The sequence below is a fragment of the Pantoea dispersa genome (genome assembly GCF_014155765.1).
Lineage (GTDB): Bacteria > Pseudomonadota > Gammaproteobacteria > Enterobacterales > Enterobacteriaceae > Pantoea > Pantoea dispersa.
On the sequence record NZ_SCKT01000010.1, the window covers coordinates 57,672 to 114,639 of the forward strand.

Below are 56,968 nucleotides of genomic sequence, written 5' to 3' on the forward strand. Positions count from 1 at the left end.
GCAGCGCATCGCCATTTTTCTGCCACGGGCGATCAAAGGCACCCACGCCGAACATATCCGCCCCGTTCCAGCAGAACGTGTGCCAGTAACAGGCGGCAAAACGCAGGTGTTCCGCCATGGTTTTACCCAGAATCACTTCCTGCGGATTGTAATGACGAAACGCCAGTGCGTTAGTGGTATTGGCCCCTTCATAACCAACGCGCTCAAGCTGGTCGAAATAAGCGTGCATGTTGTGCTCCTTAGCATCAGACCCGAATGGTCAGCAGTGAAGCGTTATTTTGCGGAGGCGTGAGCGTTCAGCTCAATTACGATATTTCACACTGAACTTAAGATAATTATTATTTGTGCGGCAGCTCGCAAATCCATGTATTTAATTACATCGCGTGCCGGCGCGCAGCGCCGCTGCAAGATTTAACAGATGGCCGCGTAAAATTTCGATCGCGCTCAAAAAATCACAAATAAACAAAAAAACGTAATAGCAGGATAAAAATCAGTAATTGATGTTGTTCACGTCGCGGGGCAACAATTCATCCGCCCTGGTTCATAGCCTTACAACGACAATAGCCTCAACCTACAGGATGACCATGATGAAAATGAGACACACGCTGTTAGCCCTCAGCGCTGCACTGGCCCTGTTCAGCCACGCCGGGCTGGCGAAAGAAGTGAAAATCGGTATGGCGATCGATGATTTACGTCTGGAACGCTGGCAGAAAGACCGGGACATTTTTGTCAGCCAGGCGGAAAAGTCTGGGGCCAAAGTATTTGTCCAGTCGGCCAACGGCAATGAAGAGACGCAAATCTCGCAGATTGAAAATATGATCAACCGCGGTGTCGATGTGCTGGTCATCATTCCTTATAACGGTCAGGTATTGAGTAATGTGGTGGCCGAAGCGAAACGCGAAGGCATTAAAGTTCTCGCTTATGACCGCATGATTAATAATGCTGATATCGATTTTTATATCTCGTTTGATAATGAAAAGGTCGGCGAACTGCAGGCCGAAAGTCTGGTTAAACAGGTACCTAAAGGGAACTACTTTTTGATGGGCGGATCGCCGGTGGATAATAACGCGCGTCTGTTCCGTGCCGGCCAGATGAAAGTATTAAAACCTTACATCGATAACGGCAGCATTAAAGTGGTGGGCGATCAGTGGGTTGATGCCTGGCTGCCAGAGAATGCGCTGAAAATCATGGAAAACGCGCTGACCGCTAACAGCAACCACATTGATGCCGTCGTTGCCTCCAACGATGCCACCGCCGGTGGGGCCATTCAGGCGCTGAGCGCGCAGGGACTGGCGGGCAAAGTCGCCATTTCCGGTCAGGACGCCGATCTCGCCGCCATCAAACGCATCATGAACGGCACGCAAACCATGACGGTGTACAAACCCATCACCGAACTTGCCACCGAAGCGGCAAAAATTGCAGTGGAACTGGGCGATGGCAAAACGCCCGCCAGCAACAGCAAGCTGAATAATGGCCTGAAAGAGGTGCCGTCGCGCCTGCTGAAGCCGATTCCGGTCAACAAAGACAACATCGAAAGCACCGTAGTGAAAGACGGCTTCCATAAACAGAGCGAACTCTAAGCGCCTGAAACGCGAAGGAGCAGATCGATGCTGCTGGAAATGAACAACATCACCAAGCGTTTCGGCGCGGTGAAAGCGCTGGATGCCGTCAGCCTGCGGCTCGAAGCCGGTGAAGTCATGTCGCTGTGCGGTGAGAACGGCTCGGGCAAATCGACGCTGATGAAAGTGCTGTGCGGGCTTTACCCGCACGGCGAATTTGACGGCGAAATTCGCTTTGCCGGCGATCGCATCGAGGCGCAAACCATCCGCGACACCGAGCGTAAAGGCATTGTGATTATTCATCAGGAGCTGGCGCTGGTGCGGCAGCTTACGGTCATGGAGAACATTTTCCTCGGTGCCGAGCTCGGTCGCTTCGGTATGGTCGATGATGAAACCATGACGCTGCGCTGCCAGCAGCTGCTGGAGCGGGTCAAACTTAACGTTTCGCCTGCCACCAAAGTTGGCGAGCTCGGCCTCGGCCAGCAGCAGCTGGTAGAGATCGCGCGGGCGCTGAATAAGCAGGTACGATTGCTGATCCTCGATGAGCCGACCTCGTCGCTCACCGAACAGGAAACCGAAGTGCTGCTTGGGATTATCACTAACCTGCGCGAGCACGGTATTGCCTGCATCTACATCTCCCACAAGCTTAATGAGGTCAAAGCAATTTCGGACACCATCTGTGTGATCCGCGATGGTCAGCACATCGCCACACGGCCAGCAGCCGGGCTGAGTGAAGATGACATCATCACGATGATGGTGGGCCGCGAGCTCACCGCGCTCTATCCGCACCAGCCGCACGAGATCGGCGAAACGGTACTGAAAGTCGAAAACCTTACCGCCTGGCATCCGGTCAACCGCCACGTGCGCCGCGTTAATAATGTGTCGTTCAGCCTGAAGCGCGGCGAAATTCTCGGTATTGCCGGGCTGGTGGGTGCAGGACGCACCGAAACGGTCCAGTGCCTGTTTGGTGTCTGGCCCGGTCGCTGGCAGGGCGAAATCTGGATTGATGGTCAGCAGGTGAAGATTGACGATTGCCGGGCAGCGATTGCGCACGGCATCGCCATGGTGCCGGAGGACCGGAAAAAAGATGGCATCGTGCCACTGATGGGCGTGGGGAAAAACATCACGCTGGCCGCGCTGGATCAATACAGCCATCGCTTCTCCACGCTGGATGAAGCCCAGGAGCAGCAGGCGATCAACGATGCTATCCGCCGTCTGCGTGTCAAAACCTCCTCACCCGAGCTGGCGATTGGCCGCCTCAGCGGTGGCAATCAGCAAAAAGCGATCCTCGCCAAATGCCTGCTGCTCAATCCGCGCATTTTGATTCTGGACGAACCGACGCGCGGCATCGACGTCGGCGCTCGCCAGGAGATCTATCTGCTGATTAACGCGCTGGTGCAGCAGGGCATCGCGGTGATTGTTATCTCCTCCGAACTGCCTGAAGTGCTGGGTCTGAGTGACCGCGTATTGGTGATGCACGAAGGGCAAATCAAAGCCGATCTGATTAACGACAACCTGACTCAGGAGCAGGTCATGGAAGCTGCCCTGCGGAGCGAACATTATGCTTAAAACTGAAAGTAGCCAGAGCCTGTCCGGTACCCCGGGCAAGCCAGCGCCGGGCAAGTTTCCGCGCTTCAATCTGCAGGTGCTGGTGATGCTGGGAGCGATTGCGCTTATCGCTCTGTTCTTCACCTGGACCACCGACGGTGCCTGGCTTAGCCCACGCAACGTCTCTAACCTGCTGCGCCAGACCGCCATCACCGGCATCCTCGCGGTGGGCATGGTGTTTGTCATTATCTCGGCGGAAATCGACCTTTCCGTCGGTTCGATGATGGGCCTGCTGGGCGGTGCTGCGGCCATCTTTGACGTCTGGCTCGGCTGGCCGCTGCCGCTGACCATCGTGGTAACGCTGGTGCTTGGCCTGTTGCTGGGCACCTGGAATGGCTGGTGGGTCGCGTACCGTAAAGTGCCCTCGTTCATCGTCACGCTGGCGGGCATGCTGGCGTTTCGCGGCATTCTGGTTGGTATTACCGATGGCACCACCGTAGCGCCAACAACGCCGGCGATGTCGCAGATCGGGCAAAGCTATTTGCCCGGCGGTGTTGGCTTTGGCTTCGGCTTCGCCGGTCTGGCGCTGTTTATTCTCTGGCAATGGCGGCTGCGGCTGCGTCGTCAGCAGCTGGGGTTATCACAACCAGCCGCCAGCGGCACGGTGGCACGCCAGGCGATTACCGCTGTTCTGGTACTGGGTGCCATCTGGTTGCTGAACGATTACCGCGGCGTGCCGACACCGGTCCTGCTGCTGGCACTGCTGCTGCTCGGCGGCATGTTTATGGCCACGCGCACCGCCTTCGGACGACGGATTTACGCCATCGGCGGCAACATTGATGCAGCGCGCCTGTCGGGCATCAACGTGGCGCGCACCAAGCTGGCGGTGTTCGCCATCAACGGCGTCATGGTGGCTATCGCCGGCCTGATCCTCAGCTCACGTCTTGGTGCTGGCTCGCCCTCGGCGGGCAATATTGCCGAACTGGACGCCATCGCTGCCTGCGTGATTGGCGGCACCAGCCTGGCGGGCGGCGTCGGTTCGGTGGCCGGCGCGGTGATGGGCGCCTTCATCATGGCGTCTCTGGATAACGGCATGAGCATGATGGACGTGCCGACCTTCTGGCAGTACATCGTTAAAGGGGCGATTTTACTGCTGGCGGTGTGGATGGATACGGCCACGCGCCGCCGGGTGTAATCGCGTGGGCGATCACAATGTGGCGCAAACAATTTCTGCTGCCTTTTCCGCCGTGCTATGCAATGCGCAACAGGTTTAAGGGAGCGCGCCACGATGCACGAAAAACGTTACCGTATTACGCTGCTGTTTAACGCCAACAAGGTGTATGACCGCCAGGTGGTGGAAGGGGTCGGCGATTATCTGCAGGCTTCGCAAACCGACTGGGATATCTTCATTGAAGAGGATTTCCGCTGTCGCATCGACAACATCCGCGAATGGCTGGGGGACGGCGTCATTGCGGATTACGACGACAGCTCAATCGAGAGCCTGCTCAGCAATGTGCCGGTGCCGATTGTCGGCGTTGGTGGCTCCTATCACCGCCAGCAGGATTATCCGCCGGTGCACTACATCGCCACCGACAACGCTGCGCTGGTGGAGAGTGCCTTTCTGCACCTGAAAGAGAAAGGCATTCATCGCTTTGCGTTTTACGGCCTGCCCGCCGCCAGCGGCAAACGCTGGGCGCAGGAGCGCGAGCAGGCGTTTCGCCAGCTGGTGATGCGCGAGCGCTACCAGGGTGTGGTGTATCAGGGGATGGAAACCGCGCCGGAAAACTGGCAGCACGCGCAAAACCGCCTCGCCGACTGGCTGCAAACGCTGCCGCCGCAGACCGGCATTATCGCGGTGACCGACGCGCGTGCGCGTCATTTGCTGCAGGCTTGTGAACACCTGAAAATTCCGGTGCCGGAGAAGCTCAGCGTAATCGGTATCGATAACGAAGAGCTGACGCGCTATCTGTCCCGTGTGGCGCTCTCTTCGGTAGCCCAGGGCACACGCCAGATGGGTTATCAGGCCGCCAAGCTGTTGCATCGTCTGCTCGATCGGCAAACGCTGCCGCTGCAACGCATTCTGGTGCCGCCGGTGAAAGTCATTGCCCGCCGCTCTACCGATTTTCGCTCGCTGCGCGATCCGGCGGTGATTCAGGCGATGCATTACATCCGCTTTAACGCCTGTAAAGGCATCAAGGTCGAACAGGTGCTGGATGCGATTGGCATGTCGCGCTCCAATCTGGAAAAGCGTTTTCGCGATGAGACCGGCGACACCATTCACGCCATGATTCACCGCGAGAAGCTGGAGAAAGCGCGTGAACTGCTGGCCTGCTCTTCATTGAATATTAATGAAATTTCGCAGATGTGCGGCTATCCTTCCCTGCAGTACTTCTATTCGGTGTTTAAGAAAAGCTACGCCACCACGCCAAAGGAGTATCGACAGCATCACGGCGAGAAGGTGCAATAACGCCCCGCTGCGATCAAGATTTTGCCGCCAATTGCCGCTATACTGCGCGGCATCTTCAAAGGAAGATCGTCGTCTCCGGTGAGGCGGCCGGATTTCAAATCCGGTTGGGGCCGCCAGCGGTCCCGGGCAGGTTCGACTCCTGTGATCTTCCGCCACTGCACTTCCGAAACCATCCGAGATTATTTATATTTTCGTTTATTAACAACAAAATACATACCACCCGTCCGTATACATCCTGTTGCATCTGCCAGCATCCATGACAAATGTGTATAGATTTTTATACACACTTAGACTTATACACATGGCACTTACAGACATACAAATTCGACGCGCAAAACCCCAGGAAAAGCCTTACACCCTTAGCGATGGCCTAGGCTTGGCTTTACTCATTAACCCTGATGGCAGCAAAGGCTGGCGCTTCCGTTACCGATTCAACGGTAAGGCTAAGTTAATGTCGTTTGGTTCCTATAGCCTCGTTTCACTCGCTGAGGCACGCGAGAAGCGTGATATGGCGCGTAAGCAGGTAGTAAATGGCGTTGACCCATTAGTGGAGCGTAAAGCCCAAAAACTGGCAAAGCAGCTTTCAGCAGAGAACTCTTTCGAGGTCATCAGCCGGGAATGGCATACGAATAAGGCGGACCGCTGGACCGTTGCTTATCGGGACGAGATCATTAAGACCTTTGAGCAAGACGTTTTCCCGTTTATCGGCAATCGTCCAATCTCAGAGATTAAGCCGCTTGAACTTCTTGAGGTACTGCGTCGTATAGAAAAGCGGGAAGCGTTAGAGAAAACTCGTAAGGTACGCCAGCGCTGTGGGGAGGTGTTCCGCTATGCAATTATTACCGGCCGAGCTGAGTATAATCCTGCTCCTGATTTATCTATTGCGCTAGCCGTTCCCAAACAAAAGAATCACCCATTTTTATCTGCGGAAGAGCTGCCTTATTTTGTTCAAGACTTGGAAGCGTATGCGGGTAGCATTATTACTAAAAAAGCCACGAAAATAGTGATGTTGACAGGGGTTAGAACTCAGGAGGTGCGCTTCGCAACCTGGGATGAAGTTGACCTTGAAAAAGGTATTTGGGAGATACCTACGGAACGGATGAAAATGCGCAGGCCTCATGTTGTACCTTTATCTACCCAAGTAATTGCCCTTTTCGAGCAATTGAAACCTATCACCGGCCATTATCCTTACATTTTTATTGGCAGAAATAACCGTAGAAAACTAATCTCTAAGGAAAGTGTTTCACAAGTCATTGAATTATTAGGATACAAGGAGCGTGCGACTGGTCATGGCTTTCGACACACAATGTCTACTATCTTACATGAACAAGGTTTTGATAGTGCGTGGATTGAAATGCAACGGGCACATGTCGATAAAAATAAAATCCGCGGGATATATAATCATGCTAACTATTACGAAGATAGAAAAAAAATGATGCAGTGGTATAGCGACTTTTTATTGAATGGTGGTCAGTGACCACCATTCGAAACTAGATATTATTTATTACACTCTTGAGGTTCTGGATATAATATTCCAAGTCATATTCATTCAATTCAAACCCTTGAGAGTGTACAATTACATTCCTAACTTGGGATAAGTTAACAATGGATTCATATATAGACTCTCCAATAAGCTGTCGCTCCCTAAGCTCTCGTGCAGTTGGCTTTATATTTAAATAACTTCTTTCTTTAGGCATTCCAGCTTTAACAGCAAGATCTCCAATTTTCTTCTCTAAAGCACGCCAATTTAGTAAAAACTCACCCACTCTGTAGTTTGTACTTACCGCAGCATTCTCTGCTAACTCTTCCCTTTCCTCTTCCGGTACAGTAATTTTCTCTAAGGAGGATATTGCCCCTTCAATAATAGGCTTAATTTCGCTGCTCATTTGTATTAGCATATCGAAATCATTTCTTTCGAAGAAATTATTATGTGCAACTTTACATCTAATTAAATATAATTTATCCCACCTCGATTTAAGCAGACTCTCTTCACAATCCACATGTTTCTGAAAATAACGCTGCCAGTTTGACTTAGGTATAAAGTCTCTTACGTCATCAATGGGTATAGAATCTCCATCATGATCTTTAATTTTGCGGATAAGCCCATCTAAATCTTGAGTTCTATATGAATCAAAAAGAAATGTAGACAACTGTATAAAGTCAGCATCATATAAATAGTTATTTGAGCTTTGCTGTTTCTTATCTCTTCTTATTTTTTTTAGCTCATCTGGAATTGCCGTTTCAGACCATCCTAAACCAACATTAGTCAGCATAAACTTAGTGATTAACTTCCTCATGAGATTTTCTAACTCATGAATGATTGGGTATGCTTTACGCGAATAACTATAACTGACATCATCCCATAGCGTCTGAATATTGTTATTCGACGCCAGGTTAAGCAAGCCCCGTATGACTCTTAAAAAAGCAGAAAATAATTCTAAATCATCAGAAGAACTTGCCAGCTTAAGGTGAAAAATTTTGTATTTTTCAGAAGGTGTATTTTCTTCAACTACTTCAATATCGAACTCATTTCCAATGTACTTAGCTTTCTTACCAGAAAGGCTTATATCAGAATCCGACTGAAGGAAATTCAAAAAGGATTTTTTCGTTTTACAAAAAGAATTTTTTAATTCAATAGTGACCAAATATTCTACTTTCATTTAATCCCCAGCCTCGACATATAATGCATATCCTAGCATCAAGTACAAAATACTCCCGTTATCAAACTACATTTTACATTCGCGCGCAATGCTATCCCCGCCACGCCTGCCCGCTTTATGCATCGCTTTTCATGCAGGTGCATGATGCGGGCCGGGCCGCACCCGGTATGGTTTGAACGGGGAAAAGCGGTGCATGTTTTTTCATGTAAATCCATGCACGCTATGCATGCATCACTCTTTACAAAGCGGCTGGTCAGAAAAAAGGCTTCTGGAAGAGAAAAGATGGACACAAAAAAGCCGCTGGTGTAGCAGCGGCAGTGCGGCATTAATGAACCTGGCGGAATGCAGAACCATAACGGCCCAGCGTCTGACGTTCTCTTGCCGGTTCCGGTGGTGGTGCCGGTATTTTTTCCGGCTGTGGCGGTGCGGTGATAACCTTTGTAATGCTCTCATTCGTCTTAAAAGTACAGGAGCAGTCCAGTTTAGTGCACTGGTGATAACGCTCTTACACCTGCTCTGACATACAGCGGCTCGATTTGGTGTGCGCCGCGCTTTTGCAGTAAGGGCAGTGCATCATTTCTGGTTGCCCTCCTGAAGCTTTGCACGCTGCGCCCGGATTGATTCAGCCAGCTTCTGGCGACGCATAGGATGGCGGTAAAGCTCCATATCAATACCCATCAGCGGCGGGCGATTCAGACCAATATTCTCCAGCAGCGGAGCCTCTTTCATCACGCTGCCCGGCAGGGCCGCAGCCGCCTGCGTCAGCGCTTCACCAACCAGATAAGCCACGTCCTGAATCGCATCCCGGTCGTCACCGGCTAACGTCGGGGACAGTTCTTCACGCCGGATACGCAGCTTAATGGACCACAGCAGCGACGGACTCACGTTGCGCAGGGCTGACTGCCAGTGCGCATCTTTCAGCCAAAGGGCTGCACGGCACGCAGACGCTCACGCTTGCTGATACGCAGCGCTGTGGTGGCATCAGTTTTGCCGCGGGGGATGTGCTCATCCCCCTGACAGGTGAAGACGGCTCACCCGTTAACGTGCAGCTCATCAGCGCCGCAGGCGACAAGCGCACCCTTCCCGGCGGGCAGGTGAAAAACACGTACTGGCTGGCAGGCGAGCCGGACGGCAAAACGCCGTGGCTCACTGAAGGATATGCCACCGGCCTGACCGTGCACCGGCTGACCGGCCAGGCGGTTTACGTGGCGCTGAGCGCCAACAACCTGCCCGCGCTGGCAATGCGGCTGCGTGAGTCACACCCCGGCGCGCTGATGCTGATTGCCGCCGACCGTGACGACAACGGCACCGGCCAGTTAAAGGCAGAGGAAGCGGCGAAAGACTGTGGCGGGAAAGCCGCACTGCCGCCGGTTACGGGTGACTGGAACGACGTGTGGCAGGCGCAGGGCGATATCGCCACGCTGGCGCAGCTCACCGCCTTCACGCAGCCGAAGTCGCTCAGCCCGTTTGAATCCGTCAGCGAGGCCGACCTGAAGGCCATGAGCGCCAGCCAGAAAGCCGAGTTGCTGGTCGCCCACTACGGGCAGGCGCTGGCCGTGCCGCCGGACGGGGAGGAAATCTGCCGCTATGAGAACTGCGCATGGCAGGTGATGGAGGCGAAGACGCTGCGCCGGGAAATCGCCGCGCTGTTTCAGAAGGTGCGCGCCCCATTCTCCGCTGCCGGTATCGGCAGCGTGCTGGACACGCTCAAACTGATGGTGCAGCAGATGGGAGAACCTTCCCGCCGCCTGATTGGCTTCCGTAACGGCGTGTATGACACCACAACAGGCACCTTCAGCCCGCACCGCCGCGAGCACAGGCTGCGCACCGTCAACAGCGTGGACTACACCGCGCCGCGTCCTGGTGAAAACCCCGCAGACCACGCCCCGGCTTTCTGGCGCTGGTTAACGCGGGCCGCTGGGCATAATCACGACAAGCAGGAGCGCATTCTCGCGGCGTTATTTATGGTGCTGGCAAACCGCTATGACTGGCAGATGTTTCTCGAAGTCAACGGCCCCGGCGGCAGCGGTAAAAGTGTCATGGCCTCGATAGCCACTCTGCTGGCCGGAGAAGACAACACCACGTCCGCCACCATCGACACGCTGGAATCCTCCCGCGAGCGCGCCAGCGTGGTGGGCTTCTCGCTGATTATCCTGCCTGACCAGGAGAAATGGAGCGGCGACGGCGCGGGCATCAAGGCGATTACTGGCGGCGATGCGGTGGCAATCGACCCGAAATACCGTGACGCCTATTCAACGCACATTCCGGCGGTCATTCTGGCGGTGAACAACAATCCTATGCGCTTCAGCGACCGCAGCGGCGGTGTGTCACGCCGCCGGGCAATTCTGACGTTCCCGGAAGTGATACCGGCAAAAGAACGTGACCCGCAGCTGCTTGACAAAATCAGTACCGGGCTGGCCATCATTGTTCGTCATCTGATGCAGCGCTTCAGTCAGCCGGAGGAGGCCCGCGCGCTGCTACAGGCGCAGCAGACGTCCGGCGAGGCGCTGGAAATTAAACGCCAGGCTGACCCGCTGGTCGATTTCTGCGCCTACCTGATGCCGATAAGTACCGCGACCGGCCTGTTTATGGGGAACGCCAATATCCGCCCGCTGAATCCGAAGCGATATCTGTACCATGCCTACCTGTCATTCATGGAATCGCGCGGCCATCAGCACCCGCTCAGCCTGACCGCATCCGGTCAGGCGGTGCCGCAGACGCTGAAGGAGTGTGAGCGCATCCTGCTGAAACGCCGGACGAATAACGGCGTCCAGACCAATCTCACGCTGCATGAGGACAGCGAAGCCGACTGGCTGCCCGCGTGCAGTCAGTAACCCCCGCAGCAAACGAACCGGCTCAGGCCGGTTTTTTACGTTTCAGCCCGGAGTGATCACTCAATATGAACACAAGTGTACACGCAGCCCTTAGCTCTTCACCGTATAACTAACTGATTTAAAATAATTAAAATCAAAAGTGAACAGTGTGAACACTTTTTACTTAAATTTTTTTTTACCATTCTGAGAAATCATCCAGACCAAAAGCTACATAAGCTAAGAGGGATATCATTGTAAAAAAGTACAAATTAAGGATAATCGTTCAACATAGATAATGTTCGTCAGTTAGTGTGTCTTTGTATATTTAAGGTGAATACACATGGATATTGAAAATGAACTTAACCAATTATTTATAAACAGAGCTTCGGGACCATTCTTGTTTCTAGGTTCAGGCTTTTCCAGAAGATATATGGGGCTTGAAGACTGGCAAGGTTTACTCAATAAATTTTGTGTTATGGGTAAGCCGTATGAATACTATAAAAGCAGCGCGAACGGTGACATAGCACGTTCTGCATTATTAATCGCAGAAGATTTCCATGACCTATGGTGGAGTAGCGACAACTATAAAGAAAGCAGAGAAAAGCATTCAAATATAGTCAAAGATAAATCGTCTCCTTTAAGAATAGAAATAAGTAGATATCTAATAGAAAAAACAGAAGATCGAAAAGAAGATCTTGATCTTAACGATGAACTTGAAATACTAAAATCCTGTGATGTTGACGGGATAATTACTACAAACTGGGATCTTTTGATTGAACATTTATTCCCTGACTACACAACGTACATTGGTCAAGAGGAACTACTTTTTTCAAACACCTATAGCATTGGTGAAATATATAAAATACATGGATGTGGTTCAAAGCCTGAATCAATGATTCTTACTGACGCTGACTATAGAGATTATAATAGTAAAAATGCTTATCTGGCCTCTAAGCTAATAACAATTTTTGTTGAGCACCCTGTTGTATTTATTGGATATTCAATAACAGATGAAAATATTCGCGCATTACTTAAATCAATATCATTATGCATCGGCACGGAAAAGTTAGAAAAATTAAGAAGTAATCTAATATTTATTGATAAAGATGAACCTGCTACAGGGGCCGTAATCGAGACGTCATATCTTCATTTTAATGACGTTCAGGTTCCAGTCAAAATAGTTAAGACAAAGAATTTTTCATTGGTTTATCAAGCCATTCATAATTTTGAACGAAAATTACCGGCACGTGTGCTTAGATTTTGTAAAGAACAAGTGTACGAAATAGTCCAAAGTCAAGACCCACAGAATAAGATAGCTGTAGTTGACTACGATAACATAAAAGATAAAAAGGATATTGAGATCGTCTTTGGGATAGGTGTTATTGGAAAGCTAGGAGATACTGGTTATAGGGCTATAACCGTGCAAGATTTATTCGAGGACGTTGCATTAAATAATAAGAATTTCTCACCTGAGAAAATCCTAACAATCACTGTAAAACAATATAACTACAAGTTCATCCCAGTATTCAAATATCTATCAAAAATGAATATAGGAACATTAGAGGATTATAAGAAATCTGGCTTAAAGCTAGACCAATATATCCAAAGAGATTTTCCAGATGTCTTCGCGAGCAGAAAGCCCAGAGACTTCGTTAAGTATCAGGGTATGACATTTAATGATTTTTACGATGCAGCAAGTGAATCCGCATTTTTATCACTGGCCCCATTACATCCTGAGCCTGATGCTGAGTTTATTGCGCAATTCATCCGAGAAAATTATGATAGACTTATATCTTCTAATAATAAATATTTCTTCAGAAAATTAATCTCTTTCTATGATTGGCTTAAATATAGATTTATTTGACTTCAAGTAGCTGATTAGGGGGGTGTTAGCAATTCATTAACACCCCACAGCAGGTAAGATGTGTATATGAAAATGTATAATTAAACATAGTGAAAATATTTAACCAAAGTTAAATCATATAGTTATGATTCAATGTAGACTCCTGTGATCTTCCGCCACTCATCACTCAGGTCCAGCCATGCTCATCCATCCATCCGACAACCTTCCGTTCTCTGGCGATCCGCGTAAGGAAGAGCTGCGCCAGCGGCTGCTGCGACCGGATGCGCCCAAAGTCATTGCCGTGTCACTGTCGAAGGAGCTGGATCGCGAGCGACGCACGCATCGTCATGCCGCCGGTCAGCTGTTTTGTCTGCGCCAGGGATTGATGACAGTGAACACCTCGTCGGGCATTTTTGCTAATCCGCCGCGGCTGGTCGGCTGGATTCCGCCGTGGTTTGACCATGCCCTTGTCGGGCCGGGGCGCGTGCTGGGCTGGACGGTACTGATTGACGAAGCGCTGGCCGCGCCGCTGCCGGATCGGCCGGTGCTGCTCTCCTGCCCGACCGTGCTGGAGCCGCTGGCTGAACGGCTGGCGGTGCTGGAGCCTGAACTGTGGAGCAGCGCGCGCTATGCCCGGCTGGGTCAGGTCTTTCTTGATGAACTGTACGAATCCACGCCGCAGGAACTCACCCTGCCGCTGCCGGAAGAGCCGCGTCTGCGGCAGATTGCGCGCCTGCTGATGGACGATCCGGCTGATACACGCACCGGGCCGGAGCTGGCGCAGTGGGCTGGTCTGAGCGCGCGCAGCCTGAGTCGCCACTGGTCGAGCGCGGTTGGCATGAGCCTGAGTAAATATCGTCAGGTATCGCGCCTGCTGAAATCGCTGGAAGGGCTGGCGGCAGGCCACAGCGTGCAGCAGGTTGCCTGGCAGGTGGGCTTCGACAGCGTCAGCAGCTATATCAGCGCGTTTCGCGCCGCCTTCGGCTCAACGCCAGGCAAATACTTTACGACGCCAGCCGACTCTGCGAATGCAGCATCAGCAGGCTAGCCGGACCGTCAATCGGTGGCAGGCTGTGCCGGTATTTGCGACGAAAAGCGCCCGGCGGCAGGTCAAACATGCGCCGAAAGGTGCGGCAGTAGGTTTGCTGTGAATCGAAGCCAAACTGCAGCGCAATCTGCATCAGCGACGTGTTACTGCTGAGCAGGGTGATGACGGAAGCCGTTAGCTTCCGTTCACGGATATAGGCTCCCAGCGCCACGCCAGTATAGCTGCGGAACAGCCGCTGCAAATGCCACTGCGAATAACCGGCCCGCCGCGCGACCGTCTCCAGCATGAGCTTTTGTTCAATATTCGCCTCTATCCACATCATCAGCTGATGCATAAAGGCTGCGTGAATATCCATCCTCTCCTCCTGATGCCGTGGTGCGACTCAATCTGGGACATTGTAAAAACAGGACGACTGGCTGTGTTTGCGCATAAAGCCAATAAATAGCGATAACTCGCCAATTTGCATATCACTACTCTGCCGGGGAGAACACGCTGTTGCGTCAGCGCACATCATGTAATATCGTAAGTTACATGAAAGATAAGCCGCCGTTCTTTCCGCTGCGCCAATCGTCACAAAGGAGAAAATCTATGCATGCCTTTTTACTCTCTGACATGGGTGTGTGCCTGGCGATTGCGCTAGCCTCAGCCAGCATCGCGATGACCATGACGCAGACCGAACTGTTTGCCGGTTTGCGCGCCTGGACCGCACGCAAACACGCCTTGCTCGGTCATCTGTTTCACTGTTTCTATTGCCTGAGCCATTGGGTGGTGTTTGCCGCGATGCTGATTTACCACCCAACGCTGCTGAACAGCGGTTGGCCGCTGGTCGACTGGTTCATGACAGCCTTCATCACGCTGACGCTGACCACGTTTGTCAGCGGTATGATGTTTAAAGTGTTTCAGGCCGCCGTCACCACGCATGTGATGAAGCATGACGCGCAGATCAAATTGCAGAAGCAGGATTAACGGCCGCGCGGGTTAGTCGCTGCAGCGCGGAAAGGTGTGCGGATCCAGCCCGAGGCTGGCCATTTTTTGCAGGTAATCTTCGGCGATGTCCGCCACGGTAATCTGGCTGAAGCGCTGCAGCAGTAGCGCTTCGGCTTCACCCAGCGCCTGGTCAAGCCGGGCGTCCACCGCATGTTCCACCAGGCAGGGCGAAGGATCGGCCGCCGGGCCAATGCTGAACAGCGCCGGTGAGCCGATAGCCTGGTACACATCCAGTAGCGTGATATCGCGCAGGTCCGCGCGCAGCTCCCAGCCGCCGCCGTGCCCCTTTTCCGACACCAGATACCCCTTTTCACGCAGCCCCGACATCATGCGACGCACCACCACCGGATTAGTGCCGAGCATTTTTGCCATGGCATCGGAAGTAGCGCGTTTAACGTGACGATCAAGATGAATGAGCGCGTGCAGCGAGCGGGACAGGCGGTTATCGCGTGGCATGGACGTTTCCTCTGAAATTCCCGCTACTGTAGCAAACCACGCTGGCGGCAACAATTTATCCCGGCTGAGCGTGGATGGCGCCCTGACCAGACATCCGTGTTAATCATGCTGCCAATAGGAAAAGGCAAACTGCCACAGTAAAAGCCATTACGATGAAAAGGCGATTTGGCATCGGTTAATTAATTAATGAACTGAGTGAAAGAAACGGAATGTATATTTCCCCCTCCAGGAAATAAAAATCCCCTAAGCGGAATAAGAAATTCCTTTTTGAAATTAAATTCACTCTGTAGGACATAGACTACAAATAATTATTTTATTGTTCTTGATCATACGCAATATATAAAATTAAACGAGCGGCTAAAGTTTGACCTGTCATTCACTCATCAGGAAAAGGTTAACTATGGCTCAGGTCGTTGTGGTTGATGACCATCCGATCGCGCGGATGGCCGTTCGTTATTTGCTGGAACAAAATGGACATACGGTGCTGGCCGAAAGCGCCGATGGCCGGGAAGCGGTAACGCTGATTCAGCAGCAGCAGCCGGATATCGTCATCATTGATATCGACCTGCCGTCGCTGGACGGAATTGAAGTGGTTAAGTCGTTGCGCGATCAGAGTTTTCCAGGAAAAATCATTGTTATCTCCGGGAAAAATGAAAACGTGTATGCTGTGCAGAGCCTGCGCAGCGGTGCCAATGGCTTTGTCAGTAAAAAAACCGATATGCCAGAGATCGCCAGTGCTATTCAGGCGACACAACGTGGTTATGGTTATTTCCCGCTGGGCGGTTTTATGCAGCAAATGGAGCAGGAAAGCACGCAGGCGGAGAAAAAAATGATTGAATCATTGTCACCACAGGAGTTTCAGGTTTTTCATCATATTATTAAGGGCCTGAATAATATGCGCATCGCGGCGCGGATGGGCGTCAGTAATAAAACCGTCAGTACCTATAAAAGCCGGTTAATGGATAAACTTCACTGCAAAACCATGAGTGATTTATTTGCTTTCGTGCACCGCAATCAAATGGAAGCCTCATAAATCGTCTGCAAAGAGTTATCGAGACACAGCCGTTTGACGTAGCGCTCACCCTCTCGCTCAGGCCGGTAACCATAACCGTGTGTTGATCGGTAAGTTGCCGTGCAGCAGTTATGATCAAATCCTTGCCAGGCTAACCGACGATGTGCTGGCAGACACCGTATAACTGCCCAGGGAGGAATTCCATTTCCTCTGCGGCATCTGCGTTACCGCGGCGCTTCCCGCTTACCGCTTCACCAGGCTGCTTTGCCAGGCGTGGAACAGGGTGAGCCAGTTTTGCACCGGCAGATGTTGCTTCTGCCCGGTGCCAAAGCCGTGACCGCCCTGCTGGAACAGATGCAGCTCCACGTTGACCTTGTTCTGCCGCAGTGCGCTGAACATGCCCAGCGCGTTTTGCGGTGAGGCGGTACCGTCGTTCAGCGCCTGTACCAGAAAAGTCGGCGGCGTGTGTGCGCTGACACGATCCTCCTGCGAAAGCTGCGCCATTTGCTGGGCACTGAGATCTTTTCCGTACAGCGCCGCGCGCGTGCCTGGGTGGGTCACGCCCTGTTTCAGCGACAGCACCGGATAGATGAGGGCGCTGAAATCCGGGCGCGCCGACACCTTATCCTGCGCATCGACGGCCTGATAGTTAGCTTCATCGGGAGTGTTGCTCAGATTGGCGGCGAGAAAGGCACCGGCGGAAAAGCCCATCACGCCAATGCGGTCAGGCGCTACCTGGTACTGCTGCGCATTGGCCCGAATCAGCCGCAGCGCTCGCTGGGTATCGGCAAAAGCCTGCTGGCGATACTGCGCTGAACCGTCGTGTGGCAGACGATAAATTAACACAAATGAAGCGTAGCCCTGCTGGCTAAGCACGTTGGCCACGTCCAGCCCTTCAAGATCTTTCATAATATAAGAAAAACCCCCACCGGGAATGATTAGCACCGCCGCATGATTATTTTTTCCGGTTGCCGGAACATAAATCATTTGTGGCGCATCGACGTGGGTAACAGCCCGGTTATTAATGGCCGGGTTTTTACTAAAATTAATAAATTTATTATTTGCTGACACTTCATCTGGCCAGATCGGAATTTCCTTATTGGCAAACGCGGCCGGAAGATACAGTAAAAAAAACAGGCTAAATATCCGCAACCCTCTCATCGCACTGGCTCCAAATCCTGAATAAAAACAGTAACAAAAGTCAAACTGAGCGGATAAAATCGCTCAGTGACGCTCCGGCTCCCCGCGAGATAATGAAAAAAACGTACTCATCAAAAAATGTCTGTGGAAACGGTAGCAAATAAATATGGCAAAACCTATTCAATATAATATCGGACCAGGAAAAATTAGAATTTTCTCATGTTTACGTTAACAAGACCGTATGTTATAAGTGAATTTTAAACTATAAGAATCTGTGACCATGGGAATTTACTGGATCATAAGTCTTAGCCTGACTTTCGTCGCTATTGTCGAAATCATGTTAAGTAAAAATGAAAACACAGCGCAAATCAGGACGTGGCTTTATTTTGTTGCCGTTGTAGTACTTTTTACTTTTGGCGGTATTCGTGGCCTGGGAACCGGCCTTGATGACTTCCAGTATCGCGACTTCTATGCCCAGTTTATCGATAAAATTATTATCGAAGGTTTCTGGCGTGCTGTCGTGGAATTCCGTTATGAACCAGCCATTTACGCCATTGCCGGCGCGACACGTATCTTTACCGCTAATCCGGACATTTTCATCTTTGTCTTCGCGGTCATCGCTGTTGGTGTCAACGCGCACTACTTCCGTAAGCTGACACCGCTGCCGCTGGTGGCCCTCGCCGTCTACTCTGCGCACCTGTTTATCAACAAAGACATGAACCAGATTCGCTTCGGTTTATGTTCGGCGTTTTTAATGGGCTTCGTCTGGCACATGTCGCGGCGCAGCAAGTCTGGCATGATCACCACCTTCATCCTGTCGTTTATCAGCCACGCCACCGCGATTGTCGCGCTGCTGATTCCGCTGGCGATGATTGTGCGTAAAAACAAATACATCCCAATTGCCATCGTGGTCGCCAGCCTGCCGCTGGCGTTTCTCGGCAGTTCGGCGCTGATCGCCGCGCTCTCCAGCCACCTCGGTGCGCTGGGCGACAGGGCCATGGGCTATGCCGATGCCGATTCACGCCAGGAGCAGGGCATTCTGACCCTGTCGAACCTGAAGAATATCGGCTTCGTCTTTATCTTCAGCTACATGTTGCTGAGCGATAAAATTAAAAATTTCGACCCGGAAAAGTTTAATACCTATTACATTCTGGTGATCACTTTTGCCATCGGCAGTGGCCTGAGGATGGCGCTACAGGATTACGCTTCTGGTGGTCGTCTGGCGAACTATTTGCTGCAGGTTGAGCCGGTGCTTATTTCGCTGTGTATCTGGGAAACCAGAAAGCTGAAGAAGGTACTTGCCGTGGCTGTCACCATTCTGATGGTGCTGTACTATCTCTACTACAACACCGTATCGAGCAAGCAGTCGATTGTCGGCTATGAGGTGTCACGCACCTTCCAGCTGTTCCGTTAGGTCCAGAAATAACGCTAGCCAACTGGTTAGCGTTTTTTCATTAATAAGCCCTTTCTCATCGTCATCCAGGGAAAATCCGAATATTTTACTGGTCCTGAACATTGCTTGCTTTTTATGAGGATTAAAATTCTAATAGATTGCATCTGCTCACGCAGAACACCTGTGATAAGAATATTCCGAAGCAACCATGCAAAGTCTTTCATGGCTTTTCCTGGCACGTCGTCACTCAATGAAAGAATGCTGACATGAACGAAAAAAACAATTTTGACATCGTACGACTTTCCCTCGCCTTTATCGTAATGCTGGTGCATTCCGCTGAGGTGACGAGAAACGCCGATATCCGTTTCCTGGCGCATTTTCTCAATAGTGATTTTGCCGTCAAAGGATTTTTCGCAATAAGTGGTTTTCTTATTGCAAAAAGTTACTTAAGAAGTAAATCGCTGACCTCCTATTTTATTAAGCGCGCACAACGTATATTGCCGGCTTATATTTTCACCATCATCATGTGTTTTGTGATTGGCATGTGTCTTACTACCCTGCCGCTGATGGATTTCCTGAAAAATAGAGAAACCCTTAAATATCTGGTCGCCAACTTCTCGTTTCTTAACTTTATTCAGCCGTCGCTGCCGGGCGTGTTTACCAACAACCCCAATCAGCCGCTGGATGGTTCCCTGTGGACCATCAAAGCCGAGCTGACGCTCTACGTGCTGCTGCCCTTTATCGTGCCGTTGCTGAAGCGAAGCCCGCTGAAAGTGTGGAGCGTGATTTTTATTATCTCCTGCGCCTGGTACTTCTACTTCACCGCGCTGTACAGCGGGCCGAAAGCCGATACGCTGGCCAAGCAGTTTATTGCGCTGTCGTCCTACTTCTTCTTTGGCAGCCTGCTGGCGGTGCATCAGCCAACCTTTGACCGCCTGAAAGAGATCACCATTGTGTCGCTGGTGGTGTTCCTGCTGTTCAAGAGCACGGATTACGCGTTTATCGTTGAGCCGGTGGCGTTTTCGGCGGTAGTGATTCTGTTCTGCACCAGCCTGTGTAAAGAGATTAAAATCAGCCAGTACGGCGATCTCTCTTACGGCATGTACCTCTATCACTGGCCGATTATTCAGGTGCTGCAGCATTTCGGTGTGTTCGATGCCAACGCGTTTGCTGGCCTGGGGCTGACAATTGTGATGACGCTGGCGCTGGCTTACACCTCGTGGAATTTGCTGGAGAGCCGTTTCCTGAAGCGCACCCATCACGCTCAGCCGTCGATTGTGCCGCCCACCGCTGCACGCGACTAAGCGTTAATCATGCAGGCGCATGTCGCGCCTGCACCAGAGCGCCACCGATCAAATGGTGGCGCCCATCGACAGCTGATAATGCAAATCCACCTGTTCAATGGTGGGCTGCTGGTTAATTTTCTTCAGCACAATTTCCGTTGCCACTTTGCCCATCTCGAAGCGCGGTGTAATCACACTGGCCAGCCGCGGCGTTGTCGCCTGACCAATCTCCAGTCCGTGGAATCCGGCAATCGCCAGCGCCTGCGGCACTGCAATGCCTGCCGCCTGACACTCCTGCAGCACGCCGACCGCCAGATCATCGTTGGTACAAAGAATGGCATCCATCTGCGGATAGAGCTGGCGCGCCAGCGTCATCATGCCAGTGCCAATCGACACCGAAGAGACTTTGTTCGGTACAATGCGTCCGGCCGGCAATCCGGCCGCCGCCACGGCATCGCAATAGCCGGCGTAGCGCTGCTGGTCACGGCGATCGGACATCGAGCCAAAATAAATCACCCGCTGTTTGCCGCTGGCCAGCAGCATCGCGGTCATGTCGTAGCCGGCACGGTAATTATCAAAGCCGACGTTGATGCGCCCGCGCGTCTCGCTCAGTCCCATCACTTCGGCGACCGGAATGGTGGCCGCGTTGAGATACTTTTCCGCGCGCACGGTGTGCACCGACTCGGTCAGGATCAATCCCTGCACGTTAAAAGCCAGTACCGTGGCAATCTGCTCCTCTTCGCGCTGCGGATTGTAGTCGTAGTTGACCACCAGCGTCTGATAGCCGTGGGCGCTGGTGACCGATTCGATACCGGCCAGCAGATCGGCAAAGATTTGATTATTGAATGAGGGGATGAGTACGCCGATGCGCGGCGGTGGGTGCCGCGACGCCGCGGTGTTTTCCTGTTCGGCGACGTAGCCGATTTCGGCCATGACGCTGGCGATTTTCGCCGCCGTTTCCGCCTTCACCTTTTCCGGCGTGCGCAGATAGCGGCTCACCGTCATCTTGGTGACCCCTGCGAGAGTCGCAATATCGTCCAGAGTGATGCGCTGCGTTTTCATTGCGCGGTCCGCAAAGAGAGCCTGTCAATCAACGTATTATGCCCGCTGGCGAGTCAAAAAAGAAACGCTGCTCCGCCGGTCATACCGGTCGTTCGTAGTGCTCAATCACCGCCAGTGCCAGGCCGTTGGCCGGATCGATGCGCTGCGGCAGAAAGTGCAGCGCGGTATGGGCAAAGGTAAACGCCAGCGTGCCGGCCTGTGCCGCCTGCTGTACTGCCTGCACAAACGCCGGTTGCGCATTCCACGGGCCGTCAATGATGATGCTGGCCGGATTGACCAGTTGCATCACCTGGCTCAGCGCATGGCCGAGATAGCGGCCGGTCTGCGCCATCAGCTCATACACGATCTCCGGCTCGCTGTCGCCGGACTGCCAGCGTAAGCCGGGCTTGCGCCGGGCCAGCTGCTGCTGGATCGCCGGCAGGCTGACCAGCGTTTCCAGACAGCCCTGCCGCCCGCAGCTGCAGCGCGCGCCGTTGGGCTGCACGCTCAGATGACCAATCTCACCGGCGGTCCAGCTGCTGCCGCTGAACACCTCGCCGCGCTCCACCAGCGCGCCGCCCACGCCGTCGGCGATGCGCAGATAGAAATGACTTTGCGCTTTATTGAGCTCCAGCTGCTGCACCGCCAGCAGCGCGGCCGCTTTGACGTTATTCATGATGCGCAGCGGCAGCTCAACGCCGCGCCGCAGCGGCGTCAGCACATCGACATCCTGCCAGCCGAGCGGCGCAGAAAAGTGCACCCGTCCGCGCTGAGAATCAATGATGCCGGGAAAACCGATGGCCACGCCCAGCAGCGCCGGATGCGCCGCGCGCAGCGTCTGACACACTTCCGTCAGCTCGTGCAGCAGCCCGTCGGCATCGGCCGTTTCGGTGCGCCAGGTTTGCTCGGCCACCACGCGCGAAAAGTAGTCGCACACGCGCCAGTGAATCGCCTGGCGCTCGACCATGATGCCCGCGCTTTTCAGCTGACCCGCGCGCAGTTCGATCTCAATTTTGGGCCGGCCGGCCGCCGCCACGCTGACCGGGCCAAGCTCGTGAATCAGCCCCTGCGCCAGCAGGTCATCGATAATCAGGGAAACGGTGTTTTTGCTCAGGTCGAGCGCCAGCGCCAGATCCTGGCGGGAAGTGATGCGGGTGGTACGCAGTTGCGTCATCACCCGCTTGAGGTTGTTCAGTCGAAGTACCGCTGGTCCTTTCCCGGCTGCTTTCATCGCACCCTCACCTGACAAAGAGTAATAGGTGTAAGTTTAGCAGCCCGCACCGGCGGTTAATCGCCGGTAAAACCGGGTTTTTAGCGCTTCTGCCGCGTATCAGTACTCGTCGCCGCGCACGCGGCTGCGGTAACTTTCCCAGTCAAAACGCACCCACAGGCTATTACCGAGGCGCATGCGATCCATCACCCGTTCGCCAAGCAGCGTATTCATGCCGGCCGGATCGAGGTTGGAGAGCATGCCGGTCGGCCGCTTTGACGACGAACGGCGATCAACAATCTGATTGATGATCACTTTCTCGTAGCGCGATTCGCTCTGCATGCCGATCTCATCGATCACCAGCAGATCGACATGGCTGAGATCCTGCAGCAGCCGCTCTTCGGTCAGGTCGCTGCCGCCGCTGAAGGTGCCTTTCATGCTCGACATCAGATCGGCCACCGTAACAATCAACACGCTTTTACCGCGCAGAATCAGATCGTTACCAATCGCCGCCGCCAGATGGTTTTTGCCGGTGCCGGGACGACCAGAAAACACGAAGCTGGCGATGCTGTTCTCAAAGCCGGCGGCGTATTCACGCGCCAGACTGAGCGCCTTGCGCTGGCCGTCATTTTCGACGCGGTAGTTGTCGAACGAGCAGTTCATGTGCAACTCACGGATGCCGGAGCGGCCCATGATGCGCTGCATCTTCATGGCGCGGTTTTCGCGCACAATCGCTTCTGAGCGCAGCCGGCCCTGCTCCTGATTCCACGCCAGCAGCTCGGCGCCGTTTTTAAACTTTGGCTGCACATCCGCGGGCATAATTTTTTTCAGGCGACTGAAAAGATCGTTCGGCGTTTTCATTACTCACCTCGGAATCCATCGGGAATATCATAATCAGTATTGCTGATCTGGGTGATATCGCGCTTTGGCTGACCGCCGTTGGCGGCGCGGTTCATCTGCACGCTGCGCGCCAGTTTCTGCTGCCACTGTACATGGTGAAACAGCCGGCCTTCCGCCTGCCAGTAGGCGACGAAAGCCGCCAGCTCTGCGGCGGTCACCGGCTCGCTCAGCGCCACGCCCCAGATCGCCGCCTGGCGCTGGAAGTCGCTGTCCGGCTGCCAGCCCGGATACATGGCAAACTTACCCACCGGCACGGCGATCGGCGCGGCGTCGCTGTGAAACAGGCTGTCGTCCAGCGTGACATCATTCGGCTGCTGCGCCGCTGCTTCCAGCGCCAGCAGGTGCGCAAGGCGCTGCGGCGTGATCGCGTAAAACGCCGGAACATTGTTGTGCAGCACCGCCAGCGTGCCGTTATCGGCCTGCTGCAGCGTGGTGAGGGGATCGTGGCAAAAGCCGTCCAGCCCCACCAGCGTTGAAGATAAGATTTTGACTGACATGAAGAAACCTGACGTTGACTTACCCGGTGCACCGGCGACCCGGTGCTAAGCGGTCAGTGTACCTGTTTTAGCACCGGGGATCGCCATAAAACCGCGCGGATTTAGCGCGAGGCGAAGTGCGGTTCAGCCGCCTCAATGCTGACCACGCGACGGCTGGCGTGGGCCGTTGCCAGCGCCGGGCGGGTTTGCCACAGATAGCGCAGCGATGCCACCAGACACAGGCTGTAGCCAAACAGCTCGCTGCCCTCTTCCGCCATGTTTTTCACCACGCGGTTATAGCCATCCAGCATCAGTTGCTGCCACAGCTCATGCATGCCAAACAGCCGCGAGAACACCAGCACCGCCAGCAGCCCGGCGGCCATCATTTGCCAGCTGCGATGCTGCAGCAGTGCCGCCAGGCCCGGCAGGATTTGCCGCGGCTGACGCAGCGCCATCGCCAGCGAGGCCGCGGTCGTTGCCAGCGCAAACCACAGCCATGCGCCGTGCTGCACCACGTCGAACAGAAAATCCATTTCACGAATCAGCATGCAGCTGAAGAAGCCACCGACCAGAATCAGCGCGCTGCGCTGCTGCGGTCGCTGCCAGGCGGCGAAGAAGAACAGTGCGGCAATGACCGCCAGCATCAGCTCCTGTGTCGCTTCGGTGAAAGAGGTTTCGTGCAGTGCATCGTTCATCCAGTTGACGTCGATGTAGACCATCGCCATACAGAAGACCAGCACCAATCCACTGATGATAAAGGCCGCCAGTTCACGGCTAATAAGAATAATGTTTTCGCGCATTGTGATACCAAATCAGAAAATAATTAGCGCGCTTATTATATTTCCGCTGGCTGGCACCACTTCTCATTTCATGCCGCTTCAGAAGCTGGCGCTGACGCCGAGGTTGTAAATGAACTGTTCGCCGCTGCTGACCGCGCCGGTCTGGGCGAAGGAGGCGAACGCCGCCATGTTCTGGCCGAGCGGCAGACGGGCACCGACGCTGACATCCATCCAGTTCGTTTCCCGATTCATCTCTTCCGGCCGATCGCGCGGCACGGCCGTGCCGTCGAAGCTGAGCTGATGGCTGTAACTCACCTGCGCCCACGGCGATATCCAGCCAAAACTGGAATCCACGCGCCAGCCCAGTGAAGCGATGTGTTCGGCGTTGTTACGTTCGACCGGCGCGCAGGCGGCGCAGCTCAGGGTGGAATCATCGACGGCAAACTGCGCCACCGGACCGGTGCGCAGGCGGTCATTCATCGGCAGGTTCCAGCCTGCCGAGTAGCGGTTCACCAGCGGCGAGCTGCCGACGCTGGCCGTTTCGCTGTGCAGCGCCATGCCGCCGCCGGGCGGATTGAGCGCGGCATCAAGCAGATCGCTGTCGCGGTTTTCTGTCAACATCAGATGATTACTGGAAATTTTTTCGGCAAGTATCGCATTGTAATCCGGCGCGCTGCTCTCGCTGGCCTGATCCCAGGCGTGCGCCGGCAGGGCCGCCACCAGTAGCCACCCACCGCTAAAGGCCAGCGCAAGGAGACGCAGGCCGGTCCGCTGACTGTTCTGCCACATGAAAGACTCCTGACGAGCCGGAAGGGATCGGGTTGGCCTTAAAATTGATGATGATCCTGAAGCGTTCACCCGGTTGCAGCGCGAACGTCCATGACGTTATTATCGGCACCCATTGATTAACTATTAATCGATTCTTTCAAACGTCAAGCGACTGACCGCTTTTTCCTCATGCTTAGGGAGTGATGCAATGCAGCGATGTGGCTGGGTAACACAGGATGCGCTTTATCTGGCGTACCACGACACGGAATGGGGCGTGCCGCAGACCGATAAGCGCGCCTTATTTGAGATGCTGTGTCTGGAGGGGCAACAGGCTGGTCTGTCATGGATCACCGTGCTGAAAAAGCGCGAGAACTACCGCCAGGCGTTTCATGATTTTGATCCGCAGGCGGTGGCGCTGATGGATGAGGCCGATCTGCTGCGCCTGCTGCAGAACAGCGGTTTGATCCGCCATCGCGGCAAGCTGGAAGCCATCATCAATAATGCCAAAGCGCTGCTGGCGCTGGAGGCCACCGGCGAAGACTTTTCCCGCTTTATCTGGTCATTTGTCGATAACCAGCCGATTTTGCACCGTTATGCGGATTATAAACTGGCGCCCACCACCTCCGAACCGGCCATTGCGCTGTCTAAAGCGCTTAAGAAGCGTGGTTTTAAATTCGTCGGGCCTACAACCTGCCACTCTTTTTTACAGGCCTGTGGGCTGATTAACGATCATCAAACCAGCTGTTTCTGCCATCCCGATAATCTTTAAGGCAAAAGTTTACAAATTAAGACTGCGCCTCACGAATTTCCCCATCATTGAACGGCATAATAGTGCCGTTTTGGGGCGTTTTCCCCGTTTCCGTATGAGGGACTTTTTCATGAAAAAGCGTGTACTGGCGCTGGCCTTGTTAATGAGCGGCAGCGTGGCGCTGTCGGGTTGTACCACCAATCCTTATACCGGCGAATCGCAGGCCGGGAAATCGGGCATCGGCGCGGGTCTGGGCGCGGTGCTGGGCGCTGGCGTGGGCGTGCTCTCTTCGTCGAAGAAAGATCGCGGTAAAGGTGCGCTGATTGGCGCAGCGTCCGGTGCGGCACTGGGCGGCGGCGTCGGCTATTACATGGATGTGCAGGAAGCCAAACTGCGCGACAAGATGCGCGGCACCGGCGTCAGCGTAACGCGTCAGGGCGATAACATCGTACTGAACATGCCGAACAACGTGACTTTTGACTCAAGCAGCGCCAACCTGAAACCGGCCGGCGCAAATACGCTGACCGGCGTGGCGATGGTGCTGAAAGAGTATCCGAAAACCGCCGTCAACGTGGTCGGCTTTACCGACAGCACCGGCACGCGCGCGCTGAACATGCGCCTTTCGCAGCAGCGAGCAGAAAGCGTTGCCAGCGCGCTGATCGTGCAGGGCGTGGCGCAGAACCGCCTGCGCACCCAGGGCATGGGCCCGGATAACCCGGTCGCCAGCAACAGCACCGAAGCCGGTAAAGCACAAAACCGTCGCGTCGAAATTACCCTGAGTCCGCTGGGCTAAGGCACAGGCCGGTCTGCCGCTGCAGGCCGGCTTTTGACGCGTTTTTACGCGCTTATTGACGCGCAAAGCAGCAGATAACGCGTAAACGTCGCCGGACGATAGAGCCAGCGATGACTTTATGCTAGCGTGATCAAAATTTGATCAGTGGAAAGCCATCATGTCACTCAAAGCTATCGCCTCCGCCCTTGGCCTCTCTGTGACCACCGTGAGCCGCGCGCTGAATGGGTTTGATGATGTCGCCGCTGCTACCCGCAAACGCATCGAAGAGGAAGCCGACCGGCGCGGTTATCGCCCGAATGCCGCCGCGCGCCGCCTTAAGACCGGCCGTGCCAATGCGGTCGGGCTGGTGTTTCCGGTCAGCAATGCCTCACTCAACGACAGCTACTACAGTGAAATGCTGCTGACGCTCGATCAGCGTCTCGCCCTGCACGAGATCGATCTGCTGTTGCTCCCCGACAAACCGCAGGATCAGCAGCGCAATTTGCTGCGCATGCTGCGCAGCGGCGTGCTGGACGCGCTGATAGTCACCCATACCACGCCGCAGGATGTGCGATTGCAGCGCCTGCAGCAGAAGGGTTTTCGCTTTCTTACGCTGGGGCGCAGTCAGCTGCCGCAGCCTTACGCCTGGTTTGATTATGATAACCATGCCGGAACGCTACTGGCGGCGCAGCACTGCCAGCAGCAGGGCTATACGCGCATCGCTTATCTCGGTGGTAACGAGCCCAGCACCTACATTCTTGACCGCCGGCAGGGGTTTATCGACGCGCTGCCCGCCACGCCCTGCGCGCAGCAGGCTGGCTGGATGGCCGCGCTGCCGCCCTCGCGCCGCGCGGGCTATCAGCAAACCCGTGCCTGGCTGGCGCACGTTATCCAGCCTGACGCCATCATCACCGACTGCAGCCCGCTCGGCGAAGGCGCAGCGATTGCCCTGCAGCAGGCCGGGCGTCTGAGCGGCGCGCAGGCAATTCCCCTGTACGTGTACGATGGTTTGCCGCATGACTCGATTATCACGCAACCGGTCAACGCGATTCTGCAATCATCACAGCAGCGGATTGGCGAACGCGTCGCCGAAATGGTGCTGCAGCTGCTGGAGGGCGCGCCGCCCGCGCAGTTACAGACGCTGTGGCAGCCAATGCTGCGCCTCACTTCTGACGCACAGTGATTGCGCGGGTGCCGCGCTGTGATAGTCTTCGCCTGATGCAATTAATCAGGTGTATGTGATGAAAACCAGGCCGCCACGAGCCACAATCAGTGACGTTGCCCGCACGGCAAAAACCGGTAAAACCAGCGTTTCCCGCTATCTGAATGGCGAAGTTCATCTGCTTTCGCCGGATCTGAAAGCCCGTGTCGAACAGGCGATTGCCGACCTCAACTACCGCCCCAGCCAGATGGCGCGCGGACTCAAACGCGGCCGCACCCGGCTGATAGGCCTGATCATTGCCGATATCACTAATCCCTACTCAGTGGATGTGCTGAGCGGCATTGAAGCCGCCTGCCGCGCGCGCGGCTTCACGCTGCTGATGTGTAACACCAACAACGAAGTTGACCTCGAACAGCACTACCTGCAGCTGCTCAGCAGCTATCAGGTGGAAGGCATTGTGGTGAATGCAGTCGGGATGCACGAAGAGGTGCTCAACCGTCTGCAGCAGTCAATGCTGCCAATGGTGCTGATTGACCGCAAAATTCCCGACTTCGCCTGCGACGTGGTCGGGCTCAACAACCCGGAGGCCGCCCGCATCGCCACCCGGCATCTGCTGGATAACGGCTACGAAGCGCTGCTGTTTCTCAGTGAACCGCTCGGCAGCGTCAATACCCGCCGCGAACGTCTCGCCGCCTTCTTTGATACCATCAGCGGCGCGCCACAGGTGGTGGCAGAGAATGCCGAAGTGGTGTTGCATCAGCCGGCGCAGCTGGAACAGGTGCTGCAGGCGTTTCATCAGCGCCATCCGGGCAAACGCTGCGCGGTGATGGCCGCCAACGGTGCGCTGACGCTACAGGTGGCGCGGGCGTTACAGCGCCTGACGCTGCGCTGGGGCGAGAGCATTGGCCTGCTGGGCTTTGACGAACTGGAGTGGGCGGCGCTGGCTGGCGTCGGTATCACCACGCTGAAGCAGCCCACCTGGCAGATCGGCTATGCCGCGCTGGAGCAGGTGATCGCGCGTATCGAAGGCAGCGAACAGCCGATTCGCGAGCAGGTTTTCTCCGGTGAACTGATTGTGCGCGGCTCCAGCCAGCCGCTGCGCTAATCCCGCTTTTCACGGCTCACTTCGTGAGCAGGATCATAATTCCGCACTCTGCTACTTTCCTTTGGAACCGGTTCCATTAAGCTTTTTACAGCACATTAACGTGCTGTCCGGCGCAAAACGGTGCGGCGGGCAGTACAGCGAGACAGGCTGGAGGAGAGATGTCGAAAGCGGAAATTATTGTGGTCACGGCTGCCTACGGCGCGCACAAGGTGGCAGAACTGGGCGGCCAGGCAGCGCTGCTGCCGCTGATTAAAGCAGCCGGTGCCGATGGCGTCGAGATCCGCCGCGAGCTGTTCAGCGACGACGAATTGTGCCAGCTGCATACGCTCGGCGACGCGCTGCGTCAGCATCAGCTCAGCGTCAGCTATTCAGTGCCGGAAGCGCTGTGGCAGGCGGACGGTGCGCTCAATCCACGTCTGGCGCAGTTCCTGCAGGAAGCTGAGCTGCTGGGCGCTCAGCGCCTCAAGCTGGCATTGGGTCACTATGTCTCGCTGGCCGATCGCCAGCTAGTCGAGGTGCTGGCCGGCTCGCGCGTCACGCTGGTCATCGAAAACGATCAGACGCCGGACAGTAAGTTGACGCCGATGCTGCACTTCTTCCATCACGCCTGCGATGCCGCGCTGCCGCTGGATATGACCTTCGACATGGGCAACTGGCGCTGGACCGGCGAAGACGCCCTGCAGGCAGCGGCGCAGCTCAGTCGCTACGTGAGCTACATTCATGTTAAGGCGGCGGTGCCGCACGGTGACAGCTTCCGCGCCATTGCGCTGGATGACGCCGACGACAGCTGGCGCACGCTGCTGCAGGCGCTGCCGGCCGATGCACCGCGCGGTATTGAGTTCCCATTAGCCGGCGCAGATTTACTGGCGGTGACCCGCCACTACGTCGATCTGCTGCGCGCGGTGTAAGGAGTTGAGCATGACACACACCTCTCAGCTGGATGTCGTCACCATTGGTGAGGCGATGGCGATGTTTATTGCCGGGCAAACCGGCGATCTCGCCGCAGCCGATCAGTTCACGAAGCGCATTGCCGGTGCCGAGCTTAACGTGGCGATTGGTCTGGCGCGCCTCGGTTTGCAGGTTGGCTGGGTCAGCCGCGTCGGCGACGACAGCTTTGGCCGTTTTACCCTGCAGCAGCTGGCGAAAGAGCACGTTGACCACCGCTGCGTGACCATTGATAACCGCTATCGCACCGGTTTTCAGCTCAAAGCGCGCGTGGACGACGGCTCCGATCCGGAAGTGGAGTATTTCCGTAAAGGCTCCGCCGCCAGCCACCTGTCACCGGATGATTTCGACGAAAGCTATTTCGGCAGCGCGCGCCATCTGCATCTGAGCGGCGTGGCCGCCGCGCTTTCCGATAGCTCGCTGGCGCTGGCTAAACATGCGGCGAAAGAGATGCGCGCCCGCGGCAAAACTATCTCCTTTGATCCTAATCTGCGTCCGGTGCTGTGGCGCAGTGAAGAAGAGATGCGTAAGCAGCTGAATTTGCTGGCAGAATACGCCGACTGGGTGCTGCCAGGTGAAAAAGAGGGGCTGATTCTGACCGGCTACCGTCAGCCTGAAGCGATCGCGGATTTCTACCTCGATAAAGGCGTGCGGGCGGTGGTGATCAAAACCGGCAGCGACGGCGCCTGGTATAAAACCGCCGCGGGCGAACAGGGCCAGATTGCGCCGATCCACGTGGAGAATGTGGTGGATACCGTCGGCGCGGGCGATGGCTTTGCGGTCGGGCTGATCAGCGCACTGCTGGAAGGGAAATCGCTGCCGCAGGCAATTCTGCGTGGTAACAAAATTGGTTCGCTGGCGATTCAGGTTGCCGGCGACAGCGAAGGTCTGCCGACGCGCGCAGCGCTCGGCGATTATTAAACAAACGCACGGACCCGTAGCGGCGCAATTTATTGCGCACATGCAGGACGCAACGTCAACAACGCGCGATGAATCGCGCCGCTACGATGCCGTGCCAATACGCTAAAACTGTCTCTACACCCTAATTTCGAGACGCATCCACAGAATGCGCCCGCCTCAACCAGAGGAGTCACCCATGAAATCGCAGACAATCGCGCCAAAACGCTGGTGGTATATCATGCCCATCGTGTTTATTACCTACAGTCTGGCGTATCTGGACCGGGCGAACTTTAGTTTCGCCTCTGCCGCAGGGATAAATGAGGATCTCGGTATCACCAAAGGCATGTCATCGCTGCTCGGTGCCCTGTTCTTCCTTGGCTACTTCTTCTTTCAGATCCCCGGCGCGGTCTATGCCGAACGCCGTAGCGTAAAAAAACTGATTTTCTGGTGTCTGATTCTGTGGGGCGGCTGTGCCTCGCTGACCGGTATCGTCAGCAATATTCCGATGCTGGCCGCCATCCGCTTTGTCCTCGGCGTGGTGGAAGCGGCAGTGATGCCGGCGATGCTGATCTACATCAGCAACTGGTTTACCAAATCCGAGCGCTCACGCGCGAATACCTTCCTGATCCTCGGCAACCCGGTGACGGTGCTGTGGATGTCGGTGGTGTCCGGCTACCTGATTAACTCCTTTGGCTGGCGCGAGATGTTCATCATCGAGGGCTTCCCGGCGGTGATCTGGGCGATTGCCTGGTGGTTTATGGTGCAGGATAAACCGGCCCAGGCCAAATGGATGAGCGACGAAGAGAAAGCGGCGCTGCAGGCGCAGCTGCAGAAGGAGCAGGAGAACATTAAAGCGGTGCGCAACTACAGCGAAGCCTTCCGCAACCGCAACGTTATCCTGCTGTGCCTGCAATATTTTGCCTGGAGCATCGGCGTGTACGGTTTCGTGCTGTGGCTGCCGTCGATTCTGCGTAACGGCACGCAGATGGGCATGGTCGAAGCGGGCTGGCTGTCGGCGGTACCCTATCTGGTGGCGACCATCGCCATGCTGGTGGTGTCGTGGGCGTCAGACAAGACGCAAAACCGTAAGCTGTTTGTCTGGCCGCTGCTGCTGATTGGCGCACTGGCGTTCCTCGGCTCGTGGATGGTGGGTTCCAGTAACTTCTGGCTGTCGTATGCGCTGCTGGTGATTGCCGGCGGGGCCATGTACGCCCCGTATGGCCCGTTCTTCGCCATCATTCCGGAGATGCTGCCGCGCAATGTTTCCGGCGGTGCCATGGCGCTGATTAACAGTATGGGCGCACTGGGTTCCTTCATCGGTTCATGGATCGTAGGCTATCTTAATGGGGCGACCGGCAGTCCTGCCGCCTCCTATGTCTTTATGGGTGCTGCGCTACTGGCGTCGGTGTGGCTGACGCTGATTGTCAAACCGGCGGCCAACAAAACGCCGCCGCCAATTCACGGGGCGAAGCACGCCTGAAAGCGTAAGCGATGACTTTTCCGGGCGACTCAGGTCGCCCGTCACACGTTCTACAGGGAGCAAATAATGAAACCTGCTGTGATTCTGTATAAGAGCCTGCCCGATGACCTGCGTGCCAAGCTGGACCAGCACTTCAGCGTCACGGAAGTGAAAGATGTCTCGCCGGAGACGGTGAAACAGCATGCGGCGCAGTTCGCCGCAGCGCAGGGTCTGCTGGGCTCCGGCGGCAAAGTGAATGATGAGCTGCTGGCCAGCATGCCGGCACTGCGTGCCTGTTCTACCGTCTCCGTCGGCTATGACAACTTTGACGTTGATGCGCTCAACCAGCGCAACGTTCTGCTGATGCACACGCCCACGGTACTGACCGAAACCGTGGCCGATACCATGATGGCGCTGGTGCTGAGCACCGCGCGTCGCGTCACCGAGCTGGATAAGTGGGTCAAAGCCGGTGAGTGGAAAAAGAGTATCGACGCTGAGCACTTCGGTGTCGACGTACACCATAAGACGCTGGGCATTCTCGGCATGGGCCGCATTGGTCTGGCACTGGCGCAGCGCGCGCACTTTGGCTTCGGCATGAACATTCTGTACAACGCCCGCCGCCAGCATGAAGAGGCAGAAACCCGCTTTGGCGCGCGCGCCTGCGATCTGGAAACGCTGCTGAAAGAGAGCGATTTTGTCTGCATCAGCCTGCCGCTGACCGAGCAGACGCACCATATGATCGGTGCGGAACAGCTGAAACTGATGAAGCCGAGCGCGATTCTGATCAACGCCGGACGCGGTCCGGTGGTCGATGAGCAGGCGCTGACCGCCGCACTGAAAGACGGCACTATTCACGCCGCCGGACTGGATGTGTTTGAAGTCGAGCCGGTGCCGGCCGATGCGGAAATCCTCACGCTGCCGAACGTGGTCGCGCTGCCGCACATCGGCTCCGCCACGCATGAAACGCGCTACGGCATGGCGCGCGATGCGGTCGACAACCTGATCGCCGCGCTGAGCGGTAAAGTGGAGAAAAACTGCGTTAACCCGCAGGTCCAGGCTTGATCGCACGGCTTTAGCCATTGCGCCTGCCGGTTGCGGGCGCTATGGTGGTCTTCCCCCTGATAACAATGTTTTTACCTCCTATGGCTTTTTCTCAGTTCGGCGACAAATTTACGCAACATTCCGGCATCTCTCGTCTGATGGAAGATATGGGCGAAGGGCTGCGCACGCCTGGCACGATCATGCTGGGCGGCGGTAATCCGGCGCAGATTCCGGCCATCAATGATTATTTCAGTCAGCTGCTGCTGCAGATGCATCAGGACGGCAAGCTGAACGAAGCGCTGTGCAACTACGACGGCCCGCGCGGCAAAGCGCTGCTGCTGGAGGCGCTGGCCACGCTGCTGCGCGAGGAGCTCGGCTGGCCGGTAACGCCACAAAATATCGCGCTCACCAACGGCAGCCAGAGCGCGTTCTTTTACCTGTTTAATCTGTTCGCCGGCCGCCGCGCCGACGGCAGCAAAAAGCGCGTGCTGTTCCCGCTGGCGCCGGAATATCTCGGCTATGCCGATGCCGGGCTGGAGGAGGATCTGTTCATCTCCGCCAAACCCAATATTGAACTGCTGCCGGAAGGCCAGTTCAAATACCACGTCGACTTCGACCATCTGCCGCTGAATGATGAGACTGGCCTGATTTGCGTGTCGCGTCCGACCAATCCAACCGGCAACGTCATCACCGATGACGAACTGCTGCAGCTGGATGCGCTGGCACAGCAGCACGGCGTCCCGCTGCTGATCGATAACGCCTACGGCGTGCCGTTCCCCGGCATCATCTTCAGTGAGGCTCGTCCGCTGTGGAACCCCAACACCATTCTGTGCATGAGCCTGTCGAAGCTGGGCCTGCCGGGCGCACGTTGCGGGATTATCGTTGCCGATGAGAGCACGATCGGCGCGATTGGCAACATGAACGGTATTATCAGCCTGGCGCCAGGCAGCATCGGTCCGGCAATCGCCACCGAGATAATTGTGCGCGGCGATCTGCTGCGCCTGTCGCAGGAGGTGATTAAGCCGTTCTATCAGGCCAAGGTTAGCGAAACTATCGCGATTATTCGCCGCTATATCAGCGAAGATCGCTGCCTGATCCACAAACCGGAAGGCGCCATCTTCCTGTGGCTGTGGTTCCGCGACCTGCCGATCAGCACCGAAGCGCTGTATCAGCGTCTGAAAGCGCGCGGCGTACTGATGGTGCCGGGCCACTTCTTCTTCCCGGGACTGGAACAGGCCTGGCCGCACACGCATCAGTGCATGCGCATGAATTACGTACCGGACAGCGACAAGATTGAGCGTGCGGTACAGATTCTGGCGGAAGAGCTGGAAAACGCCTGGAACGCTTAATCGGCGCTTAGCGACAGCTGGCACCACTGGGCCAGCTGCTGAATCGCCTGTTCGACTTCGGCATTCCAGCCAAAACCGGCGTTGAGCCGGAAGCAGTGATCGTAGCGGTGATCGGTGGCGAAGATGTGCCCAGGCGCGATGCCGATGCCCGCGTTGCGCGCCTTGAGAAACAGCGCGCGCACGTTCAGCGCCTGTTGCGGCATCTCCACCCACAGCACGTAACCGCCCTCCGGCTCCGACACACGCGTGCCCGCCGGGAAGTAGCGCAGCACCGCCTGGCGCATATGGTGGATCTGATTTTTCAGCTCGCGCCGCAGCTTGCGCAGGTGCGCATCGTAACCGCCGCTGCGCAGCAGTTCGGCAATCGCCGCCTGCGACAGCACCGACGTGCCCATGCTGGTGGTGTACTTCAGCGAGGCGATTTTGCGCATGTACTTGGTGCTGTGCACCCAGCCAATACGGATGCCGGGCGCCACGGTTTTTGAAAAGCCGCTGCACAGGATGGCATTCGGGCTGAAGGCGCGCATCGGAAACGGCCGGCGCTCGCCGAAAGCCGTATCGCCAAAGATATCGTCCTCAATGATCACCACATCATTCTCATCGGCCTGGCGCGCGATATACGCCTTATGCTCGTTGGGAATGCTTTTGCCCAGCGGATTATTGATGTTGTTGATAGTGAGATAGGCCTGCACCGCTTTACGCCGGAACAGCCCGGTGAGTTTCGCGACGTTAACGTAACCCTCCGCCCCGGCTTCCACTTCAATGACGCGCAGGTTGAGGTTGTGCAGCATCTGTAGCAGCACGAAGTAGCACGGCGACTCCACCGCCACGATATCGCCTGGCCGCGTGGTGGCGCGCAGCGCCAGCGAAATCGCCTCAATGCAGCCGTTAGTGACCAGGATGTCATCAGCGCTGATATTGCAGCCATAATCCACCGCGCGCCGGGCAATTTCCGCCTTGAGCGGCGCATAGCCGGTGCCTTTCACCGTATTACCGAGCAGCGCCGGTTTGCTGTAACCCATCTGCCGCATCAGCAGACCAATTTTTTTCACCGGATAGAGCGAGATGTCGCCGTTGGCCAGATCGAGCCGCACGCGGCAGTCCGATCCCAGCATCGCCAGGTGCAGTTCGGTTTGCTCATCCAGCGGTGCCACTTCGCGCGGCTGCTCGCTGAATACCGCCGGCACTTTTTTCTCTGTGGGACGCGGTGCGACAAAAAAGCCAGACTTCGGCCGCGCCACTGCGTAGTGCTCATCCTCCAGCGTGCGTAATGTTTTCAGCGCAGTGGTCATGCTGACGCGATACTGCGTCGCCAGCGTGCGCACCGACGGCAAACGGCTGTCGGGCGGCAGCGATCCGCTATGAATGGCCTGTTTTATCTGCTCAGCGATCTGACGGTAACGACTGCTCTGACTCTCCTGTTCCTGCGTTTCACCCGCCATCTGTTCCACCCCATATCGTGCTGATCTGTGCGTATTCATCAGATTACATTCAAAGTACTTTAGGCTGCATCTGTTAATTCAGCTTCACGCAGCACCTTCGTGGCCCGTTTTCCAGCCCGTTGTCGCCCGCACGGCAGCGGCGATTTTATTAGCCAAAGGATGAAGTGAAAAATGAATAATCTGTCCGCGATGATGAGTGAAATTGAAGAATACCTGACGCCCGCGATTCTCGATTCAGCCCAGCACTGTGCTCAGCGACTGCTCGCCGCCCTGCCCGATCCCGACCATCCCGAACGTAACCGCGTACTGCTGGCCTATGGCGGCGGCAAAGACAGCAGCTATATGGTGGCCTACGTACGTTACATTCAGGGATTAATCTGGCAACAGCGCAACAGCACGTTTCAGCTGCGCATCAGCACTAACCGCCATGCCGCCATGAACGACAGCGTGATGGAAAACATCGACCGCGTCTATCGTGCGCTGCGTATCCATGACGACGCGTTCACCGAGTGCCTGGTGACCGACGGGCTGCAGATTCGTCCCTTCGATCGCCATTTGCCGATGCCGCAGAGCGTGCGTCAGCAGAACCGCGACGATGTGCTGATGAATGGTCACCGCTTCCGTGCCGACGCGCGCTCCACCTTCTGCAACGCCTGCAACCTGAGTATGGTGAATTCGTTTGGCCTGGCGGCGCATTACGATGGCGGCGTCGATGTGATCATCACCGGCGATTCGCCGCAGGAACAGACCGCTTACCTTGCGTGGGCGCGCCACTTGTCAAAACTGTTTGATGCGCCAATGGCCGATAAATCGCGCGGCTTCAGCGGCTTTCTGCACACGCTGGACGGCGTGGCGGCGCGCTACTTCGCCGACATTTACGGCGCTGACCAGGTCACGCCGGCACATCGCATTACCTGGCAGCTGGCGCGCGACCCGCTGTTCTTCAACATCTATCAGGACACCGCTTATGAGGCTGGCGCGCACTGGGCGCTGCTGACCGAATTCATGCATTTCCGCTTCGATGAGCTGATGTTCAGCTTCTCCGAGTCGGACTGCGGCAACCCGACGTTAATGGCACATATTCGCGGTCTGCGTGCGGAGACGCTGTTGCAGCGCAGCTACGCCGAAGGCATTCGCGAATATGTGCGCTTTGCGCTCGGCCTGATGGTGCAGAAGGACTTTCCGCCGCAGCTGATCGATGAGATGGCCGCGCGCTATCAGGACGATGCCGCGATTGCCCGCGCACGCCAGCGCGCCGCGCAGTTCGCACTCGACGCTTTCGGCCTCAGTGAAACCCAGCTGGTATGCATGATCTATTCACCGTTTATCGCCGCCGGCCAGCAGCTGAAAGCCTGGCTGCTGCAGCTGCCGGCCGCGCCGGAGGAAGCCGCGGTGCGCGCCTTGCTGAGCGGAGAGAGCGAGGATGTGGCGCTGGCGCAGCAGCTCACGCAGCTGTCTGGCCTCAGCGTGGCGCAGATGCGGCACTGCTGGCGCAGCGCGGCGGTGAGTTCGCTGCTGGACGGCGCACGCGGCGATGCGCTGTCGCGCGTGTTGCGTTTCGACCCGCACAAAGCGGTGATTCAGGTTAACAACGGTGCGTTACAGGACATCGTTACTGAAGTGATTTCCGGGCGTTAACCCGGTAAGGCGATGCGATGAGAAAGATTTTTCTGCAGATTGGCGCCACGCGCGACGGGCAAAATCCCTACTGCGCGGTGGCAAAACGCGAAGGCTATTTTACCGTACTGGCCGAAATGGGGGATTTTGTCGACTATCAATCGCTCAGCATCGCCCTGCCGTTCGATCTGATTGTGCGTCTCGATCGCCCGGAAAACCCGTGGGATGTCCTCAATGCCTGTCTGCACGCCGGTCTGCTGGAGCATCCACAGGTGGTGCTGGCCGGTTTTGAGGCTTACAACGCCAGCGCTGGCCGGGTGCGTGAACTGCTGGCCGGCCCGGATGCCGGTCCGGGTTTTATCCCGCCGGATAAATATGCTCAGCGCATGGCGCTGCGCAAAGCCTGGCCGCGTTTTCCACAGCCGGAGTTTCGCTTTTTTGCCTCACCGCTCAGCATTGGCGATGCGCGGGATGCGCTGCTCTACCCCTGCGTGATCAAACCGGTCGACGGCGGCGGCGGGCTGGGCATCTGGCTGGTGGAAGAGGCCAGCCAGCTGGATGCGGTGATTGCCCGGCTGCTCGACACCATGAACTATGGCGGACGCGGCTTTACCGGCTTTATCGTCGAAAGCTGGCTGGCCGGCGACGAATATTCGCTGCAGGGCGTGGTGGAGAATGGACACGCGGTAGCGCTGACCTGCTGCCAGAAGGTGATTGAGCAGCATACCGAGGCCGACGGCTGTATCAGCTTTTACGAATCCGGCCATGTGGCGATGGCGGCGCAGCAGCTGCCCGCCGCCTTCACCAGCCTGATGAGCTTCTGCTGTGAAACCTTCGGCTATCGGCGCGGCGCTTTCCACATTGATTTCATTATGGTGAACGGCGAACCGCACTTTCTCGAAATGGGCTTTCGCCTGTCCGGCATGGGCGTGGTGAACCTGGTGGAAGAGGTCACCGGCATCAACTGGGCCGAGGTGGCCTTTCAGGTTGAAGCCGGACGCGGCCTGCCTGAACTGCACTTCGCTTCACCGTCACAGGCCGTCGGCCGGCTGCGGTTGCGCCAGCGGCTGCAGTATGACGCCGCCGAGCGCTGGATTGCCGACCACCAGCGCGGCCAGCTGTTACCGCCGCTCAACTTACCGGCGCTGGAGGTCTCGCCGCGCTCATCGCTGTACGCCGATCTGACGCGCCACGCCGGGATTCTCGCCACGCTGCGTCTGCCTGCCGCCAGTCGCGACGAAATTCTGGCGGTGTTTCACGCCCTTCTTGCTGTTCCCGCTTTGACCTCACGGAGAGATTTACTATGTGCAGAATGATTCTGGCACACGGCCAGTTTGACGCCGCTGCGGTACTGGACGCCGCACGCGCCATGAGCTGCGGTGAAACCGCCGCGCATGATGGCCCGATTAAACAACATCCCAACGGCTGGGGCTGTCTGTGGCTGGAGCACGGTCAGATCCGTACGCTGCATGGCACCGGCACCTTTGCCGAAGCACTGCCAGGCATTGACGTCACGCGCATGCAGCACAGCCGCTTTCTGGCGGTGCACGTGCGTCACGCCACGCTCAGCAAAAACCAGGGCATTGCGTTCTCCCATCCGCTGCGGCGCACCAGCGGCACCACCCAGTGGTACATGATGCACAACGGCTTTTTGCCGACCGTCTATGCGCAGCTGGGCATGGCGCAGTCGCGCTTTGATTCCGCTGAATATCTGGAATATATCGTCGACCGCGTCACGCCCGCCGATTTCACCCGCGACTATCTGCGCGAAAAAATGGCCCGGGTGGCGCCAGGTGGCAGCGCGGCGAACGCCATTTTCGTCACCCGCGAGAAGGCCTGGGCGTGGCAATGGCATCCTGATGACACGCCTTACCCCGACTATTTCACCCTGCATCGTTGTCAGCAGAACAACAGCACCTTTATCTCCTCTGAACCTATTTCAACACTGGGCACGGCGTCAGCATGGCACCGTATGAGCAACCATGAACTTCATGAAATTCCTTTTGGAGAGTGAACCCATGGCCATTTTCAATCAGATTCGCGTCATTAACCCCAATATGTTCGTCGAAAGCACCTGGCTGGATGACATCGTCACCGCGCGCGTGCCGCTGCTGGTGCTGCGCAATTTCCTCACGCCAGAGGTGCGCAACGCGGTGGTGGCTGATCTGCAGCAGTGCCGCGAGCAGGTACGGGTTTCTCACTATCCAAATGGCGCGCTGACCACGCTCGGCCCGTATCTGGCGAAGCATACCGCCGCGCCGGAAAACTATTTCACCGAACTGCGCGACATCCAGCCGGCGCTGCCGGCCTCGCTGCACGACCTGCGCGCGCAGATTTACCACTGGGTGCAGCATGCGCTGCGCCTTGAGAGTCTGCAAACCGCCACCGAACCGGCACTGGGTGATTACGCCGGCTCGATTGTGCGTTTCCACGCTGACGGCGTCGCGAATCCGCTGCATAACGACAACATCGTGCGCGATGCCGCTGGCAGCGGTCTGGCGGTGACGCACATTCTGCATCAGCTGAGCTGCGTCGTGTGCCTGCAGGAGTGCAACGCCGGCGGCGCGCTGCGCATCTTCAATAAGAAATGGCAGCCGGAAGACGAGCGCTTTAAAACGCCCGGCGAGCTGGGCTACCAGAGCGGCGTCATCGCCGGCAGCGAGACCTGCGAGTTCGCGCCGCGCAGTGGCGATATCTATCTGTTTAATCCCGCGTTTTATCATGAAATCGATCGCGTTGAGGGCGACACGCGCATCACCATGGGCTTTTTCTTTGGCCTGACCGACAAAAAAATGAAGCACGCCATTGCCTGGAGTTAATCCCGGCCTTAGACGAGGAAGACAGTATGACAACCTATGACAAAGTGATTGCGCTGCTGGATGCGCAGCAGGCCCGCTACCGCGTGGTGGAGCATGAGGCCATCGGCCAGACCGAGGTGATCAGCGCTATCCGCGGAAACGATCTCCAGCAGGCGGCCAAAGCGATGGTGCTGGAAGTCACTATGCCGGACGGCGCCGCGCCGCGCTATCTGCTGGCGATCGTACCCGGCGACTGCAAAATCAACTTCAAACACGCCGCACGTGCCATTGGCGGTAAGAAGTCGACGTTTGCCACCCCTGAGCAGGCACAAGCGCTGACGCAGTGCGTGATGGGCGCGGTGCCGCCGTTTAGTTTTGATGACCGACTGGCGCTGCGCGTGGATGCGCGGCTGCGTGATGTCGGGACGCTGTGGTTTAACGCCGGCGCGCTGGACCGCTCGGTAGCTTTGGATGTGGATGATTATTTTCGACTGATCGGCGACGACTGCGGTGCAGAGATCGCCACACCGGTGACGGCAACCGCCTGATTGCCGCGCTGAGGAATGCGTATGTCCGTGAAAGATATGTTGTTAGCCCTGTGCGTCGTGGTGGCGTGGGGCGTAAATTTTGTGGTGATTAAGCTGGGTTTGCAGGGCATGCCGCCCTTTTTGCTGGCGGGACTGCGTTTTACGCTGGTGGCGTTTCCGGCGATCTTTTTCGTGCGTCGTCCGGCAATTCCGCTGCGCTGGCTGGTGGTGTATGGCATGACCATCAGCTTTGGTCAGTTCGCGTTTCTGTTCCTCGCCATAAAGCTTGGCATGCCAGCCGGGCTGGCTTCGCTGGTGCTGCAGGCGCAGGCATTTTTCACCCTGCTGCTCGGCGCACTGCTGCTGGCCGAGAAGCTGCGCTGGAACCACATCGCCGGCATTCTGGTCGCCACGCTCGGCATGTTTATGCTGGCAACCGCCGGTATGGAGGGCCAGACAACCGCGGGCATCACGCTGACCACCATGATGCTGACGCTGGCGGCGGCGCTGTCGTGGGGGCTGGGCAATATCACTAACAAGATTATCCTGCGCAACCGCAAGGTGCCGGTGATGTCGCTGGTGGTGTGGAGCGCGCTGGTGCCGATTGCACCGTTCTTTGCCTGTTCGTGGTGGTTCGAGGGCGAATCCGCCATTGTCACCAGCCTGCTGGATATTTCGCTGCAGACGGTGCTGGCGCTGCTCTATCTGGCGTTTTTCGCCACCATCATTGGCTACGCCATCTGGGGCAATCTGCTCAGCCGCTACGAAACCTGGCGCGTGGCGCCGCTGTCGCTGCTGGTGCCGGTGGTCGGCATTCTCAGCGCCGCGCTGATCCTCGGTGAAACTCTGTCGGCACAGGAGATTCTCGGCGCGTCGGTGATCATTCTCGGGCTACTGGTGAATGTGTTCGGCGGTATGGTGAGCCAGCGCCTGCTGGTACGTACCTGATGATGCAGCCATAAAAAAACGCCGCGTTGCAGCGGCGTTTTTCTTTACTTCGTTAGCCTTATTTCAGGATTTCAATCCGGCGTGGTTTCGCCTCTTCCGGGACGATGCGTTCCAGATCGATACTCAGCAGGCCCAGTTCGAGACGCGCATCGCGCACCACGATGTGATCGGCCAGCTGGAATTTGCGTTCGAAGTTACGTTCTGCGATGCCCTGGTACAGGTATTTACGTTCCTGCTGCTCTTCAGGGTGGGCGCCGCGCACCACCAGCATGTTGTCATGGGCGGTGATATCCAGTTCGCTCTGCGCAAAGCCGGCGACGGCAATGGTGATGCGATAGTGGTTTTCGTCTACCAGCTCGACATTGTACGGAGGGTAGCCGCCGTTAGCCTGGTTTTGATTGGACTCAAGCAGGTTAAACAGACGGTCGAAACCAATAGCAGAACGATAAAGCGGAGAGAGATCAAAGTTACGCATAATAAGACTCCTGATAATCAGCAAGTTTTGGCAACCTTCCACCATGGACAGGTTGTCCGGCCCGTCGGTGTCCCTGTCGGCGACCGCGTCGTGACCGTAGCTTAAAGATGGGTGCGCTCAGGTCGCTTTCAAGGGGCAATGCGCTTTTTTTTGCAGCAATTCTGACGATATGGCATACACTCAGGGGACGCCTCGCCTGACGGGAAGGACATAACCACAGAGTTATGCGGATGTCAGGTGACACACTCCAGCCAGGGCCATGCCATGACTGTAGGGATGATGATGATGAAAATGATGAAACGCTTTCCGCTCACCGGCCTGCTGGTCTGCTGCGCCTGTGCCACATCAGGCTGCTCCAGTGTGATGTCGCATACCGGTGCCAGTCAGGGTTACTACCCCGGCACGCGCGCCAGCGCAGAGATGCTGACCGATGACAATACCAGCTGGGCGATTAAACCGCTGGCGCTGATCGATCTGCCCTTCTCGGCGGTGATGGATACGCTGCTGCTGCCGTGGGATTACTTCCGCGCCGACGACGATAAAACCAAAGATTCGCCGCGCGAACGCGTGCTGCAGAGCGAGAAGATGGCTGGCACCCAGGCCAGCCTGGCCACTGCGGCGGCTATGCCGGCGGAATCGCACTGACGCAGAACAGCTGTCGCCAGCCGTCAACCTCGCGCATGTAGGCGATCTGCTTCCCGTCCGGCGACCACACCACCGCGTCGCCGCCCGGCGGTTGCGCGCTGCGCGCGGTAAGGCGCGTACACTGTCCGCTGGCTATCTCACAACGCATCACGCTGTTATCACAGATAAAGGCGATGGCCGCGCCGTCCGGCTGCCAGCTGAAAGCAGACTGAATGCTGCTGCGCAGTGAGGTGATCTGACGCGCCGCGCCACCGTTGGGTGAGACTGTCCACAGCTGCACAATGCCCTGCTCGTCAGCCTGCAAAAAGGCGATCGCGCTGCCATCCGGCGCAGCACGCAACCAGTGGCGCGGCTGCAGCGCCAGCCCTTTACCGTACGTGATCCGCCGCTGCTGCACGCCAGCCGGCGGTGCCGGCAGCTGCTCTGCCGTGCCCTGCAGCGGAGCATTGCCGGCTCTGGCATAGTCCGCCAGCGCCTCAGGCAGATCGACCACAAACACTTCCGGCACTTTTTCACCACTGGCATTGCGCGTATCGCCGATAAAGGCGATGGCCCAGCGCTGCCAGCTGCCGTCCGCTTTCTGATAGCCGCGCGCGCCAATCCAGCACTCTTCATAGGCGCGGTCAATCTGATCGCTGCCCGGTTGTGGATCGCGCCGGGTGTGGCTTACCAGCACGCAGTAGTGGCTGCCGTCATATTCGCGCGGATGCTGTTTTGGCGGGCACACCGGATGCAGCGGCACCGCCACGCCGACGTTGCGCAGGTCGTCACGCACATCGCGCTCATTCATCACATGATCGTTATAGGTAAAGCTCAGCCGCGAGCCATCCGGACTGAACACATGCACGTGCGAGCCACCACGCAGTGCACCCGGCGTATAGGGCGCGGTGATATCGCAGGCGTCGAGGTTCTCTGCGATGCCCTGCTGAACAATCACGCCGCGCCGGTGATGAAAGTTATAATGCCAGTGCGCATCGGGATGCTCCGGCCCATGAATACAGACATAGCGCGGCGGCAGATCCGGACTCACGGTCACCACGCCGACGTGCGCACCATCGCGCGCCTGATACAACACCTCGACCGCGCCGCTGTGCACGTTGACGCGCTCAATGGTCAGGCTGGTAAACGAGGCGCCGGACGGGCGCACATCAAATGCCAGCCACTGGCTGTCGGCGGTCCAGACGTTGATATTGGTCAGCTGATGATGGCGCTGAGTAAAGGTGAGCTGTTTTTCTGACATGGGGCAACCTCAGATGTAACCGTTGCCGGACAAATTACGTGATGCCGTTCAGTTAAGCAAAAGCTGAGCAGCTAATGCGGGTGCGCAGGCATGCGCACCCGGAAGCTTAGCCCACGCGCTGCACATCCCCCACCAGCAGGATGTAAGAGAGCGCGCCAATCAGCGCAACGGCGGAGATGTACACCAGCGCGGGCGCAAAGCCGTAATCCTGCGCCAGATACCCCACCACCAGCGGTACCGTGATGCCACCGAGGCCGCCGATAAAGTTAAACATGCCGCCGGTCAGGCCGATCAGGCGTACCGGCGCCAGCGACGAGACCAGCGACCAGGTGATGGACGCGAACCCGTTGCCGAAAAAGGCCAGCGCCATCAGCACCATAATCCACAGCGGATCGTTGGTGTAGTTTGCGCCCATAATGCAGGTGGAGATCAGCAGGCCGCAGATGATCGGCGTCTTGCGGGCAAAACCGAGCGAGCGACCACTGCGCACCAGACGATCGGCCACCATCCCGGAGAGGATCACGCCAACAAAGGCGGCGAGAAACGGCACGGTAGTCATAAAGCCGGCCGTCAGCGCGGCAATATGTTTCTCCTGCGTCAGGTAGTTGGGGAACCAGGTAAGGAAAAACCACAGCGTTGAGGTCACCGCGAACTGGCCGAGATACACGCCGCACAGCTTGCGATGAAACACCAGTTTCCAGTCGGCCGCGGTGAGTTTAACGCGTGCTTTTTTCTCGCCGGGCGCATCGCCGTCGACCATCGCGCCACCGGCACGAATGTAATCCAGCTCGGCCTGATTGATGCCTTTGCTCTGGCTCGGCGCCTGATAAACCTTCATCCACACCAGCGACCAGACAATGCCAATCCCGCCGGTGATGATAAACACCCAGTGCCAGCTCAGCAGTTCCTGAATCCAGATCAGCAGCGGCGTGAGAAACGCCAGGCCGACAAACTGACCGGAGGTGTAAAAACCGACGGCCGAAGCGCGCTCCTGTTCCGGGAACCAGCTGGTGACCAGGCGATTATTGGTCGGGAAAGCCGGCGCTTCAAAAATACCGGTAATGGCGCGCAGACCTATCAGCGATAATAAGCCGCTGGCGAATCCCTGCAATAATGTCGCCACCGACCAGCCGAGAATAGCGATAAAATAGGTCAGGCGTGAACCTACGCGATCGAGAAACCAGCCGCCGGGAATCTGGCACAGGGTATATAACCAGGCAAAAGCAGAAAACACATACCCCATTTCTGCTTTGCTGATGCCAAATTCCTGCTGAATATGCGCCGAGGCCACGGCTAAATTAGCGCGATCGACATAACAAATCACCACCGTAATAAAAATCATCAGCAGCGTAATATAACGGCGACGCGTAGGTTTCGCCTGAACAGCAGAGAGATCCATGGTGTTTCTCCGTCAGAAGTCAGCTGGCGGACGTGCCGAAACACGCCGCAGCCAACGCAGGGTAAGGTTATCGAAGATAAAAGCCGCAGCAGCGGTAAACTGGCAGCGCGGTGAAAACAGGTTGAGCGCTGCCCTGTGCCTTATATATCCCGCACATGGTTTAAATAGTCAGATGTTTAATCGCCTGATAATCGGCGCTGTTATAAAGCGGTAAACGCAGCGACCGGGCGCAATACCACCGCCATTACCACTCGGCTACCGATCCATCCGGAAAGCGCCATAATGGGTTGCGCCAGTCTGGCGCATTTTTACTGCGCGCAATCACCAGCTCTTCATTAATTTCCACACCGAGACCGGGTTTATTTAATGGATAGAAATGGCCGTCATCCATTTTAAAATCATCTTTATTGATCACGTAATCGAGCAGTTCAGCGCCCTGATTATAGTGAATGCCCATGCTCTGCTCCTGGAACACCGCGTTACGCGACACGAAGTCGACATGCAGACAGGCAGCCAGCGCAATTGGCCCCAGCGGACAGTGCGGCGCCAGCGCCACGTCATAGGACTCGGCCATCGCCGCGATTTTGTAGCATTCGGTGATGCCGCCAGCGTGCGACAGATCCGGCTGCAGAATCGCCAGCCCACCGGCTTCCAGCACGCGCTTAAACTCGAAGCGGGAGAACATGCGTTCGCCTGCGGCAATCGGCAGATGGGTCTGCGCCGCCAGGCGCGGATAGTATTCTGCCTGCTCGGCCAGCACCGGTTCTTCAATAAACAGCGGACGATACGGCTCCAGCTCTTTGATCAGCACTTTGGCCATCGGCGCGCTGACGCGACCGTGGAAATCGAGGCCAAACTCAATATCATTGCCAAAGGCTTCGCGGATCTGCGCTACGGTGTTAACAGCGGCATCGACCTGACGTGAATTGTCAATGATGCCCATCTCTTCACAGCCGTTGAGTTTGAAGGTATCAAAGCCGATACCACGTAATTTCTTAATGCCATCAATCACTTCAGCCGGACGATCGCCGCCTACCCAGCTATAGGCTTTGATGCTGTCACGCACCAGACCGCCCAGCAGCTGATACACCGGCACGCCCAGCGCTTTGCCTTTAATATCCCACAGCGCCTGATCGATACCGGCAATGGCGCTCATTAAAATCGGGCCGCCGCGGTAAAAACCGCCGCGATACATCACCTGCCACAGATCATTAATCCGCGCCGGATCCTGCCCAATCAGATATTCCGACAGCTCATGCACCGCCGCTTCGACGCTGCGCGCGCGCCCTTCAATCACCGGCTCGCCCCAGCCGATGATGCCTTCGTCGGTTTCGATTTTCAGGAACATCCAGCGCGGCGGCAGGCGATAAGTGGTCAGTTTCGTAATTTTCATCGTACAGCGTCCTTATAGGCAGCAATAAATGCGCGGGCCTTCTCCACGGTGCGCGACAGCGGCTGACCGGCGCGATAGAGATCGCTGCCCAGGCCAGCCCCGACGCAACCGGCGGCGATAAATTCATGCAGGTTTTCCGGCGTGACGCCGCCCACGGCAAAGACCGGCACCTCCGGCGGCAGCACCGCTTTCAGCGCTTTGATGTAGCCCGGACCAAACGCCGACGACGGGAAAATTTTCAGCGCCTGCGCCCCAGCCTGCAGCGCGGTAAAGGCTTCGCTGGCGGTGGCACAGCCTGCGGCTACCAGCATGCCGTGCGCCACGGCCTGGCGAATCACCGCAGCATCGGTATTGGGCGTCACCACCAGCTTGCTGTTGAGCGCCGCCAGCTGATCGACCTGCGTCGCCTGCAGCACGGTGCCGGCACCGATCAGCGCTTTATCGCCGAAGGTTTGCACCATCGCGCCGATACTTTTCGCCCACTCTGGCGAGTTGAGCGGAATTTCAATCGCATCGAAACCGGCGTCGATTAACGCCGCGACGTGCGCTTCAGCTTCATCCGGCGTGATGCCACGCAGAATGGCGATCAGCGGAAGTTTAGTGGGCCAGGACATGCGCAATACTCCTTATTCCGTGCTGGAAAGCGCGATCGCCCTCCAGCGTGACTGAATCTGTTCCGATAAAGGCCAGCGCCTGCTGATAACGCTGTGCCAGCGCGCTGCCGGCGATAATGACAATCGGCTGGCGGCTATGCGTTAACTGCTGCGTCATTTGCGCCACTTCATGGCCGATTAACAGGCCAGAGAGAAAATCACTGATATGGCGCCGATCGCGCGCGCCGAGCACGTGGGCGGCACGCACTTCAAACAGGCGCGCCAGAATTGAGCGGTCGTGGCTGCCAATCTGCAAACCGTCCCGGAACGCGTCCGGAGAGGCTTCCTGCGCGGGTAAACCGGCGCCAATCAGCGACTGCTTCAGCAGTAAATGGTGTAGCTCGCCGGTCATCACGGTGCGGAAATCGATGACGCGATCCTGCTCCATCTGCACCCACTTGGCGTGTGTGCCTGGCATGACATACAGCGGCGCAGGCTGCAGCGTGACCGCGCCGAGCAGCTGGGTTTCTTCACCGCGCATTACGTTGTAGTTGTCGTCACGTTCGACGCTCAGTCCCGGCACAATCCACGCTTTTCCTTCCACGCAGGTCAGGCGATCGCTTAATGCATTGAGCGCCACCGGACAGGCGAGATAAGGCACTGCCAGCCAGCCAGCGTTGCTGCCCACCATACCGGCCATGATCACCGGGACTTCGGCCACCGGCCAGCCGTCGGTAATGGTGGCAAACACCTGAGCAGGCGTGCGGTCGCCGAGGCGCGTCACGCCCGCTTCCGAACGGCGCTCATCGACGCATTCACCGGCGCGGTAATACCAGGCGCGCAGGTTGGTGGAGCCCCAGTCAATGGCGATATAACGCGTCACAAAATCTCCTTGAGTCGGGCGGTTGAGCTGGCAATCATCGCCTTCGCCGCCTGTTCCGCCGCATCGCCATCCTGGTGGCGAATGGCATCGAACAGCGCTTTATGTTCGGCTAACGTGCGCGGCATATTGCCGGAGTCCGCCATGTAGGTTTGCGCAAACACCGCTTTTTGCAGCTGGCTGATCGCCACATTGAGCTGCTGCAGCACCGGGTTATGCACCGAGGCCATCACCGCTTCGTGATAGCGGATATCTGCGTCGTTAAAGGCATCACGGTTGAGGTGGTTGGCCACCATCTCGTTGTAGGCCAGCTCAATCGCCGCCAGATCGGTCGACGTTGCCCGCTCGGCCGACCAGCGCGCAATCTGCGGCTCCACCAGCACGCGCACCTCATTCATGGCCGCAATCAGGCGCGGATCGTGATCGTGCGCCAGCGCCCACTGCAGTACATCGCTGTCGAGATAGTTCCACTGGTTACGTGAAGTGACAAACGCGCCGCGATAGCGCTTCATCTCCATCAGGCGTTTAGCCATCAGGGAGCGATACACTTCGCGGATAATATTGCGCGAGGTTGAAAATCGCTCGCACAGCTCCGCTTCCGCCGGCAGCGCGGCGCCCGGCACATATTTTCCGGCCACAATCTCTTCACCCAGCGTCTGGATGATGCGCTCTGTTTTACTCAGTGGTTCCTGCGTCATAGTGTTCAATTCCATGAAAGGCGTGAGAAATCAGATTACTGCTTTCGTAGTGCAAAGCCCAATCCCTGACGCATCCTGCAGCGGAGATTGTAGTACCATATGTATTGTTTGTACTACAATATGGATCACAAAACAGACAACCTATCGGCGCACTGGCAGTAAAAAATTCAGCAGAGAAGTGACGGGCAGCAGAACGCCGCCCGCATTAGAGGAGGGTTACAGCACTAGCTCTTCAATGGCGTGCGCGACACCATCTTCCATATTGGTCTTCGTCACGAACTGCGCAATCTGCTTCACGGAATCAATCGCATTGCCCATCGCCACGCCGGTGCCGGCGTATTCAATCATCGCCAGATCGTTTTCCTGATCGCCAATCGCCATCACTTCTGACGGCTGCAGGCCGAGTTTCTCCGCCAGCATTTTTACGCCGTAGCCTTTGTTGACCAGCGGATTAAGGATTTCGAGATAGTAAGGTGCACTTTTCAGAATGGTATAACTGTCGCGGGCGCGCGCCGGTAAGGCGGCGATGGCTTTATCCAGTAGTTCCGGTTTGTCGATCATCATCAGTTTCGGGAAGCGCGTCGCCGGATCCATCTCTTCAACGGCGCGATAACGCACCGGAATGCCGGTCAGGCTGGCTTCGTGGATGGTGTATTCGCTGATGTCTTTATTTGGCGTGTAGAGGAAGGATTTGTCGAACGCCTGAAAATGTACCCCAAGGTCGCGCGCCAGCTGTTCCAGGTAGAGATAGTCATCAAAGCCAAGCGTCTTCTCGGCCACCACCTCACCGCTGTCCGCGCTGTGCGCCAGTGCGCCATTGTTGCTGATGCAATACTGCCCCGGCTGACGCAGATCCAGCTCCATCAGGTAGCGCTCCACACCAACAAACGGGCGTCCGGTGGCCAGCACGATCGACGCACCTTTATCCCGCGCCCGACCAATCGCCGCTTTGACGCCCGCCGTGATTTCGTGCTGCGGATTCAGCAGCGTGCCGTCCATATCGATCGCAATCAGTTTTATCGCCATAACGTCCTCGGTTAATTCAGGGTCTGGCTTTAATGCTAGCGCGATTCAGCTCACATTGACCAGTTAATCGGCAGCGGAAGATGCGTTGCGAACAAAGAGGTTGGTGCTCAGGAGGGAATTAATAGCGGTGATTAAAACAAAAAACCCTTCCGTTTGGGAAGGGTTTTGCGATATCAGATATCGATGTTGGCGGCTTTCAGCGCGTTCTCTTCGATGAAGGCGCGGCGCGGTTCAACCGCATCGCCCATCAGCGTGGTGAACAGCTGGTCGGCGGCGATGGCGTCTTTGATGGTGACGCGCAGCATGCGGCGGCTGTCCGGATCCATGGTGGTTTCCCACAGCTGATCCGGGTTCATCTCGCCCAGACCTTTATAGCGCTGCACTGACAGACCGCGGCGCGACTCTTTCACCAGCCAGTCAATTGCCTGCTCGAAGCTGGCAACCGGCTGACGGCGCTCGCCGCGCTCGATATAGGCATCCTCTTCAATCAAACCACGCAGGTGCGCGCCGAGTGCACAGATTTTGCGGTATTCCGCGCCGTCAATGAACTCGCTGTCCAGCGGATAATCGGTATCAACACCGTGAGTACGCACGCGCAGCACCGGCTCAAAGCGCTGCTGTTCGCGGTTTTCCCGCACCTGTGCCACATAGCTGCTGCCATGCGCTTCGCGCTCGTTCAGGTAAGCCACCAGGCTCTCCAGCCATGCGGTCACTGCTGTCTGATCGCTGAGATCGCTCAGGGTTGGATGATAAACCAGCGCGCGCAGCAGCGCAGACGGGAAGCGGCGCTCCATACGCTTGATCATCTTCTGGGTGCTGTTGTATTCCGCCACCAGGCTTTCCAGCGGCTCGCCGCCCAGCGCCGGTGCGCTGGCGTTGGTGTGCAGCGTTGCGCCGTCCAGCGCGATGGCAATCTGATACTGGTCCATCGCGTCGTCATCTTTAATGTACTGCTCCTGCTTGCCCTTCTTCACCTTGTACAGCGGTGGCTGCGCGATGTAGACGTGGCCACGCTCGATGATTTCCGGCATCTGGCGATAGAAGAAGGTCAGCAGCAGCGTACGGATGTGCGAACCATCGACGTCCGCATCGGTCATGATGATGATGCTGTGATAGCGCAACTTGTCCGGGTTGTACTCATCGCGGCCGATACCGCAGCCCAGTGCGGTGATCAGCGTGGCAACTTCCTGTGAAGAGAGCATTTTGTCGAAACGCGCTTTCTCCACGTTAAGGATTTTACCTTTCAGCGGCAGAATCGCCTGGTTCTTACGGTTACGTCCCTGCTTGGCGGAACCGCCTGCAGAGTCACCCTCCACCAGGTAGATTTCAGACAGCGCCGGATCGCGCTCCTGACAGTCCGCCAGCTTGCCCGGCAGGCCCGCCAGGTCCAGCGCGCCTTTACGGCGGGTCATTTCACGTGCACGACGTGCGGCTTCACGCGCACGCGCGGCATCGATAATTTTGCCGACCACGATTTTGGCGTCAGACGGATTTTCCAGCAGGTATTCGCTCAGCAGTTCGTTCATCTGCTGTTCCACCGCCGATTTCACCTCGGAAGAGACCAGCTTGTCTTTGGTCTGAGAAGAGAATTTCGGATCCGGCACCTTGACCGAAACCACTGCCACCAGCCCTTCACGCGCGTCGTCACCGGTAGCGCTGACTTTGGCTTTTTTGCTGTAACCTTCTTTATCCATGTAGGCGTTGAGCGTACGCGTCATCGCCGCGCGGAAACCGGCAAGGTGCGTTCCGCCGTCGCGCTGCGGAATATTGTTGGTGAAGCAGTAGATGTTTTCCTGGAAACCGTCGTTCCACTGCAGCGCAACTTCAACGCCGATACCGTCTTTTTCGGTGGAGAAGTAGAACACATTCGGGTGAATCGGGTTCTTGTTGCGGTTGAGATATTCAACAAACGCTTTGATACCACCTTCGTAGTGGTAATGGTCGTTTTTATCGTCGCGCTTGTCTTCCAGGCGAATCGACACGCCGGAGTTAAGGAATGACAGTTCGCGCAGACGCTTCGCCAGGATTTCATATTCAAAATCGGTGACGTTGGTGAACGTATCGTGGCTCGGCCAGAAACGCACGCGCGTACCGGTAGCGTCGGTATCGCCGGTCACCGCCAGTGGCGCCTGCGGCACACCGTGCACGTAGGTTTGCTGATGCACTTTGCCGTCGCGACGAATGGTCAGTTCCAGCTTCTGCGACAGGGCGTTCACCACCGATACGCCGACGCCGTGCAGACCACCGGAAACTTTATAAGAGTTGTCATCAAACTTACCGCCGGCATGCAGTACGGTCATGATCACTTCGGCAGCAGAGACGCCCTCTTCCGGGTGGATACCGGTCGGAATACCACGGCCGTCATCCTGTACGGAGACAGAGTTGTCGGCATGGATGGTGACCACGATATCACTACAGTGGCCGGCGAGCGCTTCGTCGATGGCGTTATCCACGACCTCGAATACCATGTGATGCAGACCGGTGCCGTCATCCGTATCGCCGATGTACATACCCGGGCGTTTGCGTACCGCATCAAGCCCTTTCAGGACTTTGATACTTGAGGAGTCATAAGAATTCGACATCAACGTTTCTCGCTCATTTAATCTTCAGGTTGAACCGCTATTTTACCCTGTTCCACGCGGAACATCTTGCCCTTTTCGTCACTCATATCGATTACATGCTCGACACCAATGGCGCTGACAAACACCTGAGCCTGCGTGGCTTTCAGGCGTTCCGCCAGCAGGCGACGACGGGTGTCATCCAGCTCGGAGGCGAAGTCGTCAATAAGGTATAAACAGCGACGTCCGCTACTGCGCGTCAGGTACTCGCCCTGCGCTAACCGCAACGCACACATCAGCAGCTTTAACTGACCGCGTGAGAGTAAATCTTCCACCGGCGTTCCTTCAGCACGAATCCGAAAATCGGCTTTGTGCGGACCGCTGGCGGTGTAGGTGAGCGCACGATCGCGCTCGAAGTTGCGCTCCAGCAGCTCGCCGAAGTCGCTCTCTTTGTCCCAGCCGCGCTGGAAGGAGAAGCTCAGCGCAAACTCCGGTAAAAACTGGCTGCAGGTGGCGGTGATTTCGCTGGCAATAGCTGCGCTGTATTCAGCGCGCCAGGCGCTGATCTGTTCTGCCAGCGGCACCAGCTCCTGATCCCATGGCCGGATCTGGCTGTAGCGCGCGACCTGGCGCAGCGCCGCGTTGCGCTGTTTGAGCAGGCGACGCAGATTGCTCCAGGCCAGAAAGAAACCGGGATAAGCATGAAAGCAGCCCCAGTCGATGTAGGCTCTACGGTATTTGGGGCCGCCGTTGAGCAAAGTAAACCCCTCTGGCGTAATCAGCTGCATCGGCAGCAGCTGCGCCAGCTCGGCGACTTTGTGGCCGTCGCTGCCGTCGATGCGGACTTTGCTGTCGCCGGCGCGGTTTTTACTCAGGCCGACCGCCAGCTCGCGCTCGCTGCCTTCAATCCGCCCGTGCAACACAAACGCGTCCTGATCGTGACGAATTACGCGTCCGGCCTGCAAACTGCGGAATGCGCGGCCGTGGCCCAGCGTATAAATCGCCTCCAGCACGCTGGTTTTACCGCTGCCGTTGGCGCCCACAAGAAAATTAAAGCCCGGCGCCAGCGTGAGATCGGCCTGCTCGATATTACGAAAATCTTTAATCAGGAGGCGGGTTAAAGCCATGAACGAATCCAGCTGCGCATTAAGAAGTGGTGTTCACCTAACCCTGCAATCGAGGGCGTTAACGGCGAAGCTAGTTTGCGCACGGCCAGCGCACAGACCCTGGGAGCATACTGAAGTATGTGACCAGGGGCGAGCACTGCCCGGGTGCAAAATAGCGAGTAAGTTAGCCCGCCAGACGATCACAGGCGCATGGGCATCACGACGTAGGCCGCAGCCGGACTGGCTACATCTTCAATCTGCACACTGGAAACCGAATCTGTCAGCAGCAGTCGCACGTTTTCGCACTTCAGCGCGTTCAGCACATCCAGCACGTAGCTGACGTTAAAACCAATCTCCAGCTCGGTGCCGCTGTACGACACGTCCAGCATCTCTTCTGCTTCTTCCTGCTCCGGGTTATTGGCGGTGATGCGCAGCTGATTTTCGGTGATATAGATGCGAACGCCGCGGAACTTCTCGTTCGACAGGATTGCCGCGCGGGCAAAAGCCTGTTTCAGCAGATCGCAGCCCGCTTCCAGCGCTTTGTCAGGATTCTTCGGCAACACGCGGCGATAATCCGGGAAACGGCCATCAACCAGCTTCGACGTAAAGATGAAGTCGCCGACATGCGCGCGAATGTTGCTGCTGCCAATCTGCACCTGCAGCGGCGTTTCACCGCCGTCCAGCAGACGGACCAGCTCAATCACACCTTTACGCGGTACGATCACCGAATGGTTCGGCAGCGCCTGTCCGACAGGCATCGAACAGACCGCCAGGCGATGGCCGTCAGTGGCAACGGTGCGCAGCTCTTCGCCTTCGGTCTCAAACAGCATGCCGTTGAGATAGTAACGCACATCCTGATGCGCCATGGAGAACTGCGTGGCTTCAATCAGGCGTTTGAGCGTGGCCTGCGGCAACGTGAATTCCACTTCGCTCTGCCAGTCGTCGAGATTCGGGAAGTCGCTGGCTGGCAGCGTCGACAGCGAAAAGCGGCTGCGGCCGGAGCGCACCAGCATGCGGTCACCTTCCAGCGTCAGACTGATCTCTGCGCCTTCAGGCAGACCACGGCAGATATCAAGAAACTTACGCGCCGGGACGGTTGTCGCGCCCGGTTCGTGCGACTGGGTCAGCGCCACGCGCGCCACCATCTCCATCTCAAGATCGGTACCGGTCAGCAGCAGCGTGCCTTCATTCACCTGCAGCAGTAAATTTCCGAGGATCGGCAGCGTCGGGCGTCCGCCAAGCGGGCCACTCACCTGTTGCAGTGGCTTCAGCAACTGCTCACGTTCAACAATAAATTTCATATGCGTCAGGAAGATAATGTTCGAATGAGGTTAGAGAAATCTTCTTTGATGTCGTGGCTCTCTTCACGCAGCTGCTCGATTTTACGGCAGGCATGAAGCACGGTGGTATGGTCACGGCCACCAAACGCATCGCCAATTTCCGGCAGGCTGTGGTTGGTGAGCTCTTTGGCCATCGCCATCGCCATTTGACGCGGACGCGCCACCGAGCGCGAACGGCGCTTCGACAGCAAATCCGCCACTTTAATTTTGTAGTACTCGGCCACCGTCTTCTGGATGTTGTCGATGGTCACCAGCTTTTCCTGCAGCGCCAGCAGGTCGCGCAGCGCTTCGCGCACAAAATCGATGGTGATGGCACGGCCGGTAAAGTTGGCATTGGCAATCACGCGATTCAGTGCCCCTTCCAGCTCACGCACGTTAGAGCGCAGACGCTTGGCAATAAAGAAGGCCACTTCGCCCGGCAGACGGATGTCGTTTTCGTCCGCCTTTTTCATCAGGATCGCGACACGCGTCTCCAGCTCAGGCGGCTCGATCGCCACGGTTAATCCCCAGCCAAAGCGTGATTTCAGACGATCTTCCACCCCGTTGATCTCTTTCGGGTAACGATCCGAGGTCAGGATGATCTGCTGATTACCTTCCAGCAGCGCGTTGAAGGTGTGGAAAAACTCTTCCTGCGAGCGCTCTTTATTGGCAAAGAACTGAATATCATCGATCAGCAGCGCGTCCACCGAACGGTAGTAGCGCTTAAACTCCTCGATGGCGTTGTTCTGCAGCGCTTTCACCATATCCTGCACGAAGCGTTCGGAGTGCATGTAGACCACTTTGGCATTCGGCTTGCGCGCGATGATGCCGTTGCCCACCGCGTGCAGCAGGTGCGTTTTACCGAGGCCAGTGCCGCCATACAGGAATAGCGGGTTATAAGCGCCGCCAGGATTATCCGCCACCTGACGTGCCGCCGCGCGCGCCAGCTGGTTGGACTTACCCTCAACGAAGTTGTCGAAGTTGTGGCGGTTATTCACGTTCGAGCGGTAGGTCACATCAGCCGGTGCCGGAACCGAATCCCAGCTCGGGCGCAGCGGCTGTGCCGGTGCCGGACGATTCTCAGCCGGTGCGGGCGCGCTGACGCTGCTGGCCATGGCGGGTTGCGTAGCAGCCACCGGCGCAACCGGGCGCGTGCCGACCTCAAAACGCAGCAGCGGCACGTTCGCACCGCAGAATTCATTCAGCAGCCCATTGATACTATTGAGATATTTATCCCGAACCCAGTCGAGTACAAACCGATTTGGTGCATACAAGGCCAGCGTATTGTCGTTCAATTCAGCCTGCAGCGGACGAATCCACATGCTGAATTCGGTGGCAGGAAGCTCATCCTGCAAACGGGCAAGACACTGTTGCCAAAGCGTAAGTGACACGGCGGACTCCACTCGTACAAAATCGATAAGAATTTCAGGCGCTAATAAT

At 56.6% G+C, this 56,968-nt stretch carries 54 protein-coding genes, 1 tRNA gene and 1 pseudogene (1 of these 56 running past the window's edge); 29 read left to right on the forward strand and 27 right to left on the reverse strand.

Translation table 11 applies throughout. The features are described 5' to 3' along the window. Positions 1-229, reverse strand: partial view of a xylose isomerase gene (xylA, locus tag H7K56_RS20660; protein ID WP_058775593.1) — the 5' end (the start) only. It extends 1,094 nt beyond the left edge of the window; only the first 229 of its 1,323 coding nucleotides appear in the window; it begins with the start codon at positions 227-229; its stop codon lies beyond the left edge, outside the window. A 358-nt stretch (positions 230-587) separates the two neighbouring features. Here xylA and xylF point away from each other — a divergent pair, with 358 nt between their 5' ends. The 6 genes from xylF to H7K56_RS20690 all read left to right on the forward strand — a co-directional run bounded on the left by xylF (position 588) and on the right by H7K56_RS20690 (position 7,051). Next, entirely contained in the window at positions 588-1,580 is a 993-nt protein-coding gene (gene xylF / locus H7K56_RS20665) for a D-xylose ABC transporter substrate-binding protein (protein WP_058758164.1), read from the forward strand. A 27-nt stretch (positions 1,581-1,607) separates the two neighbouring features. Further along, positions 1,608-3,128 (forward strand): xylose ABC transporter ATP-binding protein, encoded by a 1,521-nt coding sequence (locus H7K56_RS20670; RefSeq protein WP_058758165.1) that lies wholly within the window; start codon positions 1,608-1,610, stop codon positions 3,126-3,128. Beyond that, positions 3,121-4,302: a xylose ABC transporter permease XylH gene (gene xylH / locus H7K56_RS20675; RefSeq protein ID WP_150361098.1), complete on the forward strand. Its 1,182-nt coding sequence runs from the start codon at positions 3,121-3,123 to the stop codon at positions 4,300-4,302. The genes H7K56_RS20670 and xylH overlap by 8 nt, the downstream gene beginning before the upstream one ends. A gap of 93 nt (positions 4,303-4,395) precedes the next feature. Then, positions 4,396-5,574 (forward strand): D-xylose utilization transcriptional activator XylR, encoded by a 1,179-nt coding sequence (gene xylR, locus H7K56_RS20680; protein ID WP_150361097.1) that lies wholly within the window; start codon positions 4,396-4,398, stop codon positions 5,572-5,574. A 60-nt stretch (positions 5,575-5,634) separates the two neighbouring features. Then, positions 5,635-5,729, forward strand: a tRNA-Sec gene (locus tag H7K56_RS20685). 146 nt (positions 5,730-5,875) lie between these two features. Then, positions 5,876-7,051, forward strand: coding sequence for a tyrosine-type recombinase/integrase (locus tag H7K56_RS20690; protein ID WP_150361096.1), 1,176 nt, complete (start codon positions 5,876-5,878; stop codon positions 7,049-7,051). 13 nt (positions 7,052-7,064) lie between these two features. Here the strand turns inward: H7K56_RS20690 and H7K56_RS20695 are convergent, their stop codons facing one another. From H7K56_RS20695 to H7K56_RS20705, 3 genes and pseudogenes are all read right to left on the reverse strand, one after another. Then, a complete protein-coding gene (locus H7K56_RS20695; RefSeq protein WP_150361095.1) occupies positions 7,065-8,234 on the reverse strand; it encodes a HEPN domain-containing protein in 1,170 nt (389 codons plus the stop codon). A gap of 325 nt (positions 8,235-8,559) precedes the next feature. Next, a pseudogene (locus H7K56_RS20700) lies at positions 8,560-8,811 on the reverse strand (ogr/Delta-like zinc finger family protein). Beyond that, positions 8,808-9,119, reverse strand: coding sequence for a hypothetical protein (locus tag H7K56_RS20705; protein WP_245001386.1), 312 nt, complete (start codon positions 9,117-9,119; stop codon positions 8,808-8,810). The pseudogene H7K56_RS20700 and the gene H7K56_RS20705 overlap by 4 nt, the downstream one beginning before the upstream one ends. Positions 9,120-9,130: 11 nt before the next feature. Here H7K56_RS20705 and H7K56_RS20710 point away from each other — a divergent pair, with 11 nt between their 5' ends. From H7K56_RS20710 to H7K56_RS20720, 3 genes are all read left to right on the forward strand, one after another. After that, complete coding sequence (locus H7K56_RS20710) at positions 9,131-11,068, forward strand: primase-like DNA-binding domain-containing protein (protein ID WP_249042732.1); 1,938 nt, start codon at positions 9,131-9,133, stop codon at positions 11,066-11,068. A gap of 319 nt (positions 11,069-11,387) precedes the next feature. Next, entirely contained in the window at positions 11,388-12,911 is a 1,524-nt protein-coding gene (locus H7K56_RS20715; RefSeq protein ID WP_150361094.1) for an SIR2 family protein, read from the forward strand. Between the two features lie 178 nt (positions 12,912-13,089). After that, on the forward strand, positions 13,090-13,938 hold the full coding sequence (locus H7K56_RS20720; RefSeq protein WP_150361093.1) for an AraC family transcriptional regulator: 849 nt from the start codon (positions 13,090-13,092) through the stop codon (positions 13,936-13,938). On the opposite strand, the gene H7K56_RS20725 is transcribed toward H7K56_RS20720, so the two are convergent. Beyond that, positions 13,895-14,293 (reverse strand): helix-turn-helix domain-containing protein, encoded by a 399-nt coding sequence (locus H7K56_RS20725; protein ID WP_058775597.1) that lies wholly within the window; start codon positions 14,291-14,293, stop codon positions 13,895-13,897. The two genes, H7K56_RS20720 and H7K56_RS20725, sit on opposite strands and share 44 nt — an antisense overlap. A gap of 233 nt (positions 14,294-14,526) precedes the next feature. On the opposite strand from H7K56_RS20725, the gene H7K56_RS20730 reads away from it, so the two are divergent. Further along, the gene (locus H7K56_RS20730) at positions 14,527-14,904 is read left to right on the forward strand and encodes a DUF1360 domain-containing protein (RefSeq protein WP_104094301.1); all 378 of its coding nucleotides are present in this window, start codon (positions 14,527-14,529) and stop codon (positions 14,902-14,904) included. A gap of 12 nt (positions 14,905-14,916) precedes the next feature. Here H7K56_RS20730 and H7K56_RS20735 read toward each other — a convergent pair whose 3' ends face one another. Beyond that, positions 14,917-15,381 carry an RrF2 family transcriptional regulator gene (locus H7K56_RS20735; protein WP_021506875.1) on the reverse strand — a complete coding sequence of 155 codons (465 nt, stop codon included), beginning with the start codon at positions 15,379-15,381 and terminating at the stop codon, positions 14,917-14,919. A gap of 400 nt (positions 15,382-15,781) precedes the next feature. On the opposite strand from H7K56_RS20735, the gene H7K56_RS20740 reads away from it, so the two are divergent. Beyond that, complete coding sequence (locus H7K56_RS20740) at positions 15,782-16,414, forward strand: response regulator (RefSeq protein WP_021506876.1); 633 nt, start codon at positions 15,782-15,784, stop codon at positions 16,412-16,414. Positions 16,415-16,636: 222 nt separating this feature from the next. Here the strand turns inward: H7K56_RS20740 and H7K56_RS20745 are convergent, their stop codons facing one another. Next, complete coding sequence (locus tag H7K56_RS20745; RefSeq protein ID WP_150361092.1) at positions 16,637-17,554, reverse strand: alpha/beta hydrolase; 918 nt, start codon at positions 17,552-17,554, stop codon at positions 16,637-16,639. A gap of 316 nt (positions 17,555-17,870) precedes the next feature. Between H7K56_RS20745 and H7K56_RS20750 the strand changes: the two genes are divergently transcribed. Next, a complete protein-coding gene (locus H7K56_RS20750; RefSeq protein ID WP_223815726.1) occupies positions 17,871-18,947 on the forward strand; it encodes an EpsG family protein in 1,077 nt (358 codons plus the stop codon). A gap of 26 nt (positions 18,948-18,973) precedes the next feature. Here H7K56_RS20750 and H7K56_RS20755 read toward each other — a convergent pair whose 3' ends face one another. Continuing rightward, the gene (locus H7K56_RS20755; protein WP_164861029.1) at positions 18,974-19,303 is read right to left on the reverse strand and encodes a hypothetical protein; all 330 of its coding nucleotides are present in this window, start codon (positions 19,301-19,303) and stop codon (positions 18,974-18,976) included. Here H7K56_RS20755 and H7K56_RS20760 point away from each other — a divergent pair. Next, on the forward strand, positions 19,247-20,230 hold the full coding sequence (locus H7K56_RS20760; protein WP_249042731.1) for an acyltransferase family protein: 984 nt from the start codon (positions 19,247-19,249) through the stop codon (positions 20,228-20,230). The two genes, H7K56_RS20755 and H7K56_RS20760, sit on opposite strands and share 57 nt — an antisense overlap. 48 nt (positions 20,231-20,278) lie before the next feature. Here H7K56_RS20760 and H7K56_RS20765 read toward each other — a convergent pair whose 3' ends face one another. The 6 genes from H7K56_RS20765 to H7K56_RS20790 all read right to left on the reverse strand — a co-directional run bounded on the left by H7K56_RS20765 (position 20,279) and on the right by H7K56_RS20790 (position 25,404). Continuing rightward, positions 20,279-21,271 (reverse strand): LacI family DNA-binding transcriptional regulator, encoded by a 993-nt coding sequence (locus H7K56_RS20765; protein WP_150361090.1) that lies wholly within the window; start codon positions 21,269-21,271, stop codon positions 20,279-20,281. A gap of 79 nt (positions 21,272-21,350) precedes the next feature. Beyond that, a complete protein-coding gene (locus tag H7K56_RS20770) occupies positions 21,351-22,481 on the reverse strand; it encodes an ROK family protein (protein WP_104094305.1) in 1,131 nt (376 codons plus the stop codon). 99 nt (positions 22,482-22,580) lie between these two features. Then, positions 22,581-23,321: a replicative helicase loader DnaC gene (dnaC, locus tag H7K56_RS20775; protein WP_021506883.1), complete on the reverse strand. Its 741-nt coding sequence runs from the start codon at positions 23,319-23,321 to the stop codon at positions 22,581-22,583. After that, a complete protein-coding gene (gene dnaT, locus H7K56_RS20780) occupies positions 23,321-23,857 on the reverse strand; it encodes a primosomal protein DnaT (protein ID WP_021506884.1) in 537 nt (178 codons plus the stop codon). Before dnaT ends, dnaC begins: the two co-directional genes overlap by 1 nt. 101 nt (positions 23,858-23,958) lie before the next feature. Further along, positions 23,959-24,636 carry a hypothetical protein gene (locus H7K56_RS20785; protein WP_150361089.1) on the reverse strand — a complete coding sequence of 226 codons (678 nt, stop codon included), beginning with the start codon at positions 24,634-24,636 and terminating at the stop codon, positions 23,959-23,961. 78 nt (positions 24,637-24,714) lie between these two features. Next, on the reverse strand, positions 24,715-25,404 hold the full coding sequence (locus tag H7K56_RS20790; RefSeq protein ID WP_150361088.1) for an autotransporter domain-containing protein: 690 nt from the start codon (positions 25,402-25,404) through the stop codon (positions 24,715-24,717). A gap of 187 nt (positions 25,405-25,591) precedes the next feature. On the opposite strand from H7K56_RS20790, the gene H7K56_RS20795 reads away from it, so the two are divergent. The 9 genes from H7K56_RS20795 (at position 25,592) to H7K56_RS20835 (ending at position 34,864) form a co-directional block, all read left to right on the forward strand. Then, on the forward strand, positions 25,592-26,152 hold the full coding sequence (locus tag H7K56_RS20795) for a DNA-3-methyladenine glycosylase I (protein WP_058781878.1): 561 nt from the start codon (positions 25,592-25,594) through the stop codon (positions 26,150-26,152). 109 nt (positions 26,153-26,261) lie between these two features. Next, positions 26,262-26,924, forward strand: a complete 663-nt coding sequence (locus H7K56_RS20800) for an OmpA family lipoprotein (RefSeq protein ID WP_021506888.1) — start codon at positions 26,262-26,264, stop codon at positions 26,922-26,924. A 157-nt stretch (positions 26,925-27,081) separates the two neighbouring features. Next, entirely contained in the window at positions 27,082-28,086 is a 1,005-nt protein-coding gene (locus tag H7K56_RS20805) for a LacI family DNA-binding transcriptional regulator (RefSeq protein WP_104189516.1), read from the forward strand. 58 nt (positions 28,087-28,144) lie between these two features. Beyond that, positions 28,145-29,170 (forward strand): LacI family DNA-binding transcriptional regulator, encoded by a 1,026-nt coding sequence (locus H7K56_RS20810; protein WP_150361087.1) that lies wholly within the window; start codon positions 28,145-28,147, stop codon positions 29,168-29,170. A gap of 158 nt (positions 29,171-29,328) precedes the next feature. Then, entirely contained in the window at positions 29,329-30,078 is a 750-nt protein-coding gene (locus H7K56_RS20815) for a sugar phosphate isomerase/epimerase family protein (RefSeq protein WP_150361086.1), read from the forward strand. 10 nt (positions 30,079-30,088) lie between these two features. Next, on the forward strand, positions 30,089-31,036 hold the full coding sequence (locus tag H7K56_RS20820; RefSeq protein WP_058758183.1) for a sugar kinase: 948 nt from the start codon (positions 30,089-30,091) through the stop codon (positions 31,034-31,036). A gap of 175 nt (positions 31,037-31,211) precedes the next feature. Beyond that, positions 31,212-32,495 (forward strand): MFS transporter, encoded by a 1,284-nt coding sequence (locus H7K56_RS20825; RefSeq protein WP_021506893.1) that lies wholly within the window; start codon positions 31,212-31,214, stop codon positions 32,493-32,495. A gap of 66 nt (positions 32,496-32,561) precedes the next feature. Beyond that, positions 32,562-33,536 (forward strand): glyoxylate/hydroxypyruvate reductase GhrB, encoded by a 975-nt coding sequence (gene ghrB, locus H7K56_RS20830; RefSeq protein WP_150361085.1) that lies wholly within the window; start codon positions 32,562-32,564, stop codon positions 33,534-33,536. An 80-nt stretch (positions 33,537-33,616) separates the two neighbouring features. Continuing rightward, a complete protein-coding gene (locus H7K56_RS20835) occupies positions 33,617-34,864 on the forward strand; it encodes a valine--pyruvate transaminase (RefSeq protein ID WP_150361084.1) in 1,248 nt (415 codons plus the stop codon). Here H7K56_RS20835 and H7K56_RS20840 read toward each other — a convergent pair. Then, positions 34,861-36,306, reverse strand: a complete 1,446-nt coding sequence (locus tag H7K56_RS20840; protein WP_150361083.1) for an aminotransferase-like domain-containing protein — start codon at positions 36,304-36,306, stop codon at positions 34,861-34,863. The two genes, H7K56_RS20835 and H7K56_RS20840, sit on opposite strands and share 4 nt — an antisense overlap. Positions 36,307-36,477: 171 nt before the next feature. Between H7K56_RS20840 and H7K56_RS20845 the strand changes: the two genes are divergently transcribed. Genes H7K56_RS20845 through H7K56_RS20870 form a run of 6 tightly spaced genes read left to right on the forward strand, consistent with a single transcriptional unit; the run spans position 36,478 to position 42,196 of the window. After that, a complete protein-coding gene (locus H7K56_RS20845) occupies positions 36,478-37,944 on the forward strand; it encodes a hypothetical protein (protein WP_059010250.1) in 1,467 nt (488 codons plus the stop codon). Positions 37,945-37,961: 17 nt separating this feature from the next. After that, on the forward strand, positions 37,962-39,239 hold the full coding sequence (locus H7K56_RS20850) for an ATP-grasp domain-containing protein (protein WP_058758188.1): 1,278 nt from the start codon (positions 37,962-37,964) through the stop codon (positions 39,237-39,239). Continuing rightward, positions 39,227-39,937, forward strand: a complete 711-nt coding sequence (locus H7K56_RS20855; protein WP_104094313.1) for a class II glutamine amidotransferase — start codon at positions 39,227-39,229, stop codon at positions 39,935-39,937. Before H7K56_RS20850 ends, H7K56_RS20855 begins: the two co-directional genes overlap by 13 nt. A 4-nt stretch (positions 39,938-39,941) precedes the next feature. After that, the gene (locus tag H7K56_RS20860) at positions 39,942-40,742 is read left to right on the forward strand and encodes a 2OG-Fe(II)-dependent halogenase WelO5 family protein (RefSeq protein ID WP_104094314.1); all 801 of its coding nucleotides are present in this window, start codon (positions 39,942-39,944) and stop codon (positions 40,740-40,742) included. 26 nt (positions 40,743-40,768) lie between these two features. After that, positions 40,769-41,269: a YbaK/EbsC family protein gene (locus tag H7K56_RS20865; RefSeq protein WP_058775617.1), complete on the forward strand. Its 501-nt coding sequence runs from the start codon at positions 40,769-40,771 to the stop codon at positions 41,267-41,269. A 21-nt stretch (positions 41,270-41,290) separates the two neighbouring features. Next, positions 41,291-42,196, forward strand: a complete 906-nt coding sequence (locus H7K56_RS20870) for an EamA family transporter (RefSeq protein ID WP_021506902.1) — start codon at positions 41,291-41,293, stop codon at positions 42,194-42,196. Between the two features lie 58 nt (positions 42,197-42,254). Here the strand turns inward: H7K56_RS20870 and ibpA are convergent, their stop codons facing one another. After that, on the reverse strand, positions 42,255-42,671 hold the full coding sequence (gene ibpA / locus H7K56_RS20875; RefSeq protein WP_010617843.1) for a small heat shock chaperone IbpA: 417 nt from the start codon (positions 42,669-42,671) through the stop codon (positions 42,255-42,257). Between the two features lie 285 nt (positions 42,672-42,956). On the opposite strand from ibpA, the gene H7K56_RS20880 reads away from it, so the two are divergent. After that, positions 42,957-43,316 (forward strand): YceK/YidQ family lipoprotein, encoded by a 360-nt coding sequence (locus H7K56_RS20880; RefSeq protein WP_040679624.1) that lies wholly within the window; start codon positions 42,957-42,959, stop codon positions 43,314-43,316. Here H7K56_RS20880 and H7K56_RS20885 read toward each other — a convergent pair. The 11 genes from H7K56_RS20885 to dnaA all read right to left on the reverse strand — a co-directional run bounded on the left by H7K56_RS20885 (position 43,294) and on the right by dnaA (position 56,919). Continuing rightward, positions 43,294-44,556, reverse strand: coding sequence for a YidR family protein (locus tag H7K56_RS20885; protein ID WP_150361082.1), 1,263 nt, complete (start codon positions 44,554-44,556; stop codon positions 43,294-43,296). The genes H7K56_RS20880 and H7K56_RS20885 overlap by 23 nt on opposite strands. Before the next feature lie 106 nt (positions 44,557-44,662). Then, the gene (locus H7K56_RS20890; RefSeq protein WP_058770733.1) at positions 44,663-45,955 is read right to left on the reverse strand and encodes an MFS transporter; all 1,293 of its coding nucleotides are present in this window, start codon (positions 45,953-45,955) and stop codon (positions 44,663-44,665) included. A gap of 244 nt (positions 45,956-46,199) precedes the next feature. After that, complete coding sequence (gene dgoD / locus H7K56_RS20895) at positions 46,200-47,348, reverse strand: galactonate dehydratase (RefSeq protein ID WP_058758194.1); 1,149 nt, start codon at positions 47,346-47,348, stop codon at positions 46,200-46,202. Continuing rightward, complete coding sequence (locus H7K56_RS20900) at positions 47,345-47,962, reverse strand: 2-dehydro-3-deoxy-6-phosphogalactonate aldolase (RefSeq protein WP_021506907.1); 618 nt, start codon at positions 47,960-47,962, stop codon at positions 47,345-47,347. The genes dgoD and H7K56_RS20900 overlap by 4 nt, the downstream gene beginning before the upstream one ends. Beyond that, positions 47,946-48,824 carry a 2-dehydro-3-deoxygalactonokinase gene (locus tag H7K56_RS20905; protein ID WP_058758195.1) on the reverse strand — a complete coding sequence of 293 codons (879 nt, stop codon included), beginning with the start codon at positions 48,822-48,824 and terminating at the stop codon, positions 47,946-47,948. Before H7K56_RS20905 ends, H7K56_RS20900 begins: the two co-directional genes overlap by 17 nt. Then, the gene (locus H7K56_RS20910; protein WP_058770730.1) at positions 48,821-49,519 is read right to left on the reverse strand and encodes a FadR/GntR family transcriptional regulator; all 699 of its coding nucleotides are present in this window, start codon (positions 49,517-49,519) and stop codon (positions 48,821-48,823) included. Before H7K56_RS20910 ends, H7K56_RS20905 begins: the two co-directional genes overlap by 4 nt. Before the next feature lie 216 nt (positions 49,520-49,735). Further along, a complete protein-coding gene (gene yidA / locus H7K56_RS20915; RefSeq protein ID WP_127833469.1) occupies positions 49,736-50,545 on the reverse strand; it encodes a sugar-phosphatase in 810 nt (269 codons plus the stop codon). 173 nt (positions 50,546-50,718) lie between these two features. Next, positions 50,719-53,127 (reverse strand): DNA topoisomerase (ATP-hydrolyzing) subunit B, encoded by a 2,409-nt coding sequence (gene gyrB / locus H7K56_RS20920; protein ID WP_058758200.1) that lies wholly within the window; start codon positions 53,125-53,127, stop codon positions 50,719-50,721. Positions 53,128-53,144: 17 nt separating this feature from the next. After that, a complete protein-coding gene (gene recF, locus H7K56_RS20925; RefSeq protein WP_058758201.1) occupies positions 53,145-54,230 on the reverse strand; it encodes a DNA replication/repair protein RecF in 1,086 nt (361 codons plus the stop codon). Positions 54,231-54,409: 179 nt separating this feature from the next. Then, on the reverse strand, positions 54,410-55,510 hold the full coding sequence (gene dnaN / locus H7K56_RS20930; RefSeq protein WP_150361081.1) for a DNA polymerase III subunit beta: 1,101 nt from the start codon (positions 55,508-55,510) through the stop codon (positions 54,410-54,412). Positions 55,511-55,515: 5 nt separating this feature from the next. Next, on the reverse strand, positions 55,516-56,919 hold the full coding sequence (gene dnaA / locus H7K56_RS20935) for a chromosomal replication initiator protein DnaA (RefSeq protein WP_031279599.1): 1,404 nt from the start codon (positions 56,917-56,919) through the stop codon (positions 55,516-55,518). Between the last annotated feature and the right edge of the window lie 49 nt (positions 56,920-56,968).

Bases quoted from the DNA above. Each gene is read 5' to 3' on its own strand.
- xylF (WP_058758164.1), top strand. From the start codon at position 588: ATGAAAATGAGACACACGCTGTTAGCCCTCAGCGCTGCACTGGCCCTG.
- H7K56_RS20670 (WP_058758165.1), top strand. From the start codon at position 1,608: ATGCTGCTGGAAATGAACAACATCACCAAGCGTTTCGGCGCGGTGAAA.
- xylH (WP_150361098.1), top strand. From the start codon at position 3,121: ATGCTTAAAACTGAAAGTAGCCAGAGCCTGTCCGGTACCCCGGGCAAG.
- xylR (WP_150361097.1), top strand. From the start codon at position 4,396: ATGCACGAAAAACGTTACCGTATTACGCTGCTGTTTAACGCCAACAAG.
- H7K56_RS20690 (WP_150361096.1), top strand. From the start codon at position 5,876: ATGGCACTTACAGACATACAAATTCGACGCGCAAAACCCCAGGAAAAG.
- H7K56_RS20695 (WP_150361095.1), bottom strand. From the start codon at position 8,234: ATGAAAGTAGAATATTTGGTCACTATTGAATTAAAAAATTCTTTTTGT.
- H7K56_RS20715 (WP_150361094.1), top strand. From the start codon at position 11,388: ATGGATATTGAAAATGAACTTAACCAATTATTTATAAACAGAGCTTCG.
- H7K56_RS20720 (WP_150361093.1), top strand. From the start codon at position 13,090: ATGCTCATCCATCCATCCGACAACCTTCCGTTCTCTGGCGATCCGCGT.
- H7K56_RS20725 (WP_058775597.1), bottom strand. From the start codon at position 14,293: ATGGATATTCACGCAGCCTTTATGCATCAGCTGATGATGTGGATAGAG.
- H7K56_RS20730 (WP_104094301.1), top strand. From the start codon at position 14,527: ATGCATGCCTTTTTACTCTCTGACATGGGTGTGTGCCTGGCGATTGCG.
- H7K56_RS20735 (WP_021506875.1), bottom strand. From the start codon at position 15,381: ATGCCACGCGATAACCGCCTGTCCCGCTCGCTGCACGCGCTCATTCAT.
- H7K56_RS20740 (WP_021506876.1), top strand. From the start codon at position 15,782: ATGGCTCAGGTCGTTGTGGTTGATGACCATCCGATCGCGCGGATGGCC.
- H7K56_RS20745 (WP_150361092.1), bottom strand. From the start codon at position 17,554: ATGAGAGGGTTGCGGATATTTAGCCTGTTTTTTTTACTGTATCTTCCG.
- H7K56_RS20750 (WP_223815726.1), top strand. From the start codon at position 17,871: ATGTTAAGTAAAAATGAAAACACAGCGCAAATCAGGACGTGGCTTTAT.
- H7K56_RS20760 (WP_249042731.1), top strand. From the start codon at position 19,247: ATGCTGGTGCATTCCGCTGAGGTGACGAGAAACGCCGATATCCGTTTC.
- H7K56_RS20755 (WP_164861029.1), bottom strand. From the start codon at position 19,303: ATGCGCCAGGAAACGGATATCGGCGTTTCTCGTCACCTCAGCGGAATG.
- H7K56_RS20765 (WP_150361090.1), bottom strand. From the start codon at position 21,271: ATGAAAACGCAGCGCATCACTCTGGACGATATTGCGACTCTCGCAGGG.
- H7K56_RS20770 (WP_104094305.1), bottom strand. From the start codon at position 22,481: ATGAAAGCAGCCGGGAAAGGACCAGCGGTACTTCGACTGAACAACCTC.
- dnaC (WP_021506883.1), bottom strand. From the start codon at position 23,321: ATGAAAACGCCGAACGATCTTTTCAGTCGCCTGAAAAAAATTATGCCC.
- dnaT (WP_021506884.1), bottom strand. From the start codon at position 23,857: ATGTCAGTCAAAATCTTATCTTCAACGCTGGTGGGGCTGGACGGCTTT.
- H7K56_RS20785 (WP_150361089.1), bottom strand. From the start codon at position 24,636: ATGCGCGAAAACATTATTCTTATTAGCCGTGAACTGGCGGCCTTTATC.
- H7K56_RS20790 (WP_150361088.1), bottom strand. From the start codon at position 25,404: ATGTGGCAGAACAGTCAGCGGACCGGCCTGCGTCTCCTTGCGCTGGCC.
- H7K56_RS20795 (WP_058781878.1), top strand. From the start codon at position 25,592: ATGCAGCGATGTGGCTGGGTAACACAGGATGCGCTTTATCTGGCGTAC.
- H7K56_RS20800 (WP_021506888.1), top strand. From the start codon at position 26,262: ATGAAAAAGCGTGTACTGGCGCTGGCCTTGTTAATGAGCGGCAGCGTG.
- H7K56_RS20805 (WP_104189516.1), top strand. From the start codon at position 27,082: ATGTCACTCAAAGCTATCGCCTCCGCCCTTGGCCTCTCTGTGACCACC.
- H7K56_RS20810 (WP_150361087.1), top strand. From the start codon at position 28,145: ATGAAAACCAGGCCGCCACGAGCCACAATCAGTGACGTTGCCCGCACG.
- H7K56_RS20815 (WP_150361086.1), top strand. From the start codon at position 29,329: ATGTCGAAAGCGGAAATTATTGTGGTCACGGCTGCCTACGGCGCGCAC.
- H7K56_RS20820 (WP_058758183.1), top strand. From the start codon at position 30,089: ATGACACACACCTCTCAGCTGGATGTCGTCACCATTGGTGAGGCGATG.
- H7K56_RS20825 (WP_021506893.1), top strand. From the start codon at position 31,212: ATGAAATCGCAGACAATCGCGCCAAAACGCTGGTGGTATATCATGCCC.
- ghrB (WP_150361085.1), top strand. From the start codon at position 32,562: ATGAAACCTGCTGTGATTCTGTATAAGAGCCTGCCCGATGACCTGCGT.
- H7K56_RS20835 (WP_150361084.1), top strand. From the start codon at position 33,617: ATGGCTTTTTCTCAGTTCGGCGACAAATTTACGCAACATTCCGGCATC.
- H7K56_RS20840 (WP_150361083.1), bottom strand. From the start codon at position 36,306: ATGGCGGGTGAAACGCAGGAACAGGAGAGTCAGAGCAGTCGTTACCGT.
- H7K56_RS20845 (WP_059010250.1), top strand. From the start codon at position 36,478: ATGAATAATCTGTCCGCGATGATGAGTGAAATTGAAGAATACCTGACG.
- H7K56_RS20850 (WP_058758188.1), top strand. From the start codon at position 37,962: ATGAGAAAGATTTTTCTGCAGATTGGCGCCACGCGCGACGGGCAAAAT.
- H7K56_RS20855 (WP_104094313.1), top strand. From the start codon at position 39,227: ATGTGCAGAATGATTCTGGCACACGGCCAGTTTGACGCCGCTGCGGTA.
- H7K56_RS20860 (WP_104094314.1), top strand. From the start codon at position 39,942: ATGGCCATTTTCAATCAGATTCGCGTCATTAACCCCAATATGTTCGTC.
- H7K56_RS20865 (WP_058775617.1), top strand. From the start codon at position 40,769: ATGACAACCTATGACAAAGTGATTGCGCTGCTGGATGCGCAGCAGGCC.
- H7K56_RS20870 (WP_021506902.1), top strand. From the start codon at position 41,291: ATGTCCGTGAAAGATATGTTGTTAGCCCTGTGCGTCGTGGTGGCGTGG.
- ibpA (WP_010617843.1), bottom strand. From the start codon at position 42,671: ATGCGTAACTTTGATCTCTCTCCGCTTTATCGTTCTGCTATTGGTTTC.
- H7K56_RS20880 (WP_040679624.1), top strand. From the start codon at position 42,957: ATGAAAATGATGAAACGCTTTCCGCTCACCGGCCTGCTGGTCTGCTGC.
- H7K56_RS20885 (WP_150361082.1), bottom strand. From the start codon at position 44,556: ATGTCAGAAAAACAGCTCACCTTTACTCAGCGCCATCATCAGCTGACC.
- H7K56_RS20890 (WP_058770733.1), bottom strand. From the start codon at position 45,955: ATGGATCTCTCTGCTGTTCAGGCGAAACCTACGCGTCGCCGTTATATT.
- dgoD (WP_058758194.1), bottom strand. From the start codon at position 47,348: ATGAAAATTACGAAACTGACCACTTATCGCCTGCCGCCGCGCTGGATG.
- H7K56_RS20900 (WP_021506907.1), bottom strand. From the start codon at position 47,962: ATGTCCTGGCCCACTAAACTTCCGCTGATCGCCATTCTGCGTGGCATC.
- H7K56_RS20910 (WP_058770730.1), bottom strand. From the start codon at position 49,519: ATGACGCAGGAACCACTGAGTAAAACAGAGCGCATCATCCAGACGCTG.
- yidA (WP_127833469.1), bottom strand. From the start codon at position 50,545: ATGGCGATAAAACTGATTGCGATCGATATGGACGGCACGCTGCTGAAT.
- gyrB (WP_058758200.1), bottom strand. From the start codon at position 53,127: ATGTCGAATTCTTATGACTCCTCAAGTATCAAAGTCCTGAAAGGGCTT.
- recF (WP_058758201.1), bottom strand. From the start codon at position 54,230: ATGGCTTTAACCCGCCTCCTGATTAAAGATTTTCGTAATATCGAGCAG.
- dnaN (WP_150361081.1), bottom strand. From the start codon at position 55,510: ATGAAATTTATTGTTGAACGTGAGCAGTTGCTGAAGCCACTGCAACAG.